The following is a 56915-nucleotide window of genomic DNA, read 5'->3' as shown; positions in this document are numbered from 1 at the left end:
CTCGACGTGCTGGAGTTCCTCGAGGCCGCCAAGAAGGGCGAGAAACTCGAGCTGGGCGAGGACGTCGTGGTCATTGGCGCCGGTAACACCGCCATGGACGCGGCCCGCGTGGCCAAGCGTCTGGCTGGCGTGAAGAACGTGCGCCTGGTGTATCGCCGCACCAAGAAGCAGATGCCCGCTGACGAGGAAGAGCTCGATCTTGCTCTTACCGACGGCGTTGAGTTCTGCGAGTTGCTGGCGCCCAAGGCGTTCAACGGCGCCGTGCTGACCTGCGATGTTATGGAGCTTGGCGAGCCGGATGCAAGCGGCCGTCGCAGCCCCGTCGCCACGGGCGAGACCGTCGAGCTTCCCGCCACCACGGTGATCTGCGCCGTGGGCGAGGGCATCGACGCCAGCCTGTACGATGCCGCGGGCGTCGAGCACGACCGTCGCGGCCGCCTTGCCGCCACCTCCACCGGCGTCGAGGGCGTCTGGGCTGCGGGCGACTGCCGTCGCGGTCCTGCCACCGTGGTCGAGGCCATCGCCGATGCCGCCGAGGTTGCCCGTGCCATCGCCGGCGTGGACTTTAACAAGTACGCCGACCAGAATGCTCAGGCCGGCCGCGAGGACACCTGCTACGAGCGCAAGGGGTCGCTGTGCCGCGACAAGCGCAACTGCACCAAGACCCGCTGCCTGGGCTGCGGCTCGGTGTGCGAGGTCTGCTGCGACGTGTGCCCCAACCGCGCCAACGTGGCAATTAAGGTGCCGGGCCTGGCCAAGCATCAGGTCGTCCATGTCGACGGCATGTGCAACGAGTGCGGCAACTGCGCCGTGTTCTGCCCTTACCAGGAGGGTCGTCCCTACAAGGACAAGCTCACCCTGTTCTGGAGCGAGGAGGACATGGAGAACTCCGAGAACGAGGGCTTCCTGGCCGTGGACGAGGACCACTTTAAGGTTCGCGTCGCCGGCACGGTCCGCACCGTCTCGGTCGATGCCGTCAACACCGGTCTTCCCGAGGCCGTCCGCCTGACCATCAGGGCTGTGCGCGACAACTATTCGTACCTTCTTAAGAAATAGGCGAGTCTCTTATGGCCAAATCCATTCAACATAACGTGGCCTACGTTGCCTGCGGAAGCGGTTGCGCCTCCGCAGGCGGCGATGCCCGCTGCAGCGAAGGCTGCATTGGCTGTGGCGCCTGCGTCACGGCCTGCCCCCACGGCGCCATTGCGCTGGTCGATGGCATCGCCCGCGTGGACCGCTCCAAGTGCACGGGCTGTGGCCTGTGCGGCGTGGCGTGCCCGCAGCGCGTGATTGCCTTCGTCCCCGGCTACCAGAACATTCTGGTGCGCTGCAACAACACCGATAAGGGTGCCATTGCGCGCAAGGTCTGCGACACGAGCTGTATCGGTTGCGGTATGTGCGCCAAAAAGTGCCCTGCCGGCGCTATCCGCATCGAGGACAACTGCGCCCATATCGACGGCGTGGACTGCCTGTCGTGCGGCATGTGCGCCGTCGTCTGCCCGCATGGCGCCATCCACGACCGCACCGGCATCGCCGCCGGCGTGTAGAAGGGAATCACCATGGCACAGGAATTCACTTTTACCGTTAACGGTGTCGAGCACACGACGACGGAGAATAAACCACTGCTGCGCTATCTGCGCGACGACCTGCACATTCACTCCGCCAAGGACGGCTGCTCCGAGGGCGCCTGCGGCACCTGCACCATCCATGTGGACGGTGCGGCCGTCAAGGCGTGCGTACTGACCACTGCTCTTGCCGCCGGCCGTAACATCGTGACCGTCGAGGGCCTGCCCGAGGACGTGCGCGAGGCCTTTGTGTACGCCTTTGGCGCTGTGGGCGCCGTGCAGTGCGGTTTTTGCATCCCCGGCATGGTCATGGCGGGTGCAGCGCTGATCGCCGAGGACCCCGAGCCCACCGAGGAGCAGATCAAGTACGCCATCCGTGGCAATGTCTGCCGCTGCACCGGCTACAAAAAGATTATCGAGGGCATTTCGCTGGCAGCTGCGGTGCTCCGTGGCGAAAAGCAGATCGACGAGAATTTGGAGCGCGGCGACGACTACGGCGTGGGCAAGCGCGCCTTCCGCATCGACGTGCGCAAGAAGGTGCTCGGCGAGGGCAAGTATCCCGACGACATCGACGAGCTCGATCAGCCGGGTCTGACCTATGCCAGCGCCGTGCGCTCCAAGTACCCGCGCGCCCGTGTGCTCTCCATCGATACTTCCAAGGCCGAGGCCCTGCCCGGCGTGGTGGGCATCCTGCGCGCCGAGGACGTGCCGGTCAACCAGGTCGGCCACCTTATCCAGGACTGGGACGTCATGATCGCCCAGGGCGACATCACCCGCTGCGTGGGCGATGCCATCGTGCTGGTGGTTGCCGAGGACGAGGCGACGCTCGAGAAGGCCAAGAAGCTCGTAAAGATCGATTACGAGCCGCTGGAGCCCGTGCGCAACATCGCCGAGGCCAGGTCTGCCGACGCCCCGCGCCTGCACGACAGCTTCTTTGCCTTTGGCAACACGGTGGAGCTCAAGGACAACGTGTGCCAGAGCCGTCACGTGACGCGCGGTGACGCCGCCAAGGCGCTGGCAGAGAGCGCGTTTACCGTGACGCAGCGCTTTACCACGCCCTTTACCGAGCATGCCTTCTTGGAGCCCGAGTGCGCCGTTGCCTTCCCGTACAAGAATGGCGTCAAGGTGCAGTCGACCGACCAGGGCGCCTACGACACGCGCAAAGAGTGTGCCCACATGTTTGGCTGGGATAGCGAGCCCGAGCGCGTGGTCGTCGAGACCATGCTCGTGGGTGGCGGCTTTGGCGGCAAGGAGGACGTGTCCATCCAGCACTTGGCCGCGCTCGCCGCATATAAGTTCCAGCGTCCTGTGAAGTGTAAGCTCACGCGTGCCGAGTCGCTTGCCTTCCATCCCAAGCGTCATGCCATGGACGGCACCTTTACGCTGGGCTGCGACGCCGAGGGCAACTTTACCGGCCTGGACTGCGAGATCAACTTTGACACCGGTGCCTACGCGTCGCTGTGCGGCCCGGTGCTCGAACGCGCCTGTACGCATGCCGTCGGCCCCTACAAGTACCAGAACACCGACATCCGCGGCTTTGGCTACTACACCAACAACCCGCCCGCGGGTGCGTACCGAGGCTTTGGCGTTTGCCAGTCCGAGTTTGCGCTCGAGAGCCTGATCGACTTGCTGGCAGAGAAGGTCGGCCTGGATCCGTGGGAGATTCGTTACCGAAACGCCATCGAGCCGGGCGAGGTTCTGCCCAACGGCCAGATTGCCGATTGCTCCACGGCGCTTAAGGAGACGCTGCTCGAGGTCAAGGATGCCTACTACGCGCATCCCGGACATGCCGGTATCGCCTGCGCCATGAAGAACGCCGGCGTGGGCGTGGGCCTGCCCGATGCCGGCCGCTGCAAGATTCGCATCGAGAACGGCGTGGCCGTGGTCTATGCCGCCACGTCCGACATCGGCCAGGGCTGCAACACCGTCTTTTTGCAAGACGTTGCCGAGGCCTGCGGTCTGCCGCTTCGCTGCATCGCCAACGGCGAGTGTTCCACCGAGAACGCTCCCGACTCCGGCACCACGTCTGGCTCGCGTCAGACGGTCGTGACCGGCGAGGCCGTACGCGGTGCCGCCTTCCTGCTGCGCGATGCCATGGTTGGCATCGAGGCCGGCAAGCCCGCACCCGATGCTCCCGTGAGCGCGCATGGTGACGGTGCCAAGATTGAGTACGACGACGGTCGCGCATATCAGCTGCGCGCGCAGGAACTCGTCGCCGGCCAGGGCATGCATCCTCAGGATCCCGCGACCGCCATCAAGGCGCTCGAGGGATGCGAGTTTGGCTACGTGTATCTGGAGCCGACCGACAAGCTGGGCGCCGACGTTCCCAATCCCAAGAGCCACATCTGCTACGGTTTTGCCACGCATGTGGTCATTCTGGATGATGACGGCCGCGTGAGCGAGGTCTATGCCGCGCACGATTCCGGCAAGGTGGTCAATCCCATCTCCATCCAGGGTCAGATCGAAGGCGGCGTGCTCATGGGTATGGGCTATGCGCTTACCGAGGACTGGCCGCTCAAGGACTGCGTGCCCCAGGCAAGGTACGGTACGCTCGGACTGTTCCGTGCGCCCGAGATTCCGGATATCCACGCCATTTACGTGGAGAAGGACGAGCTGCTGCCCGTGGCATACGGCGGCAAGGGCATCGGCGAGATCGCCACGATCCCCACGGCGCCCGCCGTGCAGAATGCCTACCGCGCGTTTGACGGCAAACTGCGTCCAGATCTGCCCATGGTGGATACGCCGTACAGCCGCGCCCGTCACCGCGGGTAGGGTAGGACGCGCACGGCCATTGCTGACGGGCTGTTCGCGCTCAGCATCAACTACATACGCTGCGCCTTTGGCCCCAGCTCCATCGCGAGCTGGGGCCTTTTGTTTGGAGCGGAGACAGCATCCCGGAATTCGGGCAATCCGGTGGTCAGGGGTTGAGCGAGCGTCGCGCTAAGGATGCCAAGCGTAAAACCTTCAATGAAAATGGCGTAAAAACTACATCTGTCATGGCGTAAAAACTACATTGAAAGTAGCGTAAAATCAGCATTGAGAATGGCGTAATTTCGCATATCGCGTGATAGAGAGGGACGGCCGTCTATGGATGCACCAAAGAGATTGACCCAAAAGGGATATAGGCCCCGGCTCATAGAGGAGCGCCTCGACACCCTTATGCGGGCGTTTGGCTGTGTGGAGATCAACGGCCCCAAATGGTGCGGCAAGACCTGGACGGCGCTCTCTCGCTCGGCGAGCGTCTCCAGGCTCGATGAGCCTGCGCAGCGTGCGGCGGCAGAGGTCGACCCAAGCCTGGCGCTCATCGGCGATGCGCCACACCTGGTCGATGAATGGCAGGAGGTGCCCGAGGTTTGGGATGCCGCCCGGCGTTTCGTGGACGCGAGCGGCAACGAACGGGGGACACTTTTGCTCACGGGCTCGACCGCGCTCAAAAGCGAGGAGCGCAGCCATGTTCGTCATTCCGGCACGGGTAGGATCGCCCGTCTGTCAATGCGCCCCATGGCCCTGTGTGAGTCGGGCGACGGCGAGCCGCTCGTGTCACTGGCAAGCCTCTTTAAGGGCGAGGATTTTGCCCCTCAGCGTCGCGAGAGCACGGTGGATGACGTCGCCCGCTGGTGCTGCAGGGGCGGTTGGCCTGCAAATCTTGGGCTTTCGGAAGATCTTGCGCGAGAGACGGCAAGCCAGTACGTGCACTCGGTGCTCGACGTCAACGTGCTGGACGAGGGCATGTCGCCCGAGCTTGCACACGGCCTTTTGCGAGCTCTTGCCATGAACGAGAGCCAGGCTGTCACGTACAAGACGCTCGTAAAGGACGCCTCGTACGGTGAGGCGGGCCCCGACGAGAGGACCATCGCTGCGTACTTGGACCTCTTCAACAGGCTCAAGCTGACCGAGGACCTGTGCGGATGGGAGCCGCCCATGCGCTCGAAGGCCCGCGTTCGCGTGCGCCCCAAGCGCTACTTCTGTGACCCGTCACTTGCGGCGGCGTTGCTGGGGGCTACCCCTGAGCGGCTGCTTGGCGATATGCAAACGCTGGGGATGCTCTTTGAGAATCTCGTCCTGCGCGACGTGCGCGTGTTCCTTTCCACCTACGGCGGTGTCGACAACAGTGTCCATTATTTCCGAGATGAGAAGGGCCTTGAGGTCGATCTGATCGTTGAGCACGACGGGCGCTGGGGAGCCATCGAGGTCAAGCTGAGTGATGCGAAAGCAGACGATGGAGCGAGAAATCTCAAGGCGCTGGAGAGGAAAGTGCTCTCCAATCCTGCCGCCCAGAATGCCGCGCCGGCGTTTTTGGCGGTCGTGGTTGGAAAGGGGAGCATTGCCTACACACGCGACGACGGCGTGGCGGTGATTCCCATGGCGGCACTTGGGGCGTAGTGGTTTTGCGGGCGTGCCGTGCTTCCTTTACCGAAAATCCATTTGGTAAACCAGATGCTCGCGGATAGAATAAAGTTGACGGCAGCCCAAGTTCTGGAGAGCTGGGAAACGCCGTTGCTTGGTCAAGAGGTCGGTGCCTTAATGGCAGCGACTTGTTATGCTTCGAATGCTGCTTGAGTGCCTCGGAAAGTTCGATAAGCGCCGTGAAGAGCGAGACCAAAGCAACCAAGAGCTCTACGAGCTCTGATGGGCCCGGGATGACCTCTGATTCAAGTCACCGGGCCTCAATCTTTTTCATCCATTTGAATAGAGCGGGCGACTCTCTTGGGGCCATCTGCATGGCGCGTGCCTGGCGCGCGTGGCACAGCATCCCATTTTTGTGTCCGCACGGGTGGCTACGCTTACCGCAACGTAGCCATTCGTGGAAAGGACGGATGTCATGGCAACGGATAAGACCGGTTACGTGAGCGTTGGCGCCGAGATAGAGGACGAGGTTATGCCCGACCGCGTGATCTTTAGCATTGGCTTTGGTGGTCGCCGCACCACCAAGGAATCGTGCCTGGAGGATTACAACACCGATCGCGCCCGCGTAGCCGCCGCGCTGGCGCCCTTTGGTTTGGATAGCGAATTAACATGCTGTCGGTACACTTGTTATGCGCAGATGACGCGCAAGAAGGCGACGATTGTGGGCTACAACTACTATGCGTACGGTACGGTTGCCGCGCCTGTCGATTCGACTGACTTTGCTGCTGTGTGGACCGCACTCAATACCTGCGAGTCACATGCCGACATGAGCATTCGATTTGAGTTGGCGGATCAGCGCGCGGCGGAAGACGCCCTGATTGCCCGTGCGGTTGAACGTGCTCGCGGCAACGCGCAGGCACTTGCCGTTGCGGCGGAGTCTATGCTGGGCGGCGTCAAGCATATCTCGTATAACAGTCGGGCGGCGGGCTATGGTCGAACATACTGTGTTGCCGCGTGTGCTCCCGATGGGGCGTCCGGAGGCTCCGAGGAGACGGTGCTGGAGCCAGAGCCTATCGAGGTCGAGTGCTCCGTGGATATGGAATGGTGGCTGGAGTAGGAAGCAGGTGCTGAGCGGCTGAGGGACCGAGGCTTCGCTACCGAAAAAACCATTTGTTAAACTCAATGTCCGTGGGTAGAGTAAGGTCGACGGCAGCCCAAGTTGTGGATAGCTGGGCAGCGCCGTTACTTCGATTAAGGGGTCAATGCCTTAACGGCGTCGACCCCTCTTCTTTTGCTTCGTACGCTGCTTAAGTGCCTCGGAAAGTCCGATAAGCGCCGTGAGGAGCGAGACCAAAGCGGTCAGGAGCTTCACGAAATCAATCAGATCGGTCATGGGCATCACCTCCCGTCGCATGGAGGGCGCTGCCCGGCACATGGAACTGCCGTCAACAACTGCCATTCAATCAAAGCGCGGTCATAAATACGAATATATGTTCGATAATAACAGCAACGTGATTCCCTCGAATAGCAGCCTTTCGTAAGGGCGGCAGAAGACGGCGCTGGGCGATTGGGGCTAGACGCGCAGGTCTTCGTCACCGAAAGCCCGTTTGATTAACCAGCCCTCTGTAGGTACACTGCATATTGATGGGCCCGGGATGACCGCTGATTCAAGTCACCGGGCCTAAATCTTTTCATCCATTTGAATAGAGCGGGCGACTCTCTTGGGGCCGTCTGCATGGCGTGTGATTAGCGCATGGTATTGCGCCCAGCTTTCATGTCCGCGCGGCCACCTATCCTTACGGCAATGTAGCCGCTTATGTAACAAGCGGCAAGCAACGGAGAAAGGCCCTAACCGTGTCAGCTGAAAAGACGCCGTGTATCTCGGCTATCGATACGACGAACTTTGCGCGCCAGATTGTGCTGGACTTTGAGTTTGCGCCGGTGCCAAAGCAGCGCCAGCGCCGTGGGCTGCGCAATGAGATTATCGAGGTCGGCGCCGTTAAGCTCGATTACCACGGCAACGTTATGGGCGAGTTCTCGCAGTTTGTGCAGACGGAATTTACCGAAGGCGTTGCGTATCCCGTCCGCGAGCTCACGGGGATATCGGCCGTGGACACCGCGATGGCCGATCCGCTCTACATGGTGATAAAAAGGCTCAGCGATTGGATCGGTCGCTACTCCGCCCAGGTGGTCTGTTGGAGCGGTGCGGACCGTCGGCAGCTTTTGACCGAGTGCCAGGCAAAGCACATCGACCTTTCCACATTTCCTACGGACTGGGCCGACCTGCAGGCGTTTTACACCTCGATCATGGACGTTGGCAGCCACGGGCGCGTCTCGTTGGGCGACGCGGCAACGTGGTTCGGCATCGAGTTTGACGAGTCGACGGGCCATGCCCACAGCGCCCTAGCCGATGCGCGCGTGACCGCCAAGCTGCTCAAGCAGGTGATGGACGGGGACTATCACGTGAGTCCGCGCGCCCAAGAAGTCCGCCAACGTTGGGGGATGGGCGAGCGGGCCCAGACACGCCTCTCTAGCAAGTGCCCCGAGCTGGGCGACCTGCTGCTGAAGCTGAAGGCGGCGGGAAGGTAGGGGCGTTAGTTGTCTGCATGGCGCGTGCCTGTCGCGTATCGTTACTCTTCCTGCTGCTTGGCAGGCAAGATGTAGACGTTCTCGGCGTCCACGGCGATCTGCGCGGGGCGGTTGTAGAGGGTGTCGATCTCCTTTACGCTCTGCTTGAACGGCGTGACGTCGGGCGTCTTTGCCTGATGGAGCTTTTCGAGGAGTTTCTCGGATTGCTTGTCGTTGAACTTTCCGATGCTCTCTCCTGCGCCTTCGAGCGCCTCGTCGATGAGTGTATGGTCGCCCACGGGGGTCTTTGCGATGGCGTGACCGAGCAATTTGCCCGCGGACGCGATACCGCCCAGCAGTGCCGCATCGACGGTGTCGACAGCCCCGCTTCGAGTGCGTTGTAGCAGTCGGTGTAGAGCTCGCGGTACGCGATCGAATCAGCCTCGATCTTCGCAGTGGCGTCCGCGAGCTTTGCGGGCTCGAAGTTCTGGGCGAGCATGGGTTCGAGGAACAGCGAGAACGCGTGGATGTAGGTGGCGAGCTGGCAGTCTTTGAGGTAGTCGAGCACCTTGTCGAGGCGTCTGCCCAAGCCGTCTCGCACCTCGATGAACCCTTTCTTTTTCAGATCCGCCTGTGCCTGCGAGCGGAAGAGTTCCATGTCCTGCGCGGACGACTGCTTGATGTCGAGCACCTTCATATGGGCGTTTGCCATGTAGGTGGCGTTGCCGTAGTTGAGGCCGTAACCGTTGAGGATGTCTGCGAGCGTCTTGAGGTTGCCACGCATGTTGGCCTTGTCGCGCTGACGCATGTACTCGAACATTTCGTCGACGGACTCCTGGATGGAGTCGAGCTTTTGGTTTATCTGCGCGATTGCGGCTGCCATGAATAGCGATGTTGGATCGTAAGGCACCTGCGTGACGCTCGTGGCGATGTCGCCCTCGACTACGTGGAAGCGCGCCTGCCCAGGGCCCTTGGCGGCGTCGCGGTAGCCCCCTGTGAGACCGCTGCCGTCCTTGAACGTGTTGAGTTTCGACGGATCGAGCGGGTTACCATATTTGTCAGTCGCCTGGAGCAGCGTGGGCACGCTCACCGTGTTGGTGACGGTGCGAAACATCGAGGGGAGCGAGGCGAACGCCACGCCGAGTTGGGGAATTCGCTCGAGCGGTAGCTTGATGGCGCCGGAGACGTCCACCCGCTTCTGAGTGAGCGCGAGGTGGATTTTGGTCGATGCGAGCTGTTTTGCCACGAGCTCCTCTCGGCCGTCGTTCGCCGAGGGTTTGGTCTCGTTGTCTGCCATAGCGCGCTCCTTGCTTACGTTGATAGTCGTGGGCATTATCTCATCGCCTGGTGGCTTGCTAGAGCGGGGTAGAGGCCGAGCGTCTGGCGAAACTCGTTAACTGATTGCATTTCAGCGGATTGGGTTGATTATAAGAGAAGGACGGCTATCCATCTGCCCTTCCCAGTTGAGTTCGCTTTGAGCTACTGTTCGTGCCTATGCTGCTTGGGCTCAAGCCTTCTCGCTGCCGTGAAGCAGGCCGTGGCCGCCATGGCCAATGCGATGCTGGCCATCCAAGTGGAGTCGCCGGTTGCAGCGAGCTTTGGTTCATCGGCTGTCGTGCGTCCCGACTTTTTTGTAGCCGCCTCGTCGGCGTCCTTTTCAGGAGTGGCAGGATCACTTTTGTTGTCGCCGGGTGAATCTACGTCGGTCTTTCCGCCCGCCTGCTCCCCTTGGGCCTTCCCCTCCACGGTGAAGGACGCATCGGTCGCCGTCCCGTCCTTCCAGACGGCCGTGACGGTGTGTCCGCCGCCGGCGAGCGTGTCCAGGTAGGACGGCCTGAGCTCGATAATCGTGCTGCCCCTGGTTGCGGTGTAGTTCTCGGCGGAGACCTCAGTTCCGTCCACGAGGAGACGCGTGAACTCATCGAGAGGACCGCTGAAGCGGAAGGTCAGACCGGCCTCGCCGTCCTTTGCATACGCCTGCCCGTCGCCCTTGGTGGCGGCATACAGCGGAGCGGTCACGTCGAAGGTGACGTCCCCCGCGTCGTCGACATCAAAGGTCTGAACGCCGGTCTTGCCGTTACGCTCGGCGTAGGCGGAGCTGTAGACGAAGGTCTCGTGGCCCGTCTTGTCGAGGACCGCGAGGGCTTGGATTTCAAACGAGCCCATCGAGAGCGACGTGGGGAACTCGATTTCGATATAGCCCCTTGCCGCATCGTAGCTGCAGCTCAACGTTTTGCGGGTCTTTAAAGAGTTCGGGTCCTCGACATAGCCGGGGTCGCCGAGGATCGGGGAGACAGACTTTACGCCGTCCGCGTCGCCTACATTGCAATAGATACGGAGGATCCCGCCGACGGGGACCCTCTTCGCGGAGATGGAAACGTTCGAGACCGTGGGCGGGTTCCGGTCGATCGCGCTGCCGGTCACCTCGAAGCACAGCTCGCTCGGGTCGCCAACCGAGAAAGTCGCGCCCGAAATGCCGTTGGCCCTGGCGTAGGAACTCTCGTACACATCGGTCTCGAACCCTAGGCCATCGGTGACCGAAAGGCCGATCAGCCTGTGCCTTCCGATCCTATTGCTGTCGAATGTGAGGTCAAACCCGTCGATAGACGAGCCTCCGTGATAATAGGCTGACGAAACAGAGCAGCCGTCGTCCGAATTCTCCCAGCCCTGCCGCAGTATGGGGGAAACGGAGCGAACGCCGTCGGCATCGGAGACGGTCCAAGAGATGTGGAGGTCGGCACCGGTTGCGACCTCCCTGCTCGAGAGCGACACGGAGGACACGGTCGGCGGGTTTTGGTCCTCGGGTCCCTCGGTCACCTCATACTCGAGGGGGTCGGTGGTGAAGGTCGGACAGTCGAGCCCCTTCTCCTCGGCATACGTCGTGTCGTAGACATCGGTAACCCATCCAAGACTATCGGTCACGCCGAGGCCGATGATCCGGTACCTGCAGGGCCGGTCGCTCGGGGAGGTGGAGATATCGAAGCCCGCGGTCGTGTTGCCGGTCGACGAGAAGGCGAGACGGGAACTGATTCCATGGTCTCCGGTATCGTTTTCGACAAGGACTTCGACTATGGGCGTGACGGACCGTACCCCGTCAGGGTCATCGACGCTATAGCCGACATGCAGCGTGGAGCCGGCCGTGACTGTCGTCGCGGATATCGTCACGTTGGAGATGCTGGGCGGGTTCGGGTCCGACGCGGCTAGGGCGGTTGAGGGCAAAGCAAGCGCTACGGTGGCGGACAGCGAGGCGAGCAGGCTAAGCGCGAAGCGCCTGGAGAATTTCAAGGAGGTCATTGGTGGTGCCGATCTTCCATAATTGTTGCAGCGATACCAGTATATCTTTGGCCCATGCTAGCCAGATGTTCTTTCCGCGAACGGCTCGTTAGTTTAGAGACGGCATATGGACGCCTGTCTCGTCCACGTTTCTCGTAAGGGCGATTATAAGGACATGAAGAGACTTTCTCGGAACAATCAATTGGGGATATCAAAGAAATGCTGGACGCCTCCTGATCGCTCAATGCCTTTGAGGTGAAATGCGGCGCATCGGCTACGTTGTTGAGATCATTTATCGAGCGATACGTCATTCCAGCTGAGGCCACCGTCATGAGGCTTCTGTTCCTACACCCCCCCCCGCAATCCCGCGCGCGGCACCCAACAGCTCGTACTCCCTCTCGCTCCACTGGCACAGCTCGGCAGTCTCGACGGCGTCGCGACACAGGTCCAGAAACACCTCAGCTCCCTCGCAGAAGCACTCGCGGGCAAAGTCACCCGAACCGCTTGCGACGCACGTGCCGTCGGCAAACAGCTTCCAGCTAGACAGCTCGCGCGAGTCGTCTCCAAGCAGCTTGATCTGCAGTACGTGCGGGTCGCCGGCGGTGTAGAGCTCTTTCTCGAGCGCCTGCACGGTAAAGCGCATCTGGTGGGGGAGACTGCTCTTGACCATGGCCGAGGCATAGCCGTTCGGCTTGTCCAGAAGATGCATTCGTTTTGGCTTGGCTGCCAGGTTGTGGAAGTTGCGCTCACTGCGCACGGAGAAATTGTCCATACGGACTCCTTTCATCGATATTGGCAGGGCCACCGTGCCTCTTGGCCGGTTGGCGTCGGGATCGTGGAGCCAACTCTCTACCCCGACTCTGGATAAAACGCGCCCGCTCCTTGCGGGCACGATGGGGTCTATCAACGTGTACGGACAGAAATCAAGCGCCATCCGCGAAATGACGCGCGGATGGCGTTGGTTTCCCAAGTGATTATTCGGCTTCCATCCGGAAAAGTGTCGAAATCAGCCGTGTAAAAGTACGGAAAAGTGTCGAGATAGGCACCTTAAAACTTCGGAAAAGTGTGGCTGGATGACAAAACAGCACTTAGAAGTCGGTGCTGGATGCGGGATCCTGTGGTCGCCTTCAGCCCTCGCTACTCGTCGTCCTCGTCGTTGGGGTCGCCCTTGAGGGTGTTGATGTCCAGGTACTGGTTGTCGTCCTCTTTTTGCTGGGTCTCCGACTCCGCTTGGGTGGGGCCGCGGAACAGCTGGAACCCCTCAAACGCAATGACACCGAGCAGGGCAATGATAATGGCGATAAAGGCAACCTTGACTGCCTGCGGAAATTCCGAGAAACGCAGCGCCTTTTCCTCGGCGTAATAATCGGCGAAGCGCTCTTCGCCCGTGCTTTTGGTATACGCCGGCGCGGACGCGGCCTCCGGGTCATATTCCGGTGCAGGCGTGGCGGCGTACGGATCGTTGAGATAATCGCTCGATGCGGTGCCATAATCCTCGGTCTCGATGCGACCGGTGCCAGCATAGCCATCGGAATAACCGGAATATGCCGCACCGCCCTCATAGTCCGCGGCGCTCGTGTTGGCGGCAAAAAGCGGGTTAACTGGAACATCGAGCGCCGGCATGCCGGTAGAGGTCTCATCCAGATCGGTTGCAGCCCAGGAATCGTAGGCAACCTGATGGGCAACGGGCTCATCGAGCCTTGCGACCGGAGGCTTGCGTGCCGCAGGAACAGGCAACTGCTGGGCGCTGTACATAACGGTGCTGTCGGCCGATTTGCCCTGCGTCGCTGCTGCGAGAAATGCCGCCGTCTCGGACGGGTCGCTTGCGGGGCGGGGAGCGGGCGTGGGCGCCGAAGTGGGTGCGGGCGTAGGCGCGGGCGTCGAAACAGGCGACTGCGCAGGAGTCGGCGCAGATACGGGCTCAGGCGCAAGTGCGGGATTGGGGCTTGACGGGCGAGCCCCGCCGCCGCCCATGAGTTCGTCGGCGGTCCACGGGCGATCATCCATCACGTCGTCAAGGCTCAGCGAAAACAGGTCGTCTTCACCCTCATCGAACATGCGGTGCACATGTCCACCAATTGCCGGAATCAATCCGCGACCGGTGCATGATGCCTTGCTCAACGCCATTCTGTCCCATCCTTTCGAAATACTAATGACATCGATTATATGGAACTTCCCAAGCGGCTCGGTCTCGGATTCGTGCTTTCCAGAACTCGCGCCCAAAAAGGGAGGGGCAATCCAGGCGAGTGCCTACTTGTCGCCGGCCGCCGCCTTGGCCTCATTGAGGTAGCTATAGAAGCTGTACTTGGAGATGCCAAAGAACTCGCAGGCGCGCTCACTCGACTTGGAAATGAGGAAGGCACCGCGACGGTCGAGGTAGCCAATGGCACGAATGCGCTCGTCTTTGGTCATGAGCGCCGCGGGCTTGCCCACAAACTGCTCGCACTCGTGCAGCAGGTCCTCGAGCAGGTCGCCGATGTTCTTGGTAATGGGCTCGGGCTCGGTATAGCCCGTGCCGCCGGTGCCGGTAAAAGCGTCGAGCGAGCGCTCAAATGCCTTCATAAGCGTAATGTCAAAGTTGATGCCCAAAATGCCGACGGGCTTGCCCTCGTCGTTGCGGATAAAGATCGTCGACGATTTGAGCAGCTTACCGTCGGTGGTTTTAGTGAGGTACGGCTCGCGGTCGTGTACGTCGGTGGCGCCCTCGTGCATGGACTCAAACACGATATGGCTGGGGCCGTCACCCAGTTTGCGCCCGCTGACGTGGCCGTTTTCGATCACTACGATGGAGTGGTCCACGTCCTCGGTCTCCAGGTCGTGGACGACGACTTCACAGTTGGGGCCAAATTGGAGTGCCAGGCCGTGTGCAAGGCGCTTATAGAACTCAATCTGTGCGGGGGTCATAGGTACCTTCCTAAAAATTAGTTTGGGCACACTTTGCCATAAACCACACATGACCGCAAACAAATCCATCAACAAGGCAATTCATGACCGTTCGGCGGCGAAAAAGTACCGATTGCGGCAACAAACAATTCGTTAGGTATACCAATCAAAAAGTGTGATAGAACATTACTAACAAACTTTTTGTTTGGCATCCACATAAAAGTTCAGTCGCATGAATGGGAATGGGCTGAAACGCGTATGCGGGGGCCGGCAAGAGAGGACTTAAGGAGTTCACCGTATGGCCGATAAGATCCAGTGGGCGAGCAACACGATGCCCAAGAGCGATGACAAGCACTTGGGAATCATGAGCCTCGACCACGTGAAGAAGGCCCGCGCCTTCCACCAGTCGTTCCCCCAATATACCGTCACTCCGCTTGCCCGCCTGGACGGCCAGGCTGCGCGCCTGGGCCTGTCCAACCTGTGCGTTAAGGACGAGAGCTATCGCTTTGGCCTCAACGCCTTTAAGGTTCTGGGCGGTTCGTTTGCCATGGCCAACTACATTGCCGACGAGACCGGCAAGGACGTTGCCGAGTGCACCTTCGATTACCTGACCTCCGATCAACTTGCCAAGGACTTTGGCCAGGCCACCTTCTTTACCGCCACCGACGGCAACCATGGCCGCGGCGTGGCATGGGCTGCCAACAAGCTGGGCCAGAAGGCCGTCGTTCACATGCCCAAGGGTTCCACTAAGCCCCGCTTCGATAACATCGCCGCCGAGGGCGCAACGGTGACCATCGAAGAGGTCAACTACGACGAGTGCGTGCGCATGGCCGCTGCCGAGGCCGACGCCTGCGAGCGCGGCGTCATCGTTCAGGACACCGCCTGGGAGGGCTACGAGAAGATCCCGTCCTGGATCATGGAGGGTTACGGCACCATGGCTTCCGAGGCTGCCGAGCAGCTGCGCGAGATGGCCATCAACCGCCCGACGCACGTGTTTGTCCAGGCTGGCGTGGGTTCGCTCGCCGGCGCCGTGGTGGGCTACTTCACCAACCTGTATCCCGATAACCCGCCCACCTTCGTCGTGGCTGAGTGCGCGCCTGCCGCCTGTCTGTACAAGGGCGCTGCCGCCGGCGACGGCGATCCGCGCATCGTGGACGGCGACATGCCCTCCATCATGGCCGGTCTGTGCTGCGGCGAGCCCAACATTCTGGGCTGGGATATCCTGCGCAACCACGTCACCGCCTTCGTGTCCTGCCCCGACTGGGTCACCGCTCGCGGCATGCGCACCCTGGGCGCTCCCGAGAAGGGCGACCCGCGCGTCATCTCCGGCGAGTCCGGCGCTGTGACCACCGGCCTGGTCGAGACCCTCATGCTCGATCCCGAGTACGCCGAGCTCAAGGAACTCATCGGCCTGGACAAGACGAGCTCCGTGCTCTGCTTCTCCACCGAGGGCGACACCGATCCCGACCAGTATCGCCGCATTGTTTGGGAAGGCGAATATCCCACTTGCTAATCGTTGGGGCGGAGTAAATAGGTATCGCTCCGCCACCTCACAGGTAGATTCCTTCGTTTGAAAGGTTATGAACAATGGCTAAAGAACTCGATTTCGACGCTATCAAGGCTGCTGCTGAGTCCCATCGTGCTGATATGACTCGCTTCCTGCGCGCTATGATCTCCCATCCCTCTGAGTCTTGCGAGGAGGGTGAGGTTGTCGCCTGCATCAAGGCCGAGATGGAGAACCTTGGCTATGACGAGGTCAAGGTCGATGGCCTGGGCAACGTCATGGGCTTTATGGGCGAGGGCGACAAGATCATCGCCATCGACTCCCACATCGACACCGTCGGCATCGGCAACATCGAGAACTGGGATGCCGATCCCTATGAGGGCTACGAGACCGACGAGATCATCTACGGCCGCGGCGGCTCCGACCAGGAGGGCGGCATGGCTTCTGCTACCTACGCTGCCAAGATGATGAAGGACATGGGCCTCATCCCCGAGGGCTACAAGATCATGGTCGTCGGCACCGTCCAGGAAGAGGACTGCGACGGCATGTGCTGGCAGTACATCTACAACAAGGATGGCATTAAGCCCGAGTTCGTCATTTCCACCGAACCCACCGACGGCGGCATCTATCGCGGTCACCGCGGCCGCATGGAGATCCGCGTCGACGTTCACGGTACCTCCTGCCACGGCTCCGCTCCCGACCGCGGCGACAACGCCATCTACAAGATGGCCGACATCATCGCCGACGTCCGCGCCCTCAACAACAACGGCTGCGACGAGTCGACCGACATCAAGGGTCTCGTCAAGATGCTCGACCCCAAGTACAATCCCGAGCACTTCGAGGATGCCCGCTTCCTGGGCCGCGGCACCTGCACCGTCAGCCAGATCTTCTACACCAGCCCCAGCCGCTGCGCCGTGGCCGACTCCTGCGCCATCTCCATCGACCGTCGTATGACCGCCGGTGAGACCTGGGAGTCCTGCCTGGACGAGATCCGCAACCTGCCGGCAGCCAAGAAGTACGGTGACGACGTGAAGGTCTCCATGTACATGTACGACCGTCCGTCCTGGACCGGCGAGGTCTACGAGACCGAGGCTTACTTCCCCACGTGGATCAACAAGGAGACCGCTCCGCACGTCAAGGCCCTCGTCGACGCCCACAAGGCCATGTTTGGTGACGAGCGCATCGGCTGCGAGCCCAGCATGGACAAGCGCACCGGTCGCCCGCTGTGCGACAAGTGGACCTTCTCCACGAACTGCGTCTCCATCCAGGGCCGTTACGGCATCCCCTGCGTGGGCTTTGGCCCGGGTGCCGAGTCTCAGGCTCACGCCCCCAACGAGGTCACCTACAAGGATGACCTGGTCACCGCTGCCGCCATGTACGTGGCTGCCCTGAACCTCTACGATCCGAGCCAGGCCGATGGCGACGCCACCGTGTTCCGCGCCGGTCTGACCAACAACAAGATCGATTAGTCCCATTCCTCGATTTTGTTGAGCCGGGGGCCGCTCGTGTCCCCGGCGCTCCCTGTTGACTTGGGGCCCGCGGTCGTTATCTCCCATGCTTCCTCAACGGTAGCGGGTCCTCGTCATAGCGCTCTGCATGTTCTAGCCACACGCGCATGCCGGAGCACATCTACTCATTGCGATCGTTTCACCTTTAGAAAGGACATTTACATGGACGCCAAGTTTACCGAGCTCGTCGAGCAGCTGAACGGCCTCGATTTTAAGGGTATGTACGGCAGCGACTTCCTGCACACCTGGGATAAGACCACCGATGAGCTCAAGGCTCTCTACATCGTCGCCGACGCCCTGCGCGAGCTGCGCGAGAACAACGTCTCGTCCAAGATCTTCGACTCGGGCCTGGCCGTCTCCCTGTTCCGCGATAACTCCACCCGTACGCGCTTCTCCTTCTCTAAGGCCGCCAACCTGCTCGGCCTTGAGCTGCAGGACCTGGACGAGAAGAAGTCCCAGATCGCTCACGGCGAGACCGTCCGCGAGACCGCTACCATGATCTCCTTCATGGCCGACGTCATCGGCATCCGCGACGACATGTACATCGGCAAGGGCGACGCCTACATGGCCGAGGTCTCCGAGTCTGTCCAGCAGGCTTACGAGGACGGCGTTCTGGATCACCGTCCCACGCTCATTTCCCTGCAGTCCGACTCCGATCACCCCACGCAGTCCTCTGCCGACATGCTCTACCTCATCAACGAGTTTGGCGGCCTCGAGAACCTCAAGGGCAAGAAGGTTGCCGTCACCTGGGCCTATTCGCCCTCTTACGGCAAGCCGCTGTCCTGCCCGCAGTCGCTGATCAGCCTGCTGCCCCGTTTTGGCATGGACGTCACCCTGGCCCACCCCGAGGGCTACGACCTCATGCCCGAGGTCGTCGAGCGCGCCAAGGGCTACGCCGCCGAGTCCGGCACCACCTTTAAGCAGGTCAACACCATGGCCGAGGCCTTCGAGGGCGCCGACATCGTGATCCCCAAGAGCTGGGCTCCGTTTGCCGCCATGGAGAAGCGTACCAACCTGTACGCTGAGGGCGACGACGCCGGCATCGCAGCGCTCGAGAAGGAGCTGCTCGCCCAGAACGCTACCCATCAGGACTGGTGCTCCACGACCGAGCTCATGGAGAAGACTGCCAACGGCCAGGACACCATCTTTATGCACCCGCTGCCCGCCGACATCTCCGGTGTCTCCTGCGAGCACGGCGAGGTCAACGCCGACGTCTTCGACATGCACCGCGTGGGCATGTACAAGGAGGCCAGCTACAAGCCGTACGCCATCGCTGCCATGATGTTCCTGCAGAAGGTTGCCGATCCCGCCGCTACCCTCAAGGCCCTCGACGAGCGCAACACCGCCCGTTGGCTCCAGGCCTAAAGCCGGGCTGAGAAATGGCTAAGCGTATCGTTGTCGCCCTGGGCGGAAACGCCCTCGGCGCCAACCTTCCCGAGCAGATGGAGGCCGTCAAGACGACTTCCAAGGCTATCGTCGACCTGATCGAGGAGGGCAACGAGGTCGTCGTCGTGCATGGCAACGGTCCCCAGGTGGGCATGATCGCCAACGCGATGGCTGAGCTCACGCGCTCTAATCCTCAGAAGTACGTTCCCTGCCCCTTGTCCGTTTGCGGCGCCATGAGCCAGGGCTACATTGGCTATGACCTGCAAAATGCGCTGCGCGAGGAAATGCTCGACCGCAATATCGACAAGGGTGTCGCCACCGTGCTCACCCAGGTCGAGGTTGCGGCGGACGATCCGGCCTTTGCCGACCCGGTCAAGCCGATCGGTCCGTGGATGAGCGAGGCCGAGGCCAAGGAGCTGGAGGCCGATCGCGGCTATCAGTTCATCCACGACGAGAAGCAGGGCTTCCGTCGCGTGGTTGCCTCGCCCAAGCCCGTGAACATCGTCGAGCTCGACACCATTAAGTCGCTCGTCGAGTCCAACCATGTGGTGATCTCCTGCGGCGGCGGTGGCATTCCCGTCACCAAGGCCCAGGGCAACCACCTTAAGGGCGCTGCCGCCGTCATCGATAAGGACTTTGCGGCCGAGAAGCTCGCCGAACAGCTCGATGCCGATGCCCTGATCATCCTGACGGCCGTGGAGAAGGTTGCCATTGGCTTTGGCACCGACCACGAGCAGTGGCTCGACACGCTGACCGCGGCTGACGTAAAGCGTCTGTCCGAGGCCAACGAGTTCGGTCGCGGCTCCATGCTGCCCAAGGTCCAGGCAGCCTCGACATTTGCCGAGAGCAAGCCGGGCCGCACGGCGCTCATCACGCTGCTCGAGAAGGCGCGCGATGGCCTTGCTGGCAAGACCGGTACCACGTTTACCGGCGACGCTGAGTAGGCATATCTGCACCATTGAGGAGGGTGCCCTGCGTCGCGGGGTGCCCTCCTTTGTGCTATGGAGAGCCAAGGGGCGTTCGCTGGAAAACGAGCGCATGCCTGTTCTGACGGAGTGCGAGCTTGGTATGGTGGGTATAGCAACTATGGTGTCCAAGGTGGCCAGGGGAGGTTTGCGGAGATGAAACTCGGTTGCGTGATTATGGCCTCGGGCGAGGGCAAGCGGTTTGGCTCCAACAAGATGCTTGCCGATATCTATGGCGAGCCGCTGATTGCCCGGACCATCGATTCGGTTCCCCGGGGCTTTGACGTCGTGGTTTCGACGCGTTGGCCCGAGGTCGCTCAGATTTGCGAGGACAAGCATTGCCCGTGCGTGCTGCACGACGGCGAGCTGCGCAGCGAAAGCGTCCGTGCGGGCCTTTCATGGGGAGTCGAACGCAACTGGAAAGGTTGCCTCTTTTTGCCGGGCGACCAGCCGCTCGTGAGTTCGGGTTCATTTGAGGCTATGGTTCGTGCGTTTGACGAGTGTGGCCGCAAACATCCGGTGCGTCTTGCGTGCAACGGTGAGCCTTCGAGCCCGGTGCTCTTTCCGGCGGAACTGCTCGATGCACTTATGTGTCTTGAGGGCAAGGACGGCGGCGGTTCGATCCTCAAGGACCGTACCGACGTGGTGCTGGTCGAGGCGCGTGCCTACGAGCTGTGGGACGTCGATACCGCCAAGGGACAGCAACGCATAACGGAGCATATCGCCGCCTGCTCGTATTTTGATCGCGTGGCCAACAGCATCAATCAATAAGGAGCAATTATGATCATCATAAAAAACGGCGCGCTCGTGACGCCACAGGGGCTTCGCCGTGCCGATCTTGCCATGGATGGCGATAAGATCGTGCGGATTGCCGCGGCGATTGAGCCGGCCGAGGGCGATACCGTCGAGGACGCCGCGGGCTGCTGGGTGTTTCCCGGCTTTATCGACGGCCACACGCACATGCAGTGCTGGACCGGCATGGATTGGACAGCCGATAGCTTTGAGACCGGCACGCGCGCGGCTGCCTGCGGCGGCACGACGACCATCGTGGACTACGCGACGGCCGATCGCGGCGTGACCATGCCCGATGCCTTGGCCGAGTGGCATCGCCGCGCCGACGGAACCTGCACGGCCAACTACGCCTTTCATATGGCACTCGCCGAGTGGAACGAGCGCAACTGCGCCGACCTTTCGGCCATGCGCGAGGCGGGCGTATCGTCGTTCAAGACCTACTTTGCCTATGACCACCTGCGCTTGGACGATGCCGAGACGCTCGAGGTGTTGGAGGAGCTCAAGCGCGTGGGCGGTATCCTGTGCGTGCATTGCGAGAACGGCACGTTGGTGAATGAACTGCAGAAGCGCGTGTACGAGCAGGGGATTCATGGGCCCGAGGGGCATGCGCTCAGCCGTCCGGACGTGTGTGAGGCCGAGGCCGTGAGCCGCCTACTGTATCTGGCACACTTGGCCGGGGACGCTCCGGTCAACGTGGTGCACCTTTCGACCAAGCTGGGGCTCGAGGCCATTCGCGCTGCCAAAGCGCGCGGGCAGAAGAACATCTATGTCGAGACCTGCCCTCAGTATCTGATGCTCGATGATACCTGCTATCTGGAGCAGGGAAAGGACGGCTTTGCCGGCGCCAAGTATGTGATGAGTCCGCCGCTGCGCCATGCCGGTGACCGTGCCGCGTTGCGCGAGGCGCTTGTGGCCGGCGAGATCGATACGATTGCAACCGACCACTGCAGCTTTAACCTGCACGGGCAAAAGGACCGCGGGCGCGACGATTTCCGCGCGATTCCCAACGGCGGGCCCGGTGTGGAGCATCGCCCCGTCTCGATCGCTACGAGCTTTGAGGGACAGCTGGGTCCCGAGGATTTGTGCCGCTTGATGAGTGAGAACCCGGCGCGCGTCTTTGGCATGTATCCGCGCAAGGGCTGTCTTGCCGAGGGTGCCGATGCCGACGTGTGCGTGTGGGATCCAAAGGCGCGCTGGACCATTAGCGCGGCGACGCAGCATCAGGCCGTGGACTACACGCCGCTCGAGGGCTTTGAGGCGCATGGCCGCGCCAAGGCCGTGTTTGTGAACGGCGTGCTGGCGGCACGCGATGGCGAGCCCACCGGAGCCCAGCCCGGCCGCTACGTGCCCCGCTAGCAGCAAAGATGCCGTGTCCCCTCCTCAGTTGCGGTGAAATACGGACTGTTTGCGGCCGTCGGGCGGCCAAACAGTCCGTATTTCACCGCAACTGAGGAGATGGGGCCGGCTACTTGAGGCTGCTGGCGACGACGGGGCGGTCGAGAGCTGCCTCGAAGCGGTCGGCCATCGTGGGGTCGCTGAGCGTGTCGACTTGGTTGAGCATGACGCGTGCGGTGCTGAGTTTCAGCGCCTGCATCTCGGCATTGAGCACCATGGCGACGCGCTCGGGTGTGGCGATGTCGGTAGGCTCGCAGCCGCAACGCTCGCAAAAGAGCTCGGGGCGGTGGACGGCTTCGTTGATGGGCTTGCCGAGCCCTGAGGCGCCGGCGATCCAGACGATGTTGGCCGTGCCAGAGGGAATCACCGGCTCCCAGGCGGCATGCGCCTTGAGCGGGAGTCGCTTGCTGCCATCTGCCTCGGCCAATACATAGTCAAAGCGCCGCGCCAGCTCGTCGAGCGGCTCGGCAGGGGAGGAGAGCTTACCTGTCTCCGGGTCCAAAACACCTGCCTGGCAGATGCTTCCGCGGGCAAGTCCCGCGCATGCCTCGCAGGTGCAGCCGGGAACATGCAGGGTCCCCGGCTTCCAAGGCGCGGCGTCCAGGCGACGGCTCGACCCGTCCCATGGCACGCCGGCGACGGGAAACATGTGCGTGGTGGTGCAGAGGAGCACCCTGCCGCCGGCGCGCATGAGCTCAAGGCCGAGCGTCTTCAGCAATGTCGACTTGCCGCCACTGCCGATAATTGCGGTAATGCCCGGCTCGATCTTGAGCGCGGAGGCAAGGTTTCCGCTCGTCGTTTCCATCTGTTCACCGCCGTATAATACTGTGATAATAAATAATCATCAGAGTAGCGGTCGAACCGCTTTTGCTCTGCTCAAACCGTAGCACAGGGAGGTGCCCCGGGAATGCTCGTTTATGTTCGCGGCGCTGGCGATATCGCCACGGGCGTCGCCGCTCGCTTGGTTCGCGCCGGCGTGTCGGTCGTTATGGCCGATATCGCGGTTCCCACGTGCATCCGCCGCACAATCAGTTTTTGCGAGGCCATTCGCCTGGGCGAGGTCGAGGTCGAAGGCATTCGCGCTCGCTTGGCACAGACGCCGGCAGAGGCGCTTGCGATTACCGAGGCTGGAGACGTCGCCGTTGTGGTGGACCCCCAGGCCAAGATGCTCGGCGAGCTGAAACCCGCGGCTGTGGTCGACGCGATTTTGGCCAAGCGCAACCTGAGCACCACGCGCGACATGGCGCCTGCCGTCATCGCCGTGGGGCCGGGCTTTACCGCGCCGGTTGACTGTGACGCCGTGGTCGAGACCATGCGCGGGCATTTTCTCGGCCGCGTCATCACCCAGGGTTCGCCCCAGCCCAACACGGGCGTGCCAGGCATTATCGCCGGCTATGGCAAAGAGCGCGTTATTCACAGCCCCGCCGCCGGCGTGTTTCGGTCCGACCGCGCAATCGGCGACATCGTGAGTGCCGGAAACGTGATTGGCTACGCGGGAGATATGCCCATGCGCACGCAGATCGATGGCTGTCTGCGCGGGCTTTTGGCGAACGGCGTGCAGGTGACCGAGGGCTTTAAATGCGCCGATGTCGATCCGCGCGGCGATGCCAGCTATATCAACTACATTTCGGACAAAGCGACGTCGGTCGGCGGCGGCGTGCTCGAGGCACTCGCTATGCTCACCGATGTCTTTAGAGGATAGAAGGCGGCAATGGAAAAGCTCGATGTGGTGAATGCTGCGCTTGGCGCTCTGCGTGCTGGCGAGACGTGCGAGCTGGTGGTCGTGGCCGGCACGGCAGGGTCATCGCCGCGCGGCGTGGGCGCCTGGATGGCCGTCTTTGCCGATGACAGCCAAGCGGGTACCATCGGCGGCGGCAAGATCGAGCTCTTTGCGCTGGACGAGGCGCGCGAGCTCCTGAGCGCGGGACAGTCGCGTCTGGTCCGCTACACCATGGGCGGCGAGAACTCCGATACCGGCATGATCTGCGGCGGAGCCATCTGCCTGTGCTACCTGCATCTGGATGCGACTCAGGCATCGTTGTTCCAAGAAATAGCCAACGTCTTGGCCTATCGGCGCATCGGCGACTTCGTCATCGACTTTGAGCCGTTTATCGCGAGCGCACTCGAGGGCGATGTGGCCGAGTACCATGGCAAGGAATCGCGCCGCACCATTGCGGGCTGCCCCGGGCTTTCGCTGGTGGAGGAGGGGAGTAAGGTCACCTACACCAACGCCGCCTCCGAGATTCCCCCGGCGCACATCGAGACGCTCTGCCCCGAGGGCCTGACCTATATCTTTGGCTGCGGCCACGTGGGCGCCGCGACGGCGCGGGTGCTCACGGCGGCGGGCTTTGCCGTTGTAGCGTGCGACGATCGCCCCGGCACGTTGACACCCGAATGGGTGCCCGGTGTCTACGACCGTCGCCTGGTCGATTACAAGAACCTGAGCAAGCAGTGCCCCATCGGTCCGCGCGATCTGGTGGTGGTCGCTACAGCAGGTCACAAGTCCGATATCGACGTGGTGATTCAGGCCATGCGCGCCAAGCCTGCCTACCTGGGCTGCCTGGGCTCGCGCCGCAAGACGGCCTTTGTGCGCGCCCGCCTGGAGCAGGAGGGCTTTACACAGGACCAGATCGACGAGCTGCACCTGCCGATCGGTGTCGCCATCGAGGCCGAGGATCCCGAGGAGATCGCCATCTCCATCGCCGCCGAGATGATCCACCTGCGCCGCACCAAACTCGTCCCCCGCAAGCGCTAATCGCATCCCCACCAATAAGCTGCGGTGAAATACGGATTGTTTAAGCCTGTTAGGTTGCCAAACAGTCCCTATTTCACCGCAACTGCTTTTTGGGACCCATTTGTGCGGGGGAGTTGTGGAGTTGTGCAGGCAGACGAGGTTTTTCTGGAAATGCGCACCCAATGCGCGTATAGTACCGATTGTTTTGTCGGCTCCTGCTGCGTCGAGTCCAAACCGCGAAATGCCATGAGCGGCGCGGATGCAGCCAGGAGGCACGAGGACAACCCATCGTGGCCACGCCCCGTGCTTAAAACCCCAAGAAGGAGTGAACAATGGCAGAAGAGAAGTATGTGCCGCGTCTGAAGACCAAGTACAACAACGAGGTCAAGCAGCAGCTTCAGGACAAGTTCCAGTACGAGAACGTCATGATGATCCCCAAGTTTGAGAAGATCGTCGTGAACATGGGTGTCGGCGAGGCCGCTACCGATTCCAAGGCCATCGACGGTGCCGTGCGCGACCTGCGCGCCATCACCGGCCAGCAGCCGATGATCACCCGTGCCCGCAAGTCCATCGCTACCTTCCGCCTGCGCGCTGGTATGCCGATCGGCTGCAAGGTTACCCTGCGTGGCGACCGTATGTGGGAGTTCTTCGATCGTCTGACCTCCGTCGCGATCCCCCGTATCCGCGACTTCCGCGGTATCTCCGCCAAGAGCTTCGACGGCCGTGGTAACTTCTCCATGGGCGTCACCGAGCAGCTCATCTTCCCCGAGATCGACTTTGACTCCGTCGATCACCAGCGTGGTATGGACATCACTTTCGTGACCACCGCCAACACCGATGAGGAGGCCAAGGCCCTTCTGGACGCCTTCGGTTTCCCGTTCAAGAAATAGGTTCACCTGCCCTATAAGCGCCGTTCCCACAAGGGGGCGGCGTTTGGGGCGAACAATACTCTATGTGAGGAGGATATAAGTGGCTAAGACATCGATGATCGTCAAGTGCAATCGCAAGCAGAAGTTCTCTACTCGTGAGTACACGCGCTGCCAGCGCTGCGGCCGTCCGCACTCTGTGTACCGCAAGTTCGGCCTGTGCCGTGTCTGCTTCCGTGAGCTTGCACTCAAGGGCGAGCTTCCCGGCGTTAAGAAGGCCAGCTGGTAAGTCACTACCAGCGTTTCAAGCATCCGTTTGGAACAGGGAAAACGCGCTAGTTAGGCTTTGCCGTTAAGGGCGGCGAAGAACCAAGAGCACGTGTTCATCAAGAACGAAGGAGAATCTGTATGAACCTTACAGACCCGATCGCAGATATGCTTACGCGCATCCGTAACGCTAACTCTGTGAACAAGGCCACGGTCTCCATGCCGAGCAGCAAGAAGCTCGTCGAGATCGCTCGTGTTCTGCACGAGGAGGGCTACATCGAGGGCTACGATGTCGAGGACACCGTTCCCCAGAAGACTCTGCACATCACGCTTAAGTATGGTCCCAAGAAGGCTAAGGTCATCAACGGCATCCGCCGCATTTCCAAGCCGGGCCTGCGTAAGTACACCGGCGTTGCCGACATGCCCCGCGTCCGCGGTGGCCTTGGTACCGCCATTATTTCCACCAGCCATGGCGTCATGACCGACCGCGATGCTCGCAAGCACAACGTCGGCGGCGAGATCATCGCTTACGTCTGGTAATTCGCTCGGTAGGTAGAAGGAAAGGAGATCACCGTGTCTCGTATCGGTAATAAGCCTGTCCAGATTCCCGCCGGAGTCGAAGTGGCAGTCAACGGCAACAACGTTGTCGTCAAGGGCCCCAAGGGCCAGCTCGAGCTCGATGTCTTTGAGAAGCTCGCTATCAACGTCGAGGACAACGTCCTCACCGTTTCCCGTCCCGACGACGAGCGTGAGACCCGTGCCCGCCACGGCCTCACCCGCGCCCTCATCCACAACATGGTTGTTGGCGTTTCCGAGGGCTTCGAGAAGAAGCTCGAGCTCGCCGGCGTCGGTTACCGCGTGCAGCAGAAGGGCAAGAACCTCGAGTTCTCCCTGGGCTTCTCGCACCCCGTGATCGTCGAGGCTCCCGAGGGCATCACCTTCGAGGTTCCCGACAACACCCACGTGAACGTCAAGGGTATCAACAAGCAGCAGGTCGGTCAGATCGCCGCTGAGATCCGCGGTCATCGTCCTCCCGAGCCTTACAAGGGCAAGGGTATCCACTATGTTGGCGAGCACATCCGCCGCAAGCTGGGTAAGGCCGCCAAGTAGTCGTAACCGACTCACTCGCATAAGACCAGCACCCCGTCAGGTGCTGGCAAGATCAACCTTTTTAGGAGTTTACGTATGAACAAGCATAAGGCGAAGCTGGAAGGCCTCAAGCGTCGTCAGCGTCGTGTTCGCGGCAAGGTCTCGGGTACCTCCGAGCGTCCGCGTCTTCGCGTGACCCGTACTAACGCCAACATCTATGCCCAGATCATCGACGACAGCAAGGGCTCCAGCCTGACGCTCGTCTCTGCCTCGACCCTCGAGGCCGAGTTTAAGGGCACCCACACCTCGAACAAGGAGGCTGCGGAGAAGGTCGGTCAGCTCGTTGGCAAGCGCGCCATCGAGGCCGGCATCACCAAGGTCGCCTTCGATCGCGGTGGCCGTATCTACCATGGCCGCGTCAAGGCCCTCGCCGACGGTGCTCGTGCCGCCGGTCTCGAGTTCTAGGAGGTATGTAGCACATGGCTCGTAATCAGAAGCAGCAGCGCGAGGCCTCCGAGTTCGAGGAGCGCGTCGTTTACATCAACCGCGTGTCGAAGACCGTCAAGGGTGGTCGTCGCATGAGCCTCGTCGCTCTCGTCGTCGTTGGCGACGGCAAGGGCAACGTCGGCGTTGGCATGGGCAAGTCCGCTGAGGTGCCCCTGGCCATCTCCAAGGCGTCTCTCGATGCCAAGAAGAACATGTTCCACGTGCCGGTGACCGATCAGGGCACCATCCCGCACGAGGTTCTCGGTCACTTTGGTGCCGGCCGCATCATCATCAAGCCCGCTGTCGAGGGTACCGGCGTTATCGCCGGCGGCGCTGTGCGTCCCCTCTTTGAGCTTGCTGGCATCAAGAACGTCCTGTCCAAGTCCCTCGGTACCGACAACGGCCTTAACATCATCAAGGCTGCCGTCGAGGGCCTCAAGGAGCTCTCCAGCCCTGAGGACGTCGCGGCTCGCCGTGGCCTGACGGTCTCCGAGATGTTCGTCGGTAAGGAGAACTAAGCATGGCTGACACCATCAAGATCAAGCAGGTCCGCAGCACCAACGGTTGCAAGCAGGACCAGGTCCGTACTGTCCGTGCCCTCGGTCTCCACAGGATCCGCGAGGTTCGCGAGATTGCTGACAACGAGTCCGTCCGCGGCATGATCTTCAAGGTCAAGCACCTTGTCGAGATTGTAGAGGAGTAGCAAATGCAGCTTCACGATCTTACTCCCGCGCCCGGTTCCACCAAGAACCGCAAGCGCGTCGGCCGTGGCAATTCTTCGGGTCACGGCACCACTTCTGGCCGCGGCCAGAAGGGCCAGGGCTCCCGCTCTGGTGGCACCAAGGGTGCCGGCTTCGAGGGTGGCCAGACTCCGCTGGCTATGCGCCTGCCCAAGCTTCCGGGCTTCCGCAACCCCCGTCGTATCGAGTACACCGCTGTCAACGTTGAGCGTCTCGAGCGTAAGTTCGAGGACGGCGCTGTAATCGACGGTGCCGCTCTTAAGGCCGCTCGCATCACCAAGAGCGAGTTCGAGCCCGTCAAGGTGCTCGGCAATGGTGAGCTCACCAAGAAGTTCACGGTCAAGGTCGACAAGGTCAGCGCTTCTGCGCAGGCCAAGATCGAGGCCGCCGGCGGAAAGGTCGAGCTGCCGTGCTAAATGGTCTTAAGAATGCTTTCCGCATCAAAGAACTGCGCGAAAAGATTCTTTTTACCATAGCTATGCTCGTCGTGTACCGCATTGGTGCGCACGTTCCTGTGCCCGGCATTCCCTTCCACGGGATGCTGGGCCTTTTCTCGACCGGGAGCAACTCGGTCGCCGCAGGTGCTATGGCCCTCCTGAATCTTTTCTCTGGTGGCGCGTTGAGCTATGTCTCGGTGTTCTCTTTGGGCATCATGCCGTACATCACGAGCTCGATTATCCTCCAGATGCTCCAGGCCGTCGTGCCTTCCCTGCATGAGCTTGCCCGCGAGGGCGAGGTCGGTCAGACCAAGATTACGCAGTATTCGCGTTACCTCACCTTGGCTCTGGCTATCCTCAACTCCGTGGGTTACCTCTTCCTCTTTAAGAGCTTCGGCATTAGCTTCAACGGTGCCGGCGCTCCCGAGATCATCTTTGACCTCATGATCGTCGGTACGCTCACCGCGGGCGCCATGCTGATCATGTGGATTGGTGAGCTCATCACCCAGCGCGGTATCGGCAATGGCATGTCGCTGATCATCTTCGCGAACATCATGGCCGGTCTTCCGCAGGCGATCTTCTCCAGCACCGAGGGTAACGCCGGTGGCATCATCACCATGGTGATCATCTGCGCCATCATCCTGCTGGTCATCCCGCTGATCGTTTTCCTTGAGCGCGGCCAGCGCCGCATCCCGGTCTCCTACGCCAAGCGCGTCGTGGGCCGTCGCATGATGGGTGGCCAGACCACCTACCTGCCCATCAAGGTCAACACCGCGGGCGTCGTGCCGATCATCTTCGCTTCGGCGTTGCTGTACTTCCCGGCCCAGATTGCTGTGTTCTTCCCCGGCATCGGCTGGATTCAGGCAGTTGCCTCCGCGCTCTCGACCGGTTGGCTCAACTGGGTGCTTAACGTTGTCCTCATCGTGTTCTTCGCGTACTTCTACACCTCCATGGTGTTCAACCCCGATGACACGGCCGACAACCTTAAGAAGCAGGGCGGCTTTATTCCGGGCGTCCGTCCGGGTAGGGCTACCGCGGCCTACATCAAGAACGCGCTCAACAAGATTACGCTTCCCAGCGCTGTCTTTTTGGCGCTTATCGCCATCGTGCCTTCGATCATTTTCTCCTTTACGGGTAACCAGCTGATCCAGGCATTTGGCGGCACGTCCATCCTCATCATGGTCGGCGTCGTGCTCGACACGGTCGATAAGCTCGAAGGCCAGATCAAGATGTATGATTACGATGGATTCTTTAAATAGGCTAGAGGAGGATTGCTCATGAACCTCGTATTGCTCGGAGCTCCGGGTGCCGGTAAGGGCACCGTCGCACAGGAGCTCGTCGCCGAGTTCGGCGTCGCTCACATTTCCACGGGCGACCTGCTGCGTGCTGCCGTCAAGGGTGGCACTGAGCTTGGTATTCAGGCTAAGAAGTACATGGACGCCGGCGAGCTCGTTCCCGACCAGCTCGTTATCGACCTTGTCAAGGAGCGCCTTGCCGCCGATGACGCCCAGCAGGGCTTCATCCTCGATGGCTTCCCGCGCAACACCGCCCAGGCTGTGACGCTCGATTCCGAGCTCTCCGCCATGGGTCGCGAGATTGACTGCGCCCTTCTGGTCGACGTGGCCCCCGAGGTCATCATCGACCGTCTGTCTTCGCGTCGCACCTGCCGCGCCTGCGGTTACACCGGCACCGCTGCCGATGCTACCTGCCCCAAGTGTGATGGCGAGATGTATCAGCGCGACGACGACAAGCCCGAGACCATCAAGAACCGTCTCGACGTCTACGAGAAGTCCACGAGCCCGCTCGTCGACTACTATCGTGGCCAGGGTCTGCTTAAGTCGGTCAATGGTGACCAGGCTCGCGAGACCGTGTACGGGGATGTCAAAGAGGCTCTCGGTCTATGATCAAGATTAAGTCTGCAACGCAAATCGAGCAGATGAAGAAGGCAGGAGCGCTATCTAAGATGGCGCTCCGCCACGTTGGAGCCATGGTTCGCCCTGGTGTTTCGACCTTTGAGCTCGATCAGCTTGCGGAGCAGATTATCCGCATGCATGGTGGCACCCCGGCCTTTAAGGGTTACGGCGGTTTCCCCGGTACCATTTGCGCATCGATTAACGATGCCGTGGTCCACGGTATTCCCAATCCCGACATGATTCTGCGCGATGGCGATATCATCTCCATCGATACGGGTGCCGTTGTCGACGGTTGGGACGGCGATAACGCTTGGACGTTTTTCGTTGGTACCCCTACGCCCGAGGCCAAGGCCCTGTGCGAGGTTACGCGCGATTGCCTTAAGGCTGCCATCGAGCAGGCTGTTCCCGGTAACCATATTGGGGACATTGGTTATGCCGTACAGTCCCTCGCCGAGTCTCACGGCTATGGCGTGCTTCGCGATTATGTGGGGCACGGTATTGGCCATGTGATGCACGAGGACCCCAATGTTCCGAATTACGGAAAGAAAGGGAGGGGCGTTCGTCTCCAGGCCGGTATGGTCATTGCCATCGAGCCGATGGTCACGATGGGATCCAATCATGTGAGCACGGGCTCCGATGGTTGGATCGTCACGACCAACGACCACCTGCCCGCCGCGCACTACGAGAACACCGTCGCCATCACCGATGACGGCCCGGTGATTCTCACCACCGACGCGCAAGGCGCTTGGTGCTCCTTGCAAGGCGGCGAAATGTAAAAGTCGCCGCCCCCTGATGCCCAACCTCGCCTTTCAATTTCGAAGGCATGACCCAAGGTCTATGCCTTCTCATTTCAAGGCGATCTTGGGCATCAGGAAACGGCTTTGTTTTACATTTCAAAAAGTAACAAGTTTCACTTAGTTGTGGAGCCATTACGAAGATATTACGATACGTGCGCGCGTATTGTAGAATACTCAATCGCTGTCGTTTTCTAGAGAAAGATGATTGCTTGTGAAGAAGGAAGACGCAATTGAGCTCGAGGGTACGGTGAAGGAACCGTTGCCCAACGCCATGTTTAAGGTCGAGCTCGAGAACGGTCATTCGGTTCTGTGCAACATTTCTGGCAAGATCCGAATGAATTACATCCGTATTCTCCCCGGTGACAGGGTTGTCGTGGAGCTTTCCCCGTACGACCTGACCCGCGGCCGCATCACCTATCGCTACAAATAGCGGCACGCATACACGCACTCTATTTCCGACTGCAGGCTTAGCTCAACCTACGGTCGGATTGTGTGTGAAGACCAGCCATAGTTTTAAACGCCTGCGGCTGGGCGAGTAGATAGTAGGGAAGTAGTTTGAGCGCTACCGAAAGGAAGAACGATGAAGGTACGTCCTTCGGTCAAGAAGATGTGCGATAAGTGCAAAATCATTAGGCGCCATGGCAAGGTCCTCGTCATTTGCGAGAACCCCCGTCATAAGCAGCGTCAGGGTTAAGAGAGGAGACTACGTTGGCCCGTATTAATGGTGTCGACCTCCCGCGTGAGAAGCGCGTTGAGATCGGTCTGACCTACATTTACGGCATCGGCCGCACCACTGCGACGAAGATTTGCGTCGAGTGCAACGTTAACGTGGATACGCGCGTTAAGGACCTCACCGAGGATGAGGTTAACGCCATCCGCGATTATATCGACAAGAACCAGATCATGGTTGAGGGCGACCTCCGCCGTGAGCGCAACCAGAACGTCAAGCGCCTTATGGACATCGGCTGCAACCGCGGCCTTCGTCACCGCAAGGGCCTCCCGGTCCGCGGCCAGCGCACCCACACTAACGCTCGTACCCGCAAGGGCCCGAAGCGTCAGATCGGTGCTAAGAAGAAGAAATAAGGAGCGCTAGATAGATGGCTACTGCTAAGAAGAACGTTCGCGCTGCCCGTCTGAAGCGCGCGGACCGTAAGAACATTTCCGTGGGCCAGGCTCACATTCGTTCTACGTTCAACAACACGATCGTTTCGATCACCGATCCCCAGGGCAACGTCATTTCCTGGAAGTCGGCTGGCCAGGTGGGCTTCAAGGGCTCCCGTAAGTCCACGCCGTTCGCTGCCCAGATGGCTGCCGAGGCTGCTGCCAAGCAGGCCATGGAGCACGGTATGAAGAAGGTTTCCGTCTTCGTCAAGGGCCCCGGCTCCGGTCGTGAGACCGCCATCCGCTCCCTCCAGGCTGCTGGCCTCGAGGTCTCGAGCATCCAGGACAAGACCCCCATTCCGCACAACGGCTGCCGCCCCAAGAAGCGTCGCCGCGTGTAACTGAAAGGATCGTATCAATATGGCAATCGACAGGACTCCTGTTCTTAAGCGCTGCCGTCAGCTCGGGATCGATCCCGCTGAGCTCGGTTACAGCAGCAAGAAGGAATCTATCCGTCAGCCCAAGCGCCGTCGCAAGGAATCTGAGTACGGCATGCAGCTGCGCGAGAAGCAGAAGGTCAAGTTTATTTATGGCGTTCTGGAGAAGCAGTTCCACGGCTACTTCAACAAGGCCCGTAAGATGAACGGCGTCACCGGTGAGAACCTCATGATCATCCTTGAGTCTCGCCTCGACAACGTTGTCTTCCGTCTTGGCTTCGCCCGCACCCGCAAAGAGGCTCGTCAGTCCGTCCGTCACGGTCACTTTACCGTGAACGGCAAGCGCGTGGACATCCCGTCCTACCGCGTCAAGGCCGGCGACGTCGTCGCTGTCGGCGAGAAGTTCCGTGACCTCCTCCCCATCAAGGAGGCTCTGATTTCCTCCGAGCGCTTTGAGGTCCCTGGCTGGCTCGAGGTCGATATCGAGAAGCTGTCTGGTAACGTGCTCGCTCTGCCGACGCGTGAGCAGATCAGCGGTGATATCAACGAGCAGCTCATCGTCGAGCTCTACTCTAAGTAGTCCATCCGGGCTGCTGAGGCTGGAGGTAATACATGTCAGAATTCATTAGGCCTCAGGTTCAGGTCGAAGAGATCAACGAGACGTCTGCTCGTGTCTCCGTCGAGCCGCTCGAGCGTGGCTACGGCGATACGCTGGGTAACTCCCTTCGTCGCGTTCTTCTGTCCTCGCTCGAGGGTGCCGCCGTCGAGGCTATTCAGATCGATGGTGCGCAGCACGAGTTCATGACCATCCCTAACATGGTCGAGGATGTCACCGACATCGTCCTGAATGTCAAGGGTCTTGTCTTCAGGGCTCTCGGCACGACCGACGAGGCGACCGCCACCATCTCGGTTGACGGCCCCTGCGAGGTCACCGGTGCGGACTTCTTTATTCCGTCCGAGTTTGAGCTGGTCAACCCCGAGCAGCACATTGCTACGCTCACCGAGGGTGGCCATCTCACCATGAGCATGCGCATCGGCTATGGCCGCGGCTATGTTTCTGGCGAGGCCAACAAGCGCGACAACGATCCCATCGGTGTGATCCACGTCGACTCGCTGTACTCGCCGGTTTCCCGTTGCGCCAAGCTCGTTGAGGCTTGCCGTGTCGGTCAGCACACCGACTACGACCGCCTTGTCCTCGAGATCGAGACCAACGGCTCCATCGCCCCGCGCGACGCCGTGGTCCAGGCTGCCAATATCATCAACCAGCATATGGCCGCCTTTATGAACCTTGCCGAGACCCCCGAGGTCGAGGAGGAGGCTTCGATCTTCGCTCCCGAGGTCACCAACGACAACGCCGAGCTGGACAAGCAGATTGAGGATCTGGACCTTTCTGTCCGTTCCTACAACTGCCTTAAGCGCGCCAGCATTCACTCGGTCCGTCAGCTCGTTGAGTTCTCGGAGAACGATCTGCTCAACATCCGTAACTTCGGTGTTAAGTCGATCGAGGAAGTGAAGGACAAGCTTGAGTCCATGGGCCTGAGCCTGAAGGCTTAATGCTTCGCATATTTGAGGAGAAACTAGACCATGCGTCACAACGTTAAGAAGGGCCTGAAGCTCGGCACCGATGCGAGCCACACCAAGGCCATGAAGAAGAGCCTTGCTAAGGCCCTCTTCGAGAACGACCGCATCAAGACCACCGAGACCCGCGCTAAGGCGCTGCGTTCGGTTGTCGACCCGATCATCACTTGGGCCAAGAAGGGCGACCTGCACTCTCGTCGTCTGGCTATCGCCAAGCTCGGCGATAAGCAGCTCGTTGCCGAGATTTTCGACAAGGCTGCTCAGGGCATGTGGCAGGACCGCAACGGCGGTTATACCCGCATCATGAAGCTCGGTAACCGTAAGGGCGACAACGCTCCCATCGTTATCATGGAGCTCGTCACCGAGCCTTGCACGCCTAAGGCCAAGAAGGCTGCTCCGGCCCCCAAGAAGGCCGCTGCTCCCAAGAAGGTCGAGGCTGTCGAGGAGACTGCTGCCGAGGAGAGCGCTGAGTAGACATTCCGTCTGCATAGGCTATATTCGAGGGGTACGTTCGCGTACCCCTCTTTTTTTGTCGCGATACCGTTGCTTGTTTGTTGGGAGCGCCCATGACTGTGCCGTCTGATTTCAATTCGATTTCCGAGCTTGACGCCACACTCGTATTTCGCGTGGCCTATGATGGCTCGTCGTATAGCGGATTTGCCGAGCAGCCGGGACAGACGACGGTTGCGGGTGAGCTACGTCGAGCCATCGAGACGCTGCTTCGCCGCCCGATCGATCTGACGTGCGCGGGGCGTACCGATGCCGGCGTGCATGCCGTGGCTCAGTACATCAGCGTGCCCGTAACGGACGATGAGCTCGCTTGTACGCGCCGTAGGTGGCTGCGGGCTATGGATGCCCTGCTGCCCAAAGATATCGCCATTAACGAGGTCTACAAGGCCCGTAAAGGCTTTTCTGCGCGTTTTGACGCGCGTTCCCGTACGTATACGTACCGTATTGCCGATCGAGATGCGCGCCCCGTGCTGTCCCGCGGTGCCGTGTGGTGGCATCGCTATCCCTTGGATGTTGAGGCTATGTCTGCTGCCTGCCCTGCGCTGCTGGGCGAGCAGGACTTTAAAAGCTTTTGCAAGGTTGCTTCGGCCGTTGGCAAGCCCACACATCGCTGCGTGATGCGTGCCGAATTTGGCCATGAGGTTGCGTTTGGCGAGGACATCCTGACGCTCACCATCGAGGGCAACGCATTTTTGCATTCGATGGTGCGCACCATTGTGGGCACGCTCGTCGAGATTGGCATGCATCGCCGTGAACCCGAGTGGATGCGCGAGGTTATCGATGCTTGCGACCGCACCGCTGCGGGCCCCACGGCTCCTGCCTGCGGCCTTACGTTTATGGGCGTGGATTACGATCCCGCCGAGCTTGTCGTGCTCGACTAGGGGAGGGCTCGACGTGTCGTGCGTCGACACCTGTCATCTGTGGGCTGCGCGTGTGCAACATCTGTTCTTGGCGTGCAATGCAACCGGTGTCTCATTGCTTTTATTGCCGGGGTGTACCATGAACCACGGTTTGATTCACTGCTGTCGAGAGGACGGATAATTTGGTTCGACGTGGCTCGCATCCGCGACTTTCGGTGATCCTTGTGGTAGAAGGTTCGCCCAGCTATGCGATGCGTGCGCTCGAGAGTATCCAGAACCAAGACCTCTACGATTTGCAGATTGTCGTTGTCTGTCGCGATACTGCGCCCGGTGTGCGCCATTCGCTTCAAGTTGCTGCCGACAGGGACATCCATATTGATTTGATTGACGTCGAGGACGCGACGCGCGGCGCGTGTCTTCGTGCCGGTTTTGCTGCCTCGCGCGGCTCTCAAATCATCGCCATGAACGCCGATGAGTGGTTTGCTCCGCAATCCCTTTCCAAGATGGTCGATATCGCGTGCGATACTGCGGCAGACATAGTGTTCCCCACGGTGTCGCTCGACCGCTATGATGCACATCGAGAGCGCCATTCGCGCGTCTTGGATGCTACTCATATTTCCATTGATAGCAAATCTTCGATGGTGGCCGGGCTGCCTCAGTTGATTTTAGGCGGCTTGGTTGCTCAAGTCTCTGGCGTGATGTATAGCCGTCCGCTGTTTGAGGCATGCCTTTTGTGCGACAAGGCGTTTCGTACAGTTGGGTTTATGGCATGCGCGCTCTCGCAGGCGCAGCGTGTCTCCGGATGCGGCGACGCTTGTTTCCACGCGGTAGCGCCTAAGCTTACAGATGCCTTTGATCCCACCATGTATGCCAAGGTATCCGATGACACCCGAGCGCTCGACGAGCTTGCGGACTCACTCTCGGAAGCAGATAGCGGTGGTCGGCTCAAGCTGGCAAGCCAAAAGTTCTACTTTGTCGGACTGGTTGCCTGCATCGAGAATTTGTGTCTGAGCCCGCATGGAGTGTCGTCAATCGAGCGTTCCGCCCGCATGCGTGATATGCTCGAGGCGCCTCGAACCCGTCAGATGGTCGCCGCGCTCAAGGACAACCATCGGGGACTGGGTCTGTTGTTTGGGCCGATCGCCAGCGCTAAGCCCGCGCGCTGCGTGATGTGTACGCATCTGGCAGCTTTTCTTAACCGGACGGGCGCAAAAACCGCCTAAACGGCTCATTACGAAACAAACTTGCATAGAATTGTTTCGAAATGCGTTCTTATACACAAAAGCCTTCAAATAGCGTTAAGCTATTCAATCACTGATTGATTGTCTCCGCCATCTTTTGGAGAGAGGGTTTGTATGGCTAAAAAACGCAATGGGCGCCAGGATGCCATTAGAGATATTGTGCGCAATAAGGATGTCCGCACGCAGCGCGTGCTGGTTGATGAGCTCCGTGCTATGGGCTTTGATTGCACGCAGGCGACTGTCTCTCGCGATATTGCCGACATGGGGCTGCGTAAGCTCCCTGAGGGCATCTATGTTCTGGCAGAGGACTTGCACCTGCAGCGTATGGTTTCCGAGCTCGTAACGGGCGTTCTGCGTACCGATAATCTGGTTATGATCAAGGCTCAGCCTGGCACGGCTTCCGGCATCGCCGCCGCCGTTGATGCGGCAGAGTTGCCCGATGTACTTGGCTCGCTTGCCGGCAACGATACGATTTTGGTTATTGCCCAGACGGCCGAGGACGGCGAGCGTCTCGAGGCGCTGATCAATAAGCTGAGCAATTCTCGCAAGTAGGCGTGCGGGTCGTGCGCTCGGCATTGTGTGCGCTTACATAGTGGCTTGTAAGGGGTATCGACGTTGGTCGGTACCCCTTTTTTGTTTGCCGGTATAAAGACCGCCCACCAGGTCGCTTCAAACTAAAAGGCCCCGAGCAGTTCAATAAGCTGCTCGGGGCCTTGTTGGCTTTAGTCGCGTATTTCTTAGCCGACCGTATCGTCAGGCGTGGGCGAGGGGTCGGGAGTGGGCGTAGGCGTAGGCGTAGGCGTAGGCGTGCCGCCATCGCCGCCGGTCGAACCACCAGTGGAGCCGCCCGTCGAGCCACCGGTCGTACCGGTGCCGCCGGTGGTGTCGCCGCCCGTGGTCTCGGTGGTCGTGGTCGTCGTGGTAGTCGTTGTGGTGGTTTCCTCTTCCTCTTCGTCCTTGTCCTTGTCGTCGTTCTCCGACTTCTTGGTGTTATTGGTGCCGTAGAACTTCCAGACGCTGTTGTTCTTGTAGGTGGGCGCCGTTCCGGTCGCAAACTCCTCGCGCTCGGTACCGGTCAGAACGGTGTTCATAAACCGCTTAAAGACAGGCAGGTTGGTGCTGTCGCCCAGCAGGTCCGTGCCGTACTTTTGGATGGGGATCTCGCCCGCGGAATAGCCGGTCCACAGGGCGCACGCCAGCTGCGGGGTATAGCCGCAGAACCACAGGTTGGTGGTGTTGTCGGTGGTGCCCGTCTTGCCGGCATAGGGCTGGTTGACGCTCAGGGCGCCGGCAGCACCCGTACCGCTGCCCTTCATGACGCCGGACAGAACATCGGTGACCGCGGCGGCCTCGCCCTCGGTAAGCACCTGTGAGGGATTGTCGGTGTGCTGGTACAGCACCGAACCGGTACGAGAGTCAATCTCGGTGATGGCGATCGGCTGGCGATAGTAGCCGCCGTTGGCAAACGTCGCGTAGGCGGCGGCCATCTCGAGCGGCGAGATCGAGCCGGTGCCGAGGGTCATGACGGGAACGTCCTCGATGTTGTCCTTGGCGGGGTCGATGCCGAGCTTTTTGACGAGCGAGATGATCTTGCTGTTACCGACGGCTTCCGCCACCTGGATGTAGCCGGTGTTGGAGGAGTATGCCGTCGCCTGCTTAAGCGTGATGTTGCCATAGCTCTGGTTGGCGTAATTTTGGACCTCGGTCGTGGTGCCCTTGGCCTTGAGCGGCGAGTTGCAGTTGAGGGTGACGTTGGGGTTCATGCCGTTTTGGATGGCAGTTGCCAGCGTAAAGGCCTTAAAGGTGGAGCCGACGGGACGCTTGGCCGTGGCATGGTTTACGTGGTTCTCGTCGGCGTTGTAGTCGTAGCCGCCCACCATGCACTTGATGTAGCCGGTCTTGGGGTCGACGACGACCATGCCCATGTCCAGGCCGTCAAGCGAGAGCGTGTCGAGCTGCTCGCGGACGGCATTCTCTGCCACCTGCTGCATCGTGGGGTCGATGGTGGTCTTGACGGTCAGGCCGCCCTTAAAGAGCACGTCGGTCGAGAACTCCTGCTCCAGCAGCTGCTTGACGTAGGAGACAAAGTAGGGCTGCGAGTAAACGTCGAGGCCGCTGCCCGAGATTTCGGTCACATTGAGGGTGATGGGCTCGGCCTGTGCGGCATCGTGCTCCTCCTGGGTGATGTGGCCCAGGCGCAGCATGTTGTCGAGAACCTTGTTGCGGCGAGAGAGTGCCAGATCGGGATTGACCGTGGGGTCGTACTGCGAAGGCGAGTTGGGAAGGCCGATGAGCAGCGCGGCCTCGCTGAGGGTGAGGTCGGCGGCGCTCTTGGACAGATAGGTCTCGGCTGCGGCCTCGATGCCGTAGGCGCCGTGGCCGTAATAGATGGTGTTGAGGTACATCATGAGGATCTCGTCTTTGGAGTACATGTCCTCCATCTTGATGGCGATGTAGGCCTCGCGCACCTTACGCTCAATGGTCGAGTCGAACTGCTCCTCCTGCAGGATGGTGTTGCGCACAAGCTGCTGGGTGATAGTCGAGGCGCCTTCGTGCCCGCCGCCGAGGGTTGCCACCGCAGCACGCGCGATACCCCACAGGTCGATGCCGCCGTGCTCGTAGAAGCGCTCGTCCTCGACGTCAACGGTGCCTTGCAGCACGTAGGGGGAGACCTCGTCCTTGGTGATGGACTTGCGGTATTGCGTGTAGAAGCTCGCGATCTTGTTGCCGTTGCAGTCGACGATCTCGGTGGGCTCGCTCACCAGATACGCGTTGGCGTCGGTGTAGTCGGGCAGATCGGACAGCCAGCGGTTGACGTTGCCGACCATGCCGATGCCAAACGCCACGCCCGCGATAAGCAAAAAGCCCAAAAACGAGAGCAGGATTATGGGCAGAGCATGCGTCTTTGAACGGCTGCGTCCCTGTCGTTGGCGAGGACCCATATATTGACCTCCAGGTATGTCGTGCCGGACGGTGGATGTGCCGTCGGGGCAGGATGGACATAAGTTATTACACGATAAACCAAACGGGGCGCGCGAGGCCTCGTGTATGCTGGAAGACGGCATTTTTCAGAGTGAATGCATACCTTGGTAAGGAGTTTGTCGATGGCGATTCGGACGATGGGGCCGAGCGGACAATACGAGACTGGATTGGATGCTGCCGGTGCGGCGCTGCCCGAGCTGCTGGCGCCGGCGGGCGGACTCGACCAGATGCTTGCGGCCATCGCCGCGGGTGCCGATGCCATCTATGCGGGGTTGGGCGGCTTTAACGCCCGTGTGAGCGCCCATGGCTTTACGGATGACGAGTTTGCGCGCGGCTGCGCCGTGGCGCATGCCCATGGCGTGCGTGTGTACGTAACGCTCAACGTGTTCGTGTTTGACGATGAGTTGTCCGACGCGGTGGCGTTGGGAGCTCATGCACTGGAGTTGGGCGCCGATGCTCTGATTGTCGCCGATGCCGGGTTGGCCTGCGCGCTGCGCGCGGCGATTCCCGGGGTCGAGATTCACCTGTCCACGCAGGCGGGCGCTCATAGCGAGAGCGCCGTGCGGCTTGCCGCCGATGAGCTTGGGGTCGAGCGCGTGACGACGGCACGCGAGCTGACGGTCGACGAGATTGCGGCGCTATGTGCCACGGGCGTGCCCATCGAGGTATTCTGCCACGGTGCGATTTGCATCGGCTATTCGGGGGCGTGCGAGTTCTCGGCCCTGCGGCGTGGGCGCTCGGCGATGCGCGGCGACTGCACGCAGCCGTGCCGTCTGGCGTACGACCTAGTGGACGAGGCGGGACAGAGCGTTGTCGCCGTCGAGGGAGATCGTCTGCTGTGTCCGCATGACTATCTGGGTATTGCGCATCTGCCCGAGCTTGTAGATGCCGGCGTTGCGTCGCTCAAGATCGAGGGGCGCATGAAGAACCCCGATTACGTATTCAACGTGGTGCGGGTTTGGCGCCGGGCGCTCGATATGCTGCGCGACGGCGCGTGGGACCCCGGTACCGTGGAAGAGCTTGAGCGCGAGCTGGGAAGGTCGTTTAACCGTGGGTTTACCGATGCGTACCTGCGAGGGCGTTCGGGTGCCGAGCTGATGAGCTTTGAGCGTGCGATTAACCAGGGCGTGCGCGTGGGGCGCTTGGTCGCTGTGGGCCACGAAGAGGTGACCGTTGAGCTCGACGCTGCCGTGGCGGCGGGTGACACGCTCGAGATTCGGTTTTATCCGGGTGTCGACGCGCGTCCCGATGTGCCTAAGCGCTGGCCGCAGGTGCCCTGCCCGGTGGATGCCGCAGCGGGGAAGCGCGTCGTCGTGCATTGCAAGCGTAAGGTGGACACGGGCTGCGAGGTATACCTGATTCGCAGCGCCGGCGTGTTGGATCAGACGGCGGCGGTGTTGGAGCGCATGCGGGCCGAGGCGGATGCGATTGCGCCCGTTGCACGTGCCGTTGAGGCACTGCCCTTTGAGGACGTTGCGGTGGATGGCGGTGCGTCGACGGAGTTGGTGGAGTGCGCGGTTCCCACTCGCATGGTTTTTGCTTGGCAGCTGATGGATGCCGACCCGCGCGGAGAACTCGATTTGTCCGACGCCGTTGTGGTGCTTGACGAGGTGTGCCGCACGGGTGACGCTGACCGGACCTGCTCACTGATGCAGCGTGCCGGGCGCGTCGTCTGCCGCAACCTAGGACAGGTGGTGATCGCTCGCGAGCTGGGCGTGACGTTTGACGTGGCGGCGCCGGTGTTCTGCGCGAATCGGGCCACGCTTACCTGGCTGCGCGGACTTGGTGCGGGGCGGGTGTACTTGCCGGCCGAGTTGCTCGGCAATGATGCGGAGCGTATTGCCGAACTGGCTGCTGAGCCCGACGTCTTGGGTCCGGTCGACGCCGACCGTCCCGAGCTTATGGTGTGCGAGCACTGCCTGCTGACCGCCGAGGGCGTCTGCGCCACCGATGCGACGGGACAGGTCCGTTGCCGCGACTGCTTGCGTCGTCGGCAGGTACGCTATCTGGTCGAGCGTGACGGTACACGTCTGCCAGTTGCCATTGACGCATGCGGCAGGACGAGGATTTTCCTGTCGTAAGTGCCGCGTCGCGTCAGTTTGTTATCATAAGAGAGTTTATGGACTTCCAGCACCGCCGTTTTCGGCGAGGGTGCTATAGCAAAAGGAGGATACCCAATGCTGTCTGTTGACGAGCAAATGCGTATCATCACCTCGGGCGCCGCGCAGATCGTTCCCGAGGCCGACCTTCGCAAGAAGCTTGAGAAGGGCGAGCCCCTCAACATCAAGCTCGGCGTCGACCCCACCAGCCCCGACCTGCACCTGGGCCACGCTGTGCCGCTGCGCAAGATGCGTCAGTTCCAGGACCTGGGCCACAACGTCACCCTCATCATCGGCAACGGTACCGCGCTGATTGGCGACCCTTCGGGCAAGAATTCCACCCGTCCGCAGCTTTCGCAGGAGCAGATTGAGGCCAATGCCGAGACCTATGTGAGCCAGGCCATGAAGATCCTGGATCCCGAGAAGACCACCATCGTGCACAACGGCGACTGGATCCTTTCGATGGATCTGGCCGGCCTGCTTCAGGTGTGCTCCAAGTTCACCGTCGCCCGCATTCTTGAGCGCGATGACTTTACCAAGCGCTACCAGTCTCAGACGCCGATCGCCCTGCATGAGTTCCTGTATCCCGTGATGCAGGCCTTCGACTCCGTTCAGATCAAGGCCGACGTGGAGATGGGCGGCACCGACCAGCTCTTCAACCTGCTCGCTGGTCGCGAGCTCATGGAGAAGATGGGCATGGAGCCGCAGATCGCGCTCACCATGCCGCTGCTCGAGGGCACCGACGGCGTGCGCAAGATGTCCAAGTCCTATGGCAACTACATCGGCCTGACCGACGCTCCCAAGGATATGTTCGGCAAGACCATGTCCATCCCCGACGAGATGATCGGCAAGTACTATCGTCTGGCCAGCTCGTTCGCCCCGGCCGAGGTCGACAAGATCGACGCCGCCCTGGCCGACGGTTCTGCCGACCCCTACGAGCTCAAGCGCGCTCTGGGCCGCGACCTGTGCGATACCTACCACGGCGCCGGCGCCGGCGACGAGGCCCAGGCCGAGTTCGACCGTGTGTTCAAGGAGGGCCAGCTTGCCGACTTCCCCGAGAAGCACGTTGAGCTGACCGTCAACGACGAGGGCCAGATTTACCTCGCCGGCCTGCTCAAGGACCTGGGCCTTTCGGCCAGCGCCGGTCAGGCCCGCCGCGACATCGACGGCGGCGGCGTCAAGATCAACGGCAAGGCTGTGGCTCCCAAGAGCTACAACATCGATCCGAGCGCCCTCAAACTGGGCGACACCCTCTCTGTGGGCAAGCGCAAGGGCTTCAAGCTGGTCTAACGAGCGAGTTGACCTCACAAGTGCAACAAGGCCGCAGCCGGAACGATTCCGGCTGCGGCCTTTTAAGTTGAGCGTGGAAAATCTCTCGCTGGTCGGCACTTGGGGACGTTCCTTTTGTGCCGGCATCTAGGGACGCTCCTTGTCATTGGCGCAAAGCAACCTGCTCCCATTGCGCTAAGCGGCGTGTGCCGTTAAGCGGAGAGGCGTATTGTTGACCCATCGTTTGGGCATACAATGGCTATGAGCATGCTGCGGTGAAGGCTTGTCCGCTCCGCAGCTTTTTTCTACGGTTAAAGGAGTATGTATGTCCGTTGAGGTCATGAGGACTGTGATCGAGGCCGCCGAGGGCCGCGTGCCCGTCGACACGCTGTTTACCAATGCGCAGATCGTCGACGTGTATGGCCAGCGTGTGGCGCCCGGTAGCGTTGCCGTCAAGGACGGTGTGATCGTCGGCGTGCTCTACGATGGTCGCGACGATGCCGCTGGCACCTACGAGGCAACCGAGGTCATCGACTGCCAGGGTCGCTATCTCGCTCCCGGTTTTATTGACGGGCATTTGCATATCGAGTCTTCGAACATCCGTCCCGCCGAGTATGCTCGCATGGCCGCGACGCGCGGTACTACCACCGCCATTGCCGACAGCCACGAGATTGCCAATGTTGCCGGTCTCGACGGCTTGCGCTTTATGATCGAGGACGGTCGCCGCGCGCCCATCTCCATCAAGTACATGATGCCTTCGTGCGTGCCCGCGCTGCCCGACGAGCAGGCCGGTGCCGTTATTTCGGCTGCCGATATGCAGGCGTTTTTTGCCGAGCATCCAGGCGATGTCTTTGGTCTGGGCGAAATGATGAACCTGCCGGGCGTCTTTATGGCCGACCCCGAGACCTGTGCTCGCATCGATGCTGCCAACCAGACGCCGTCCAAGCAGGTTGACGGCCACGCGCCGCTCGTTGCCGGTAAGGACCTCAATGCCTATGCCGCAGCGGGCATTATCGCCGACCACGAGTCGACGATTCCCGAGGAGGCACTCGACAAGCTATCTCGCGGCATGTATGTGATGCTGCGTGAAGGTACGTGCAGCCATGACCTGGCCAATCTATCGCCGATGCTGCTGGAGAATCCCGCGCGCGCCCGCCGCTGCTGCTTTGCGACCGACGACCGCGCTCCCTCCGATGCGCTTTCGACCGGCATGATCGACAACGCCTGCCGCGTGGCCATCGAGGCCGGCGTCGACCCGGTGGTCGCTATCTCCATGGCGTCCCTTTCCACGGCTGAGGCATTTGGCCTGGACCACGGCTGCCGCGACCCGCACGAGCTCCGCGGCGCAATCGCCCCGGGCAAACGCGCCGATCTGCTGCTGCTCGATGACCTGACGTTTGCCACGGCTCCGCATCGTGTTTATGCCGCCGGTGCCCTGGTGGCGCAGGATGGCACCTTTGTGGGCGAGATTGCACCCGAGATGGCCGAGGTTGCAGCCCTTGCCGATGAGCTGCGCGCCTCCGTTAAGCTGCCGAAGCTTTCGCTCGACGTATTCGACTATGCCTTTAAGCCGGGCGAGGCCGTGATTGACGTGGTACCGGGTAAGGCCATCACGGGCGTGGCTCGCCCCGAGAGTGCCGAGGGTCTGCGCCGCATTATGCTGATCGAGCGTCACGGCCGCGGCGTGTCGCTGCAGGCCGAGGGCGCCGATGGCGACGGCCCCGCTGGCCTGGGCCTGGTCGGCAAGCATATCGGTCGCGGCTGGGTGCGCGGTTTCACCATCACCGGTGGTGCCATTGCCTCCACGATCGGCCACGACTCGCACAACGTGTGCGTGGTGGGCGACAATGCGGCGGATATGATGGCTGCCGTCGAGGCCGTGGGCCAGGGCGGCCACGTGCTGGTGCGCAACGGCGAGGTCGTGGCGCGCATTCCGCTGGCGCTCGGTGGCCTTATGAGCGAGGGCACGGCCGAGGACGTTGCCGCGCAGCACGACGACTTTATGGTCAAGGCGCGCGCCATGGGTATTGAGCCGCCGCTCGACCCCATCATGGGCATTATCTTCCTGCCCCTGCCGGTCATCCCGACGCTCCGCATCCGCCCCGAGGGCATGTTCGACGTTACAACCTTCACCTATGCCGACTAGTCATCGGGGACGTTCTTAAACGACTAGTCGTCGGGGACACTCTTTGGCGGGCTGCCTGACGCCGCGACCGTAGGACCTCTGGCATGTGTGAGCTATTTGCCAGGTCCTTGAAACGTTTGCGCCCGCGGAGTCTTATTTGAGCTCCCTTTGGGTACGTTGGAATCGGATACACGTTCGATTCCAACAAGCCCGAAGGGAGCTTTTCTATGTTTAAACTGATTGCATCCGATATGGACGGCACACTGCTTGACGAAAACGGCCAGGTGCCTCCCGAGACCTACGAATTGATTCTGGCGCTACACGAGCATGGCGTGCATTTCGCCGCATCGTCAGGTCGTCGCTACGATCGCCTGTGTGAGTTCTTTGCGCCCGTTCGCGACAAGATGGACTTTGTTGCCGCTAACGGCGCCCAAGTCTACGCCGACGGTAAGATGGTAGACCGTGAGGTGTATTCGCACCTGGCGATTCGAAGGCTCGCCCAAGCCGTCAGGACGTTTCCCAATCTGCATCTTGCGCTCTTTGACCGAACCAAGTCCTTCTTGCTCGATGACGAGTGCAAGTTCGTGCGTGAGGTCGATAAGGACCTTCCCAATGCCGAGCGCATTTGGGAGCTGCCCGATCCCAGCGTAAATATCATCAAGGCGAGTATCTTTTGCGATGACTGTGCCGTTATGGACAGTGCCTACGTACTGCAGCGCGAGCTTGGCCAGCTTTTTACCTTTGCGCCTTCTGGAAACGCATGGATCGATGCCATGCAGCCTGGTGTGTCGAAGGCCTCGGGAATCGAGCAGCTCATGGAGCACTATGGCGTCGAACGCGACGAGGTCATGGCGTTTGGCGACTCGATGAACGACTACGAGATCATTCGCTTTGTCGGCACGGGCTGCGCGATGGAAAATGCGCGCCCCGCGCTCAAGGCGGTGGCCGATCGCGTCGTAGGCTGCAACCGCGACCACGCCGTTCAGCATGAGCTCCGTCGCGTGCTGGAGAGTCTCTCCTAATCCGGCAGATGGGGACGTTCCTTTTAATATGAGCAGGACATTGTCAAGAGGCAAAATCGGGCCTGGCCCCAACGATATGGGGTCAGGCCCTCTCCCTATATCAACCCGTCCGCGGCGACCTCGGCGTGTCTTCCCGACGCTCGTCTTTGCAGTTTAATATCCGCCCGTGGCGATCTCTCGCTGGGCAATCCGTTGCTACGGCTGAGGCTTCTTCGTCGAACCGACAGTCTGTGCACGCGTGTGGCGCCCTGGGCGCTCGCAGAAAAGGGACCTGAGGTTCGCCTCAACGGCTTCGGATCGAACCGCTTCCGGGGTGATCGGCTTATGTGCGGGGGACCGGCCCCCTACGCCTCCTCGGCCATGAGGCCGACCGCCCACACCCAGCAGGCGAGCTCGCGCGCCGTGGCCACGTTCGCCTTGTTGTTGTGGACCCCGCGCGCGAGCAGCGCCTCCCGCCTCTCGACCAGCCTCCGCACGCCCTTGGCGGCATGCCTGCGGGCGACCCGGTCCGGGGCCTGGCCCCTGGCGAGGTCCTTCGGCCGCCCCGAGCACGTCAGGTAGTGCCACGCGGCCTCGACCAGCGCCTTCCTCAGGTGTTTGTTGCCCGCCTTGGTGATCGCGCCCCTGCGGTCGCTCTCCCCGCTGGAGTGCTCGGAGGGCGTCAGGCCGACCCCTGCGGCGAACGACCGGGCGTTCCTGAACCTCGAGAACTCGCCGGCCTCGAACACGAGGTCGGCGGCCGTCGCGGTGTCGACGCCCTTGAGGCAGCGCAGGGAGTCGACCCTCCTCCTCCACCTGGGCTTGCGGGCCTCGGCCTCGACGAGCCCCTCGAGCCTCGCCTTCTCCTCCGCCGCCCGCCTGACCGCGTCGACGTAGTAGGCGAGCACGTCGTTGTCGGCCCCCTCCGCGAACCTAATCGACTCGATCCAGGACCAGTGCGCCCGGGTCCAGTTGCCCTTCCTGCGGCCGGTGGGCGTCCTCTCGTCGAAGACGAGCCCGTGCCTGAGCAGGAACTTGGAGAGCCGCTGCTTCGAGCGCGAGAGGTCGTCCCTCGCGTCCTCGAGCGCCCTGGTCAGGTCGCGGGCGGCCTCGCACTCGTCGTCGGGGACCCACACCTCGACCACGTTGCCGACCGACAGCATGCGGGCGAGGAACTCGGCGTCGTTGCGGTCGTTCTTCCTGCGCCTGTCCGCGCTGGGCTTGATCATCTTCGAGACGGCGCCGACCACGCAGTCGACCCCGAGGCCGGAGAGCCTCTTCTGCAGGTCGAAGCCCGTGACCCCGGACTCGTACACGCACCTGGCCCTGGGGTCCATGGAACGGACCCACTCCGCGACGGCGCCGGCGTCGTAGCCGAAGGTCGCGGCACGTACCTCCCCGGTCATGACGTCGAGGGAGACGGCCTTTATCGAGCGGGCGTGGACGTCGAGGCCGATGAAGGTGGTAGTATCGAGCATGGGAGCCCCTTCCATGAATGCGGCGTGGCCGCCGCGGCTGAATTAGACACTCACCATTGTCGGCCTAATCCGCGGTCTTTCATGCAGCAGGGGCTCTCAATGTTTTTATGTCCTGCTCATATCGTCTCTGCCGGCAGTGGGGGACAGTCCTTGCAGCTTTTTGCGAAGAGTGTCCCCAGTGACTAGTCGTTTAAGAATGTCCCCAATGACTAGTCGATGACTAGGCGAGGGCGGCCATGATGGTGCGGGCGACACCGTCGTGGTCGTTGTCGAACTCGGTGATGGCGTCGGCGGCCTCGCGATCCTCGGGCTCGGCGTTGATCATGGCCATGCCATGGCCCGCTGCCTGCAGCATGGGGATGTCGTTGATGTTGTCGCCGAAGGCCCAGGCGTCGGCGAGAGACTCGCCCAGATGCCCGCATAGCCAAGCCAATGCCGTTCCCTTGGTGGCGCCCTCGCCCATGACCTCGATATTCATGGCGTACGAACGCGTGACCTCAATGCCTCCGAGCGTTTCGAGCTCCGCCGCGATGGCGTCGCGATCGGCCGGGTCGTGCCAGTACATGGCGATGCGTTCGAGCGTCTCGACCTCGTCGATCTTGCTGTCGATATCCATGTCGATCGGTGTTCGCGTACGCTTGAGCGAAGCCGCGATGTGGGGGTCGCCGCCGCAGAATTCGTCCAGGCGCGCGTAGAGCGAGCGGGGGAGGAAGCACTGCCCGTCCGCGAAGATATCGAAGGTCACATCATGGCCGGCAGCAATGCTATGGACGCGGTGGGCGATGGCGCGGTCGAGCGGTCGGCTCAAAATGTGCGTAGCACGTGAGGTGTCGGTGGGCGTACCGGCGTCGAGCTGCCAGACGCTGGCACCGTTGGCGCAGACCGCGTAGTGTACGGCGGGGTGGGCGAGGATGGGCTCAAAGATGCCCGACAGCGGGCGCCCCGTGCAGGGCACAAACTCAATACCGCGGCGCGCAAGCTCGTCGAGCATCGCCCAGGTGGCGTCGCTCATCTGCTTATCGCTCGTCAGCAGTGTTCCATCCATATCGGAAAATACAATCATTTGATGCAGCCCTTTCTACTGGCATAAAAAGCGTGGCCGAGGGCGGTGATGCCCTGGCCACGCTCGGGTTCTATAACGGTCCGCGTCCTAGCGATCGGCGAGCGGCTTATACTCCAGCGGCTCGATAACCGGGCGATACGCGGGACGGATGATGCGGTGCGCGCAGAAGAGCTCTTCCATGCGGTGCGCCGACCAGCCGGCCATGCGGGCGACGGCGAACAGCGGCGTAAAGAGCGTCTCGGGCACGCCGAGCATCTTGTAGATAAAGCCCGTGTACAGGTCGATGTTGGCGCAGATGGGCTTGGTCATGCCGTGATCGCGCATCACTTGCGGTGCCAGGCGCTCGATGCGCTCGATGAGCGCGAACTCCTCGCCCAGGTCCTTCTTGGCGGCAAGCGTGCGCGCATAACGGCGGCACACCTCGGCGCGCGGGTCGCTCAGCGTGTAGACGGCGTGGCCCATACCGTAGATGAGACCCGTGCCGTCGAAGGCCTGCTTGTCGAGAATCTTGCCCAGGTAGGCTGCGACCTCGTCCTCGTCCTCCCAATTGGAGACATGCGCACGGATGTCCTCGTGCATGGACACGACCTTGGCGTTGGCGCCGCCGTGGCGCGGGCCCTTGAGCGAGCCGATAGCCGCGGCGTAGGCGGAATACGGGTCGGTGGCCGAAGACGACAGCACGCGGCAAGCGAAGGTGGAGTTGTTGCCGCCGCCGTGCTCGGCATGCAGCATGAGCATAACGTCGAGCAGCATCGCCTCATCGTGGGTGAACGCCATGCCGCCGCGCAGGACCTGTAGGATGGTCTCGGCGGTGGAGAGACCGGGCGTGGGGTGCGGCACGTGCACCTCGGAGCCGCGAAGCTTGGCGATCGAGGCCATGTGTGCGAAGGCGGCGATGCGCGGGAGACGTGCGAGCATGGAAATGGCGACGTCGATTTCGTGCTCGGGCGTGATCACGTCTGGTTCGGCATCGAAGGCGTAGAGCAGCAGCACGGCGCGCTGGAGCACGTTCATGATGCTCGACGACACCGTGGTCATAGGGAACTCTTTAACGTACTCGTCGCTCAGATGTCTAAAGGCACCTAGGCGCTCGCAGAAGCCGCCGAGCTCTTCCTTGTTGGGTAGCGAACCCGTGATAAGCAGATAGGCGACTTCTTCGTAGCCGTAGCGATTTTCGGCCTGGGCATTGTTGACCAGATCCTCGATGCTGTAGCCGCGAAGCGTGAGCTTGCCCTGGTCGGGCACGACCTTTCCGTCGACCTTGTTGTAGCCGTGCGCATCCGAGATACGAGTGAGGCCCGCGACCACGCCCGAGCCGTCGGCATTGCGCAGGCCGCGCTTGACATTGTGCTCAACAAATAGGCCCTCGTCATAAGGGTCAGTCGGCAGGCCATAGTAGAGATTTTCGCTTTCGGGCGAAATCTGGCGGCTCGCTTCGTAATCCAAGACCAGGCGGCTCAGGTGGTCGTCGAAGCGGTAATAGATTTTCTTGGCGTCGTAGGCCATGCGCGCTCCTCTCCGGGCCGCATCGGGGTGACTTGCATGGGCATGCGCGCGTCAGGCTATCCCCAGCGGCTTGCTCGCTACAGGCGGTACATAAAGTTGAAGACGTCCTCGCGCTGGATGGACACGTTGACGCCCGAAAGCTCGCCGGCCTCGGCCAGCGCCTTCTGCAGCTCGGCGAAGTCGAGCTTGGACTCGGCGGTATCGGCCAGCATGGTCATGGTGAAGATGTCCTCGATAATGGACTGCGTGATGTCGCGGATGTCGACGTTGGCCTCGCCTAGGACACGGGTGACGCCGGCGACGATGCCGGGGCGGTTCTTGCCAAGGACGGTGATGACGATACGGGAGGACGAGATCTCGGCCATGGGAAACCCTTTCGCGTGATTGCGGCGCGCGCGGGGCGCTCCGCTACGGTACAGTGTTCATCATTGTACCTGTCTGGCGCAAAAAAGGCGCGCTCGCTGCGGCGTTACATGCCTGCAACATGAGCGTAAGGGGGAAGGCCGTACGGGGAAGAGCCGTCTGGCGCGTGTCCGGCTCGTGTTGGGTTGATTTCCGATCTCAGCCGAACACATTGAGCGGACAGGCCGTTCCCGCAGTCAGCCGAACGCCTCCGACGGCTGATTCCGAACTGGAAGCGGAGGGCATCCCCGCCCTTCGGTAGGGGATACCGCTCCGCGGCGCATGCCGCGGGCGGCGCCCCTATCGGACCACCGTGACCTCAGTTGGGATGGGCCCAGCACTGCCGCGTACTCGGTGAGCTAGAGCCAACTGTTCGTCTTCACGTCGCGTATGGCGATATTTCGGTCGTCCGGCTCGGTGATGCCGTAGCCGAACGCCTGGAGCGTCTCGATGGACTCCTGGATCCTCTGTTGGAACATGGGACCCGGATCGACCCTCGGCCCGAGGTGCCCGCGCCAAAGGCACGGCGTGGCGCGCAGCATGTTATGGATTTTGGAGATGGGCTCGATGTCGGCGTAGACGTTGAGCGTCGCCATGGCGTCCTTGTGGCCGAGGATCGATTGGAACGCCTTGATATCGCCGCCTTGGCGGATCCACTGCGTTGCGAACGTGTGGCGAAGGCCGTGGAACGTGATCAGCTCGTCGTTGGTGCCCATGAGGCCGTTGGTCTCCGAGAACGTCTTGAACGCCCTGCGGATATAGCTTGTCGTCGCGAAGGTCGCGCCCGGCTCCGACAGGATGTAGCAGTCCCCGATCTCGACCGCCCCGGTAAGGCCGCGCAAGCGCAGCTTTCCGCAGTCGATCTCGTGGGTCTCCTTCAGGAAGGGGAGTAGGCCGACCGGGTCGATGGGGATACCCCTGGCGTCATGGGTCTTGGTGTCCTTGATGAACGAACCCATTCCCTTCGCGTACGCCACCGAGTGTCTGATCGAGATCAGGCCCGTCTCGAAATCCACATCGCACCACCGAAGGCCGCAGACCTCGCCGATTCGCATCCCCGTGTGCAGGGCGAGTACGACCGCCCTCTAATCCTCGGCGGACCAATCGAGTCCGAACTCCTTTCGGGCATCCTCTTCGCTCATGACTTCGAGAAGGTCTCCGGGTTGGCAACGAAGGGCGAGGCATAGCTGCTCGAGTGTGTTGAAGCGAATGCCGCGAATATGCCCTTTTTTAATACGGGACAGGTTCACGGGCGTGGTTCCAATCCTTTCGGCAAGTTCGTTCGAGGAAATCTTTCGCTCGGCCATGATCTTGTCGAGGCGAACAATTACGGGCATGGCGTTTCCTTACGCAATCTCGTCGGAGTCGAGGTACAGCTCTCGGGCGTACAAGAAGAGCTGGGAAAGCATGAACAGGACGATGCCGAGAACCAGAGAGGTCCAATCGAATGATGAAGCGATCTCTTGGGCGCCGACGGCCCCCTCGCCGCCAAACATCGAAACGGAGGTTTTGAGTGAGCCGGCGTAGAGGCTGGTGGCAGCTTGAACAACGAAGAGAATGCCGAGCACCTTCAAGCATGTCGCAGACCCTTTCTTGAAGGGGTCTCCGCTCTTGATCGTCCACACGAGAACGGCGCTGAGGATGGTCGTAGCGATACCGATGACGGCAGGGACCAATGTCGAGATCGCAAGGGCTGGATACACGGGGGAGTCTGCAATTACAGGGTTGTCGAGCACTTCGATTGCTGGCTTTAAGGAGAACGCCACTTGTGCGATGGCGGTGGCGCAAAGGGTCGCAGAGGCTATCGCACATGCGATGCGGAAGGAATGAAGCCGGGGAGTGCGATTGTCGGAACTCATAATAACCTCCGAAGAATTTAAAAAACTCAGGTTACTTTTTAACAGTTTATGTTAAATTGACTTTGCCGGCAAGTAATCACAGCATGCTGCAACTGAAACCCCGCGCATCGGGCTGAATCGTGTTGAAACGAGCTGGTGATACGTATGCTCAAAATCTCGAAGGCGATCTTTAGGTCGCTTCTCTCCTCCAGGTCGCTCTGTGTTGTCGTTGTTGCGTTGATGGTTCTTTGTGCTCTGCCCGTCTTCAGGAGCGCGGCTGGCATCGACGGACGGGTCGAATACCTCGAGTCGGGAATAACCCGTGTTGAGCAGGAATTGTCAGCATCCTATGCGGATGCGCTTGTGAATGCGGGGGAGGACGGTGTCTATACCTCTTCATCAAGCATGCCCGCGCTTCTGTACCCTCTTGCCGCGGGACGTCTTATCTTGGCACCGCTCTCTCCCCTACTTCCGTTTCTGCAGGTATCGGATGGAGAGTACACCTATTATGACGGATCGAAGGAGTACTTGCTATGGGTCGCAACGGCCGTTGCCGTCTCGTTCCTTGCCGCGCGTCTTAACAAACGTGAAAAGCTCATCATTCAGGCACCGATGGGCGAGCTGGGTAGACTTGTTGCATCGAGCGTATGGGCGAGTGTTTTTGCAATGCTTGCCGTCCTCGCCATCAATCTTCCAGGGATAATCGCCGCGCTTGTGAAGAATGGCCCGGGCTCGCCGTTCTATCCGATAGGCTACATTCAATATGCGACTCCGGTTATCAAACCGGCTTGGCTGGTGTTCGCGCAGACGGCCATCTTGCAATTCTTGGTGGCAGCGTTCATCTCGCTTGTCGTTCACCTTGCCGTGAAGATTGCCAATAACCCTACGCTTGGAATCGTGTTCGTATGTGCCCTGATGGGGGTGACGATGGTTCCCGGGTATTACGGAAGATCCATCGCTTTACGTGAGTTCGCCCTGTTGAATCCCCTTTCGTATGCGAACACCGAGTTGACCGTCGGCGCCTATAGCCCGTACCCGACAACGCAGATAGTGAATCTGCCCGGACTTTGCTTCGAGCGTGGCGCGATTACCCTCGTATGCGCAATCGGGATCGAGGTGCTGGCAATTAGCCTGCTTTGCGTTGCTGGAAAGAGCGGCTGCGCGCGCCCGATGCCCCCGATTTGTCTTGAGAGAGGTTCCTTCACCGCATCGAGAGCGGCAACTCGTTCGAGCGCTTGTGCCTCCGCCGTTGCATACGTAAGAACGATGGGGAAACTGCTCCTGCATTCTCCTGCCCTCGCCGTATGCGCGATTGCAATGTCGACGACGATGCTGGCCCCGGCTCTGGTCGAGATGTTTCCTGACGCTGATAACGTTTCCGCTGTTCGGTATAGGGATGGGGAGCTCCGTTCAATAGATCGGTATCTAGAGCAGAACGCTGCGAATATGGACGTCGAGGGCAAAGCGGCCCTGGAAGACATGCGGGATGCTCTTTCGGGCTTCGTGTACGCGCCTATGCCTGCGGAGGGGTTTCGAAGCCTTGCGACGTACGAGCGCGCTCGAGGTGAGCTGGGCGCGGCAGATGCGACTCTCCTGCAATCGATCGGAATCGAGCCGGAGACTCCTTCTCGTGCGGAGGCGCGCGCCCTTCTGCTCGAGTCGATCGCGAGCTTGCCGGACCCCAAGGTTTACGAGTTAAGTACGAAGATGCCCCCATTAATCCTCCTTTCCTATCTCCAGGCAGCGCTTCCTTCCTTGTTTTGGCTGTTGCCCGTGGTTGTCACATCGCTTGCGTGCACCTACCTGCGGTGCCGTTCCCTTCTGGTTTTCCAAGTCCCCGCAACAGCGCATGTGCGTTTTCTGACGGCTGTTGCGCTGTCTCTCCTGCTTGGCTTGGCGCTGCTTTTGGTGTCGATGGTTCCCGCTGCGGTTGTGTCCTTGATTAAGAACGGTGCGGGTGGATCGGAGTATCCCGTCGCTCTCATTCGGGCGGGAGCTTCGACAACGTCCATGGTGGGGGAGGCGGTGTTGCGTAGCGTTCCGTTGCTGGTCATGGCATACGGCGTGATTTCCGTCGTCGCTGCGTTGACAGCAGCGATTAGCCGCAGCCCCGTTGTCACCGGAGTGGTTTGCGCGGTTCTCTTGGTGTTGGGTTCGTTGAGCGCTCATGTTGAAAGCGCGGGCATGGGCGCCGCGCTGCTGGCTCCATTCGCCTCGTTTGATCCCGCTTCCCAGGTGGGGACGATTGGGTTCCTTGGGCGAGGGACGAACGCGATGCCTTTTGGAGAGGTCGTCGGCGCATCGGGCGCTCTGCTGGTGGTCTTGGGCGCCGTATCTCCGTTGTTGGTGCGCCTGGGTGTTCCGAAGATCGAAAGGGGATGATCTCGATGATTGACCTTCAAACGCTGACGATCTCTTATGGAAAGAAGGTGCTCGTAGATTCGGTGGACGCTGAGTTTGCCCCGGGTACGGTCTACGGTCTCGTCGCTCCGAACGGGCATGGAAAGACGACGTTGCTGCGTGCGATGGCAGGTTTGCCGGGTCCTCGCGTGGACGGGAGCATCGTTCTGGATGAGGTGCAGGGTACGGGTGCGAGAGAGGTCCGTTCTATGATCTTCTATGCACCTGGTGAGGGGACGCTGCTGTATCCCGGATTGCGTGCGGAAGATCACCTCAAGATGGTTTGCGATATGTGGCCGCATGCTCGCGATATCGAAGAGATAGTGGAACAAACGCAGATAGGCGAGTTCGCGAAGATGAGGATCCGCACTCTGAGCCAGGGCATGAAGCAGCAGCTTACCCTGGCGATTGCGTATGCGACGGGTGCGCGGTACCTTCTATTAGATGAGCCCATGAACGCGCTCGACCCCAGCAGGGTGGGCTTGCATTCAGAGATCCTCAGGAAGCTGGCCGATTCTGGTACGTGCATCATCATGTCATCCCACATCTTGGATTCGGTCGATAGGCTGTGCGATGAGATTCTGTTTTTGAAGGATGGGAGGCTCATTAGAAGCATTCCGCAAGATGATGCTGCGCCGAAGTCTCCTGGATCCCATTTCGCAAAGCCTGCCGGACGCGCCGAGGGTGCGCTAAGCACGTATCGGCGACTCTACGAAAAAGGCGGGTAGAAATGCAAGTTAAAAATCTATGTGGTCAATGTGATGCCGTTGAACCCGCGTATCGATACCGCTCAGCCATTCGCCTCGCCCCCATCGCACGCATCTTCATTCGGTCTGTCATTATTAATCTAACGATGCTTTGAGGAACGTAGGTGCTTCCAAATGTACTGTCGACTTCTTCTCAAACTAATCCTAAGAGACAAGGCCGTATGGATCTCTACGCTCGTTCTCGCCGCAGCCTTCTCCGTCCCCATTGCGTTCAATTCACCCATCTACGGGCCCTTCTTTATGAAACAGGGCATGCAGAGCTTTGTCGACGCATTCAATACGCGCGCGCCCCAGGCCAGCGGCACAGACCTATCTCCAGAGCAGCAAAATGACGCGGAGCTTGCAAGATACGCGAACGCCGCCCTCGCCGCTCAAACCGACGCCGCCTTTCTCGATTCTGCCGAGAGCTACTACGCGCTCATGGACGAGGGCTTCCAATCCGGGTCCATCGTGGGGGACCAGGAGACCAATGACGCAGACCTCGCGTATTGCCGTGCCCTGAGCAGCTCCGGCATCGCGGATATCCCGGCCTCCGCAAACGACCTGCCGTTCCTCTCCTTCCTGCCCTACGCCATTGCCCAGGCGCCGTCTTTCCTTCCCTTCATCCCCTTCCTTCTCTCGTCGATACTCGTGCTCGGCGCCACAAGGCCCGGGACCCCGGCGGCAAAGGCGCCCGTGCCCAAATTCCGGCGCCTTATCCAGACCGTGTTTTCGATAATCGGCGCGGGGACCGCGATGCTCCT

At 60.9% G+C, this 56915-nt stretch carries 57 protein-coding genes and 1 riboswitch (1 of these 58 running past the window's edge); of the genes, 42 read left to right on the top strand and 15 right to left on the bottom strand.

All coding sequences use genetic code 11. From position 1 onward, the window contains the following. The 5 genes from ygfK to AB5750_RS00265 all read left to right on the top strand — a co-directional run. Nucleotides 1–1056 carry the end of a putative selenate reductase subunit YgfK gene (gene ygfK, locus AB5750_RS00285; protein ID WP_368145016.1) on the top strand. It extends 1944 nt beyond the left edge of the window, so the window shows 1056 of its 3000 coding nt (coding positions 1945–3000); its start codon lies beyond the left edge, outside the window; its stop codon occupies nt 1054–1056. Nucleotides 1057–1067: 11 nt separating this feature from the next. Further along, a complete protein-coding gene (locus AB5750_RS00280) occupies nt 1068–1547 on the top strand; it encodes a 4Fe-4S binding protein (RefSeq protein ID WP_195247110.1) in 480 nt (159 codons plus the stop codon). A 12-nt stretch (nt 1548–1559) separates the two neighbouring features. Then, nucleotides 1560–4337, top strand: a complete 2778-nt coding sequence (gene xdh, locus AB5750_RS00275) for a selenium-dependent xanthine dehydrogenase (RefSeq protein ID WP_368145014.1) — start codon at nt 1560–1562, stop codon at nt 4335–4337. A 315-nt stretch (nt 4338–4652) separates the two neighbouring features. Continuing rightward, entirely contained in the window at nt 4653–5948 is a 1296-nt protein-coding gene (locus tag AB5750_RS00270) for an ATP-binding protein (protein WP_006235059.1), read from the top strand. Between the two features lie 439 nt (nt 5949–6387). Further along, a complete protein-coding gene (locus AB5750_RS00265; protein WP_368145012.1) occupies nt 6388–7029 on the top strand; it encodes an SIMPL domain-containing protein in 642 nt (213 codons plus the stop codon). Nucleotides 7030–7179: 150 nt separating this feature from the next. Here AB5750_RS00265 and AB5750_RS00260 read toward each other — a convergent pair whose 3' ends face one another. Further along, the gene (locus tag AB5750_RS00260) at nt 7180–7305 is read right to left on the bottom strand and encodes a hypothetical protein (protein ID WP_255412934.1); all 126 of its coding nucleotides are present in this window, start codon (nt 7303–7305) and stop codon (nt 7180–7182) included. Nucleotides 7306–7766: 461 nt separating this feature from the next. On the opposite strand from AB5750_RS00260, the gene AB5750_RS00255 reads away from it, so the two are divergent. Further along, a complete protein-coding gene (locus tag AB5750_RS00255) occupies nt 7767–8501 on the top strand; it encodes a 3'-5' exonuclease (RefSeq protein WP_368145011.1) in 735 nt (244 codons plus the stop codon). 133 nt (nt 8502–8634) lie between these two features. Here AB5750_RS00255 and AB5750_RS00250 read toward each other — a convergent pair whose 3' ends face one another. From AB5750_RS00250 to AB5750_RS00230, 5 genes are all read right to left on the bottom strand, one after another. After that, a complete protein-coding gene (locus AB5750_RS00250; protein ID WP_368145010.1) occupies nt 8635–9777 on the bottom strand; it encodes a hypothetical protein in 1143 nt (380 codons plus the stop codon). A 182-nt stretch (nt 9778–9959) separates the two neighbouring features. Further along, nucleotides 9960–11774 (bottom strand): hypothetical protein, encoded by a 1815-nt coding sequence (locus AB5750_RS00245; protein ID WP_195445188.1) that lies wholly within the window; start codon nt 11772–11774, stop codon nt 9960–9962. 307 nt (nt 11775–12081) lie between these two features. After that, nucleotides 12082–12525: a nucleoside-specific channel-forming Tsx family protein gene (locus AB5750_RS00240; protein ID WP_117746605.1), complete on the bottom strand. Its 444-nt coding sequence runs from the start codon at nt 12523–12525 to the stop codon at nt 12082–12084. A gap of 8 nt (nt 12526–12533) precedes the next feature. Next, a riboswitch (SAM riboswitch) is annotated at nt 12534–12624 on the bottom strand. A 266-nt stretch (nt 12625–12890) separates the two neighbouring features. Next, nucleotides 12891–13880, bottom strand: a complete 990-nt coding sequence (locus AB5750_RS00235) for a hypothetical protein (protein ID WP_117746606.1) — start codon at nt 13878–13880, stop codon at nt 12891–12893. A gap of 123 nt (nt 13881–14003) precedes the next feature. Continuing rightward, entirely contained in the window at nt 14004–14657 is a 654-nt protein-coding gene (locus tag AB5750_RS00230; protein WP_089573552.1) for a helix-turn-helix transcriptional regulator, read from the bottom strand. A gap of 277 nt (nt 14658–14934) precedes the next feature. Here AB5750_RS00230 and dpaL point away from each other — a divergent pair, with 277 nt between their 5' ends. From dpaL to hydA, 6 genes are all read left to right on the top strand, one after another. Continuing rightward, complete coding sequence (dpaL, locus tag AB5750_RS00225; RefSeq protein WP_006235252.1) at nt 14935–16149, top strand: diaminopropionate ammonia-lyase; 1215 nt, start codon at nt 14935–14937, stop codon at nt 16147–16149. Nucleotides 16150–16223: 74 nt separating this feature from the next. After that, nucleotides 16224–17609 carry a YgeY family selenium metabolism-linked hydrolase gene (locus AB5750_RS00220; RefSeq protein WP_117821229.1) on the top strand — a complete coding sequence of 462 codons (1386 nt, stop codon included), beginning with the start codon at nt 16224–16226 and terminating at the stop codon, nt 17607–17609. A gap of 201 nt (nt 17610–17810) precedes the next feature. Continuing rightward, nucleotides 17811–19013, top strand: a complete 1203-nt coding sequence (gene ygeW, locus AB5750_RS00215) for a knotted carbamoyltransferase YgeW (RefSeq protein ID WP_055287465.1) — start codon at nt 17811–17813, stop codon at nt 19011–19013. 14 nt (nt 19014–19027) lie between these two features. Continuing rightward, complete coding sequence (arcC, locus tag AB5750_RS00210; protein ID WP_117746609.1) at nt 19028–19978, top strand: carbamate kinase; 951 nt, start codon at nt 19028–19030, stop codon at nt 19976–19978. 177 nt (nt 19979–20155) lie between these two features. Further along, nucleotides 20156–20770 carry a nucleotidyltransferase family protein gene (locus AB5750_RS00205; RefSeq protein WP_368145009.1) on the top strand — a complete coding sequence of 205 codons (615 nt, stop codon included), beginning with the start codon at nt 20156–20158 and terminating at the stop codon, nt 20768–20770. A 9-nt stretch (nt 20771–20779) separates the two neighbouring features. Continuing rightward, on the top strand, nt 20780–22147 hold the full coding sequence (gene hydA / locus AB5750_RS00200; protein WP_368145008.1) for a dihydropyrimidinase: 1368 nt from the start codon (nt 20780–20782) through the stop codon (nt 22145–22147). 109 nt (nt 22148–22256) lie between these two features. On the opposite strand, the gene yqeC is transcribed toward hydA, so the two are convergent. After that, nucleotides 22257–22991 carry a selenium cofactor biosynthesis protein YqeC gene (yqeC, locus tag AB5750_RS00195; RefSeq protein ID WP_368145006.1) on the bottom strand — a complete coding sequence of 245 codons (735 nt, stop codon included), beginning with the start codon at nt 22989–22991 and terminating at the stop codon, nt 22257–22259. 102 nt (nt 22992–23093) lie between these two features. Here yqeC and yqeB point away from each other — a divergent pair, with 102 nt between their 5' ends. The 23 genes from yqeB to AB5750_RS00080 all read left to right on the top strand — a co-directional run bounded on the left by yqeB (nt 23094) and on the right by AB5750_RS00080 (nt 37794). Then, nucleotides 23094–23888 carry a selenium-dependent molybdenum cofactor biosynthesis protein YqeB gene (yqeB, locus tag AB5750_RS00190; RefSeq protein WP_368145005.1) on the top strand — a complete coding sequence of 265 codons (795 nt, stop codon included), beginning with the start codon at nt 23094–23096 and terminating at the stop codon, nt 23886–23888. A gap of 9 nt (nt 23889–23897) precedes the next feature. Next, nucleotides 23898–24941 carry an XdhC family protein gene (locus tag AB5750_RS00185; protein WP_368145004.1) on the top strand — a complete coding sequence of 348 codons (1044 nt, stop codon included), beginning with the start codon at nt 23898–23900 and terminating at the stop codon, nt 24939–24941. A gap of 311 nt (nt 24942–25252) precedes the next feature. Then, nucleotides 25253–25810, top strand: a complete 558-nt coding sequence (rplE, locus tag AB5750_RS00180) for a 50S ribosomal protein L5 (RefSeq protein ID WP_006235260.1) — start codon at nt 25253–25255, stop codon at nt 25808–25810. A 79-nt stretch (nt 25811–25889) separates the two neighbouring features. Further along, nucleotides 25890–26075: a type Z 30S ribosomal protein S14 gene (locus AB5750_RS00175; RefSeq protein ID WP_022094280.1), complete on the top strand. Its 186-nt coding sequence runs from the start codon at nt 25890–25892 to the stop codon at nt 26073–26075. Nucleotides 26076–26194: 119 nt separating this feature from the next. Then, entirely contained in the window at nt 26195–26593 is a 399-nt protein-coding gene (rpsH, locus tag AB5750_RS00170) for a 30S ribosomal protein S8 (RefSeq protein WP_006235262.1), read from the top strand. Between the two features lie 33 nt (nt 26594–26626). Next, nucleotides 26627–27163, top strand: a complete 537-nt coding sequence (gene rplF / locus AB5750_RS00165; protein WP_006235263.1) for a 50S ribosomal protein L6 — start codon at nt 26627–26629, stop codon at nt 27161–27163. A gap of 75 nt (nt 27164–27238) precedes the next feature. After that, the gene (gene rplR / locus AB5750_RS00160) at nt 27239–27607 is read left to right on the top strand and encodes a 50S ribosomal protein L18 (RefSeq protein ID WP_006235264.1); all 369 of its coding nucleotides are present in this window, start codon (nt 27239–27241) and stop codon (nt 27605–27607) included. 14 nt (nt 27608–27621) lie between these two features. Continuing rightward, the gene (gene rpsE, locus AB5750_RS00155; protein ID WP_195364328.1) at nt 27622–28146 is read left to right on the top strand and encodes a 30S ribosomal protein S5; all 525 of its coding nucleotides are present in this window, start codon (nt 27622–27624) and stop codon (nt 28144–28146) included. A 2-nt stretch (nt 28147–28148) separates the two neighbouring features. Continuing rightward, complete coding sequence (gene rpmD, locus AB5750_RS00150; protein ID WP_006235266.1) at nt 28149–28331, top strand: 50S ribosomal protein L30; 183 nt, start codon at nt 28149–28151, stop codon at nt 28329–28331. 3 nt (nt 28332–28334) lie between these two features. After that, nucleotides 28335–28784 (top strand): 50S ribosomal protein L15, encoded by a 450-nt coding sequence (rplO, locus tag AB5750_RS00145; RefSeq protein WP_006235267.1) that lies wholly within the window; start codon nt 28335–28337, stop codon nt 28782–28784. Continuing rightward, nucleotides 28778–30064, top strand: a complete 1287-nt coding sequence (gene secY, locus AB5750_RS00140) for a preprotein translocase subunit SecY (RefSeq protein WP_368145003.1) — start codon at nt 28778–28780, stop codon at nt 30062–30064. Before rplO ends, secY begins: the two co-directional genes overlap by 7 nt. Nucleotides 30065–30082: 18 nt before the next feature. After that, a complete protein-coding gene (locus AB5750_RS00135; RefSeq protein WP_368145002.1) occupies nt 30083–30709 on the top strand; it encodes an adenylate kinase in 627 nt (208 codons plus the stop codon). Then, nucleotides 30706–31494, top strand: coding sequence for a type I methionyl aminopeptidase (gene map, locus AB5750_RS00130; RefSeq protein WP_368145001.1), 789 nt, complete (start codon nt 30706–30708; stop codon nt 31492–31494). Before AB5750_RS00135 ends, map begins: the two co-directional genes overlap by 4 nt. Before the next feature lie 232 nt (nt 31495–31726). Beyond that, nucleotides 31727–31945 (top strand): translation initiation factor IF-1, encoded by a 219-nt coding sequence (gene infA / locus AB5750_RS00125; RefSeq protein WP_035137443.1) that lies wholly within the window; start codon nt 31727–31729, stop codon nt 31943–31945. Between the two features lie 150 nt (nt 31946–32095). After that, a complete protein-coding gene (gene rpmJ / locus AB5750_RS00120; protein ID WP_006363204.1) occupies nt 32096–32209 on the top strand; it encodes a 50S ribosomal protein L36 in 114 nt (37 codons plus the stop codon). Between the two features lie 14 nt (nt 32210–32223). Continuing rightward, nucleotides 32224–32598: a 30S ribosomal protein S13 gene (gene rpsM, locus AB5750_RS00115; protein WP_022094275.1), complete on the top strand. Its 375-nt coding sequence runs from the start codon at nt 32224–32226 to the stop codon at nt 32596–32598. A 14-nt stretch (nt 32599–32612) separates the two neighbouring features. Next, a complete protein-coding gene (gene rpsK / locus AB5750_RS00110) occupies nt 32613–33017 on the top strand; it encodes a 30S ribosomal protein S11 (protein WP_006235274.1) in 405 nt (134 codons plus the stop codon). 19 nt (nt 33018–33036) lie between these two features. Beyond that, nucleotides 33037–33633, top strand: a complete 597-nt coding sequence (gene rpsD, locus AB5750_RS00105) for a 30S ribosomal protein S4 (protein WP_006235275.1) — start codon at nt 33037–33039, stop codon at nt 33631–33633. A gap of 32 nt (nt 33634–33665) precedes the next feature. Continuing rightward, nucleotides 33666–34607 (top strand): DNA-directed RNA polymerase subunit alpha, encoded by a 942-nt coding sequence (locus AB5750_RS00100; protein ID WP_006235276.1) that lies wholly within the window; start codon nt 33666–33668, stop codon nt 34605–34607. Between the two features lie 30 nt (nt 34608–34637). Further along, complete coding sequence (gene rplQ / locus AB5750_RS00095; RefSeq protein WP_099432038.1) at nt 34638–35105, top strand: 50S ribosomal protein L17; 468 nt, start codon at nt 34638–34640, stop codon at nt 35103–35105. A 92-nt stretch (nt 35106–35197) separates the two neighbouring features. Further along, nucleotides 35198–36022 carry a tRNA pseudouridine(38-40) synthase TruA gene (gene truA, locus AB5750_RS00090; protein ID WP_368145000.1) on the top strand — a complete coding sequence of 275 codons (825 nt, stop codon included), beginning with the start codon at nt 35198–35200 and terminating at the stop codon, nt 36020–36022. A 161-nt stretch (nt 36023–36183) separates the two neighbouring features. After that, the gene (locus AB5750_RS00085) at nt 36184–37224 is read left to right on the top strand and encodes a glycosyltransferase family 2 protein (RefSeq protein WP_368154869.1); all 1041 of its coding nucleotides are present in this window, start codon (nt 36184–36186) and stop codon (nt 37222–37224) included. Between the two features lie 132 nt (nt 37225–37356). Beyond that, nucleotides 37357–37794, top strand: coding sequence for an arginine repressor (locus AB5750_RS00080; RefSeq protein WP_006235280.1), 438 nt, complete (start codon nt 37357–37359; stop codon nt 37792–37794). A 185-nt stretch (nt 37795–37979) separates the two neighbouring features. Here AB5750_RS00080 and AB5750_RS00075 read toward each other — a convergent pair whose 3' ends face one another. After that, nucleotides 37980–40184, bottom strand: coding sequence for a transglycosylase domain-containing protein (locus AB5750_RS00075; RefSeq protein WP_368144998.1), 2205 nt, complete (start codon nt 40182–40184; stop codon nt 37980–37982). Nucleotides 40185–40346: 162 nt separating this feature from the next. On the opposite strand from AB5750_RS00075, the gene AB5750_RS00070 reads away from it, so the two are divergent. The 4 genes from AB5750_RS00070 to AB5750_RS00055 all read left to right on the top strand — a co-directional run bounded on the left by AB5750_RS00070 (nt 40347) and on the right by AB5750_RS00055 (nt 46739). Further along, entirely contained in the window at nt 40347–42305 is a 1959-nt protein-coding gene (locus AB5750_RS00070) for a U32 family peptidase (RefSeq protein ID WP_368144997.1), read from the top strand. Nucleotides 42306–42401: 96 nt separating this feature from the next. After that, nucleotides 42402–43613: a tyrosine--tRNA ligase gene (tyrS, locus tag AB5750_RS00065; protein ID WP_195361112.1), complete on the top strand. Its 1212-nt coding sequence runs from the start codon at nt 42402–42404 to the stop codon at nt 43611–43613. Between the two features lie 304 nt (nt 43614–43917). Then, on the top strand, nt 43918–45738 hold the full coding sequence (locus AB5750_RS00060; protein ID WP_368144996.1) for an adenine deaminase: 1821 nt from the start codon (nt 43918–43920) through the stop codon (nt 45736–45738). 206 nt (nt 45739–45944) lie between these two features. Then, nucleotides 45945–46739, top strand: a complete 795-nt coding sequence (locus tag AB5750_RS00055) for a Cof-type HAD-IIB family hydrolase (protein ID WP_195444904.1) — start codon at nt 45945–45947, stop codon at nt 46737–46739. A 344-nt stretch (nt 46740–47083) separates the two neighbouring features. On the opposite strand, the gene AB5750_RS00050 is transcribed toward AB5750_RS00055, so the two are convergent. The 7 genes from AB5750_RS00050 to AB5750_RS00020 form a co-directional block, all read right to left on the bottom strand. After that, nucleotides 47084–48196: an IS110 family RNA-guided transposase gene (locus AB5750_RS00050; RefSeq protein ID WP_368144995.1), complete on the bottom strand. Its 1113-nt coding sequence runs from the start codon at nt 48194–48196 to the stop codon at nt 47084–47086. Between the two features lie 220 nt (nt 48197–48416). Beyond that, nucleotides 48417–49259, bottom strand: a complete 843-nt coding sequence (locus AB5750_RS00045) for a Cof-type HAD-IIB family hydrolase (protein WP_368144994.1) — start codon at nt 49257–49259, stop codon at nt 48417–48419. A gap of 87 nt (nt 49260–49346) precedes the next feature. Further along, nucleotides 49347–50765, bottom strand: coding sequence for a citrate synthase (locus AB5750_RS00040; RefSeq protein ID WP_368144993.1), 1419 nt, complete (start codon nt 50763–50765; stop codon nt 49347–49349). Nucleotides 50766–50842: 77 nt separating this feature from the next. Next, on the bottom strand, nt 50843–51130 hold the full coding sequence (locus AB5750_RS00035) for an ACT domain-containing protein (RefSeq protein ID WP_006235289.1): 288 nt from the start codon (nt 51128–51130) through the stop codon (nt 50843–50845). A 396-nt stretch (nt 51131–51526) separates the two neighbouring features. After that, on the bottom strand, nt 51527–52234 hold the full coding sequence (locus AB5750_RS00030; RefSeq protein WP_349104814.1) for a site-specific integrase: 708 nt from the start codon (nt 52232–52234) through the stop codon (nt 51527–51529). Nucleotides 52235–52252: 18 nt separating this feature from the next. Next, entirely contained in the window at nt 52253–52504 is a 252-nt protein-coding gene (locus AB5750_RS00025; RefSeq protein ID WP_006235292.1) for a helix-turn-helix domain-containing protein, read from the bottom strand. Between the two features lie 9 nt (nt 52505–52513). Continuing rightward, nucleotides 52514–53026, bottom strand: coding sequence for a hypothetical protein (locus AB5750_RS00020; RefSeq protein ID WP_368144992.1), 513 nt, complete (start codon nt 53024–53026; stop codon nt 52514–52516). 144 nt (nt 53027–53170) lie between these two features. Here AB5750_RS00020 and AB5750_RS00015 point away from each other — a divergent pair, with 144 nt between their 5' ends. The 3 genes from AB5750_RS00015 to AB5750_RS00005 all read left to right on the top strand — a co-directional run. Next, nucleotides 53171–55387: a hypothetical protein gene (locus tag AB5750_RS00015; protein ID WP_368144991.1), complete on the top strand. Its 2217-nt coding sequence runs from the start codon at nt 53171–53173 to the stop codon at nt 55385–55387. A 5-nt stretch (nt 55388–55392) separates the two neighbouring features. Further along, nucleotides 55393–56133, top strand: a complete 741-nt coding sequence (locus AB5750_RS00010; RefSeq protein ID WP_368144990.1) for an ABC transporter ATP-binding protein — start codon at nt 55393–55395, stop codon at nt 56131–56133. A gap of 279 nt (nt 56134–56412) precedes the next feature. Beyond that, nucleotides 56413–56915 (top strand): hypothetical protein (locus AB5750_RS00005; RefSeq protein WP_368144989.1); only part of this gene is annotated, 503 nt, incomplete at its 3' end.

This window comes from Collinsella aerofaciens (assembly GCF_040926185.1).
Taxonomy (GTDB): Bacteria; Actinomycetota; Coriobacteriia; order Coriobacteriales; family Coriobacteriaceae; genus Collinsella; species Collinsella aerofaciens_BC.
This window is presented reverse-complemented; position numbering and strand designations above follow the sequence as displayed.

Excerpts from the sequence above, each read along its gene's own strand:
- AB5750_RS00280 (WP_195247110.1), top strand. The coding sequence starts at position 1,068 with ATGGCCAAATCCATTCAACATAACGTGGCCTACGTTGCCTGCGGAAGC.
- xdh (WP_368145014.1), top strand. The coding sequence starts at position 1,560 with ATGGCACAGGAATTCACTTTTACCGTTAACGGTGTCGAGCACACGACG.
- AB5750_RS00270 (WP_006235059.1), top strand. The coding sequence starts at position 4,653 with ATGGATGCACCAAAGAGATTGACCCAAAAGGGATATAGGCCCCGGCTC.
- AB5750_RS00265 (WP_368145012.1), top strand. The coding sequence starts at position 6,388 with ATGGCAACGGATAAGACCGGTTACGTGAGCGTTGGCGCCGAGATAGAG.
- AB5750_RS00260 (WP_255412934.1), bottom strand. The coding sequence starts at position 7,305 with ATGACCGATCTGATTGATTTCGTGAAGCTCCTGACCGCTTTGGTCTCG.
- AB5750_RS00250 (WP_368145010.1), bottom strand. The coding sequence starts at position 9,777 with ATGGCAGACAACGAGACCAAACCCTCGGCGAACGACGGCCGAGAGGAG.
- AB5750_RS00245 (WP_195445188.1), bottom strand. The coding sequence starts at position 11,774 with ATGACCTCCTTGAAATTCTCCAGGCGCTTCGCGCTTAGCCTGCTCGCC.
- AB5750_RS00240 (WP_117746605.1), bottom strand. The coding sequence starts at position 12,525 with ATGGACAATTTCTCCGTGCGCAGTGAGCGCAACTTCCACAACCTGGCA.
- AB5750_RS00235 (WP_117746606.1), bottom strand. The coding sequence starts at position 13,880 with ATGGCGTTGAGCAAGGCATCATGCACCGGTCGCGGATTGATTCCGGCA.
- AB5750_RS00230 (WP_089573552.1), bottom strand. The coding sequence starts at position 14,657 with ATGACCCCCGCACAGATTGAGTTCTATAAGCGCCTTGCACACGGCCTG.
- dpaL (WP_006235252.1), top strand. The coding sequence starts at position 14,935 with ATGGCCGATAAGATCCAGTGGGCGAGCAACACGATGCCCAAGAGCGAT.
- AB5750_RS00220 (WP_117821229.1), top strand. The coding sequence starts at position 16,224 with ATGGCTAAAGAACTCGATTTCGACGCTATCAAGGCTGCTGCTGAGTCC.
- ygeW (WP_055287465.1), top strand. The coding sequence starts at position 17,811 with ATGGACGCCAAGTTTACCGAGCTCGTCGAGCAGCTGAACGGCCTCGAT.
- arcC (WP_117746609.1), top strand. The coding sequence starts at position 19,028 with ATGGCTAAGCGTATCGTTGTCGCCCTGGGCGGAAACGCCCTCGGCGCC.
- AB5750_RS00205 (WP_368145009.1), top strand. The coding sequence starts at position 20,156 with ATGAAACTCGGTTGCGTGATTATGGCCTCGGGCGAGGGCAAGCGGTTT.
- hydA (WP_368145008.1), top strand. The coding sequence starts at position 20,780 with ATGATCATCATAAAAAACGGCGCGCTCGTGACGCCACAGGGGCTTCGC.
- yqeC (WP_368145006.1), bottom strand. The coding sequence starts at position 22,991 with ATGGAAACGACGAGCGGAAACCTTGCCTCCGCGCTCAAGATCGAGCCG.
- yqeB (WP_368145005.1), top strand. The coding sequence starts at position 23,094 with ATGCTCGTTTATGTTCGCGGCGCTGGCGATATCGCCACGGGCGTCGCC.
- AB5750_RS00185 (WP_368145004.1), top strand. The coding sequence starts at position 23,898 with ATGGAAAAGCTCGATGTGGTGAATGCTGCGCTTGGCGCTCTGCGTGCT.
- rplE (WP_006235260.1), top strand. The coding sequence starts at position 25,253 with ATGGCAGAAGAGAAGTATGTGCCGCGTCTGAAGACCAAGTACAACAAC.
- rpsH (WP_006235262.1), top strand. The coding sequence starts at position 26,195 with ATGAACCTTACAGACCCGATCGCAGATATGCTTACGCGCATCCGTAAC.
- rplR (WP_006235264.1), top strand. The coding sequence starts at position 27,239 with ATGAACAAGCATAAGGCGAAGCTGGAAGGCCTCAAGCGTCGTCAGCGT.
- rpsE (WP_195364328.1), top strand. The coding sequence starts at position 27,622 with ATGGCTCGTAATCAGAAGCAGCAGCGCGAGGCCTCCGAGTTCGAGGAG.
- rpmD (WP_006235266.1), top strand. The coding sequence starts at position 28,149 with ATGGCTGACACCATCAAGATCAAGCAGGTCCGCAGCACCAACGGTTGC.
- rplO (WP_006235267.1), top strand. The coding sequence starts at position 28,335 with ATGCAGCTTCACGATCTTACTCCCGCGCCCGGTTCCACCAAGAACCGC.
- AB5750_RS00135 (WP_368145002.1), top strand. The coding sequence starts at position 30,083 with ATGAACCTCGTATTGCTCGGAGCTCCGGGTGCCGGTAAGGGCACCGTC.
- map (WP_368145001.1), top strand. The coding sequence starts at position 30,706 with ATGATCAAGATTAAGTCTGCAACGCAAATCGAGCAGATGAAGAAGGCA.
- rpmJ (WP_006363204.1), top strand. The coding sequence starts at position 32,096 with ATGAAGGTACGTCCTTCGGTCAAGAAGATGTGCGATAAGTGCAAAATC.
- rpsK (WP_006235274.1), top strand. The coding sequence starts at position 32,613 with ATGGCTACTGCTAAGAAGAACGTTCGCGCTGCCCGTCTGAAGCGCGCG.
- rpsD (WP_006235275.1), top strand. The coding sequence starts at position 33,037 with ATGGCAATCGACAGGACTCCTGTTCTTAAGCGCTGCCGTCAGCTCGGG.
- AB5750_RS00100 (WP_006235276.1), top strand. The coding sequence starts at position 33,666 with ATGTCAGAATTCATTAGGCCTCAGGTTCAGGTCGAAGAGATCAACGAG.
- rplQ (WP_099432038.1), top strand. The coding sequence starts at position 34,638 with ATGCGTCACAACGTTAAGAAGGGCCTGAAGCTCGGCACCGATGCGAGC.
- truA (WP_368145000.1), top strand. The coding sequence starts at position 35,198 with ATGACTGTGCCGTCTGATTTCAATTCGATTTCCGAGCTTGACGCCACA.
- AB5750_RS00080 (WP_006235280.1), top strand. The coding sequence starts at position 37,357 with ATGGCTAAAAAACGCAATGGGCGCCAGGATGCCATTAGAGATATTGTG.
- AB5750_RS00075 (WP_368144998.1), bottom strand. The coding sequence starts at position 40,184 with ATGGGTCCTCGCCAACGACAGGGACGCAGCCGTTCAAAGACGCATGCT.
- AB5750_RS00070 (WP_368144997.1), top strand. The coding sequence starts at position 40,347 with ATGGCGATTCGGACGATGGGGCCGAGCGGACAATACGAGACTGGATTG.
- tyrS (WP_195361112.1), top strand. The coding sequence starts at position 42,402 with ATGCTGTCTGTTGACGAGCAAATGCGTATCATCACCTCGGGCGCCGCG.
- AB5750_RS00060 (WP_368144996.1), top strand. The coding sequence starts at position 43,918 with ATGTCCGTTGAGGTCATGAGGACTGTGATCGAGGCCGCCGAGGGCCGC.
- AB5750_RS00055 (WP_195444904.1), top strand. The coding sequence starts at position 45,945 with ATGTTTAAACTGATTGCATCCGATATGGACGGCACACTGCTTGACGAA.
- AB5750_RS00050 (WP_368144995.1), bottom strand. The coding sequence starts at position 48,196 with ATGCTCGATACTACCACCTTCATCGGCCTCGACGTCCACGCCCGCTCG.
- AB5750_RS00045 (WP_368144994.1), bottom strand. The coding sequence starts at position 49,259 with ATGATTGTATTTTCCGATATGGATGGAACACTGCTGACGAGCGATAAG.
- AB5750_RS00040 (WP_368144993.1), bottom strand. The coding sequence starts at position 50,765 with ATGGCCTACGACGCCAAGAAAATCTATTACCGCTTCGACGACCACCTG.
- AB5750_RS00035 (WP_006235289.1), bottom strand. The coding sequence starts at position 51,130 with ATGGCCGAGATCTCGTCCTCCCGTATCGTCATCACCGTCCTTGGCAAG.
- AB5750_RS00025 (WP_006235292.1), bottom strand. The coding sequence starts at position 52,504 with ATGCCCGTAATTGTTCGCCTCGACAAGATCATGGCCGAGCGAAAGATT.
- AB5750_RS00020 (WP_368144992.1), bottom strand. The coding sequence starts at position 53,026 with ATGAGTTCCGACAATCGCACTCCCCGGCTTCATTCCTTCCGCATCGCA.
- AB5750_RS00015 (WP_368144991.1), top strand. The coding sequence starts at position 53,171 with ATGCTCAAAATCTCGAAGGCGATCTTTAGGTCGCTTCTCTCCTCCAGG.
- AB5750_RS00010 (WP_368144990.1), top strand. The coding sequence starts at position 55,393 with ATGATTGACCTTCAAACGCTGACGATCTCTTATGGAAAGAAGGTGCTC.